The sequence below is a fragment of the Streptomyces lancefieldiae genome, assembly GCF_031845825.1.
Lineage (GTDB): Bacteria > Actinomycetota > Actinomycetes > Streptomycetales > Streptomycetaceae > Streptomyces > Streptomyces lancefieldiae.
Genome location: NZ_JAVRFH010000026.1, coordinates 56784 through 110607, shown reverse-complemented (window position 1 = coordinate 110607; position 53824 = coordinate 56784). Strand labels below are relative to the sequence as shown.

The window sequence follows — 53824 nt, the reverse complement described above, 5'->3', positions numbered from 1 at the left end:
GGCCCCTGTGGGGCGTTCTCGTCGTCGGCGGCTGCGGGGGTGGGGGCCTTCGGCTTCGCCTCGGCCTCGGGTTCCGGTTCGGGCTTGGGTTCCGGTTCCGGCTTGGGCTTGGGTTCCGGTTCTGGCGTGGGCTCGGCCTCGGCCTTGGGTTCGGGCTCTGGTGTGGGCTCGGGCTCCGGTGTGGGCTCGACCTCCGCCTTGGGCTCCGGTGTGGGCTCGGGCTTCGGTTCGGGCTCCGGTTGAGGCTCGGGGGCGGGCTTCAGGTCGGGCTCGGGATCGGGCTCCGGGGTCGGGGTTGTGCTGTCCGGGGCCTCGGTCGGTTTGGGGACCGTGATGTTGGTGAAGGCGGCCTTGACGAGTTCGTGCTCGTCGGGGGAGGTCTCCGTGCGGGGCTCGGGGACCTGGGCCGCCTGGGGGATTTCCTCGGCGGGCTCCGGGGGTGCGGTGGGCTGGGACGGGAGCTGCGGCTCCGGCTCGGCGGCAGCCGGCGGTGCCGTCTCCTGCGTCGCACCCTCCGCCTGGGCGGCCCGTTCTTTGCGTGACCGGCCGAACACGTTCCGCAGAGAGGTGAGAATGCCCATGTGCGCAACCCTTCGCGTGAGTTGATGCCCGTCAATCCCTGGCCAGGACGGACACGTAAGGTTAGCGGCCCCGCCATGTGATCTTGTGCAGGGTCTGCCATGAAAGTGCGGGCGCGTCAAGGCCGGATCGAGCCGCCGCGGTCATTTCCTTTCGGCTGCCACGGGTTCACCCGCAGTTCATCGCCACGCCCGGCTCCCGCACGTATGTGCACCTACGGTCGCGCTGATACCAAGGGCACCCAAGGGCATTTCAGGGAGAACAGAGTGCGCAAGCTGCTGCCGTTGATCGGAACGCCGTCCGGTTCGCATCCCGGCGGCCGGTCCGCCATGACCTGCCGTTTCCGGTGTGGTGACGCCTGCTTCCACGAGGTGCCCAACACCAGTTCCAACGAGTACGTCGGCGATGTCATCGCCGGTGCGCTCAGCCGCCGTTCGATGATGCGTGCCGCGGCCGTCGTCACCGTCGCCGCGGCGGGCGCCGGGGCCGTCGGCGTGGCGGGGGCGCCGTCGGCGCAGGCCGCGCCGGCGGCCGGCAAGGGGCAGGGTACGGGGCACGGGAAGCCGTCGAAGGACAAGGGTGCGCGCGGGCTGCGGTTCACGCCCGTGGCCCCCAACACCAGGGACGCCGTCACCGTGCCCGACGGGTACCGGCAGGACGTCGTGATCCGCTGGGGCGAGCCCATCCTGCGCGGGGCGCCCGCCTTCGACCCGGAGCGGCAGACCGCCCGCGCCCAGGCCGGGCAGTTCGGCTACAACAACGACTTCCTGGCGCTGCTGCCGCTGCACGGTGAGCGCGACCGGCAACTCCTCGTCGCCAACCACGAGTACACCGACGAGGTACTCATGTTCCGCGGCTACGACCCCGAGAACCCGACGCGCGAGCAGGTCGAGATCGCCTGGGCCGCGCACGGGCTGAGCGTCGTCGCCGTGGAGGAGGAGCGGCGGAGCGGGAAGCTCACGCCCGTCTCCCGGCATCACCTCAACCGGCGCGTCACCGCCACCACCGAGTTCCGCCTGACGGGGCCGGCCGCCGGGTCGGACCTGGTGAAGACCTCCGTGGACCGGACCGGCCGTAAGGTGCTCGGCACCCTCAACAACTGCTCCGGCGGCACCACCCCGTGGGGCACGACGCTGCACGGCGAGGAGAACTTCAACCAGTACTTCGCCAACAGCAGCCGGGCGACGGACAAGCGCTACGGCATCGGCACCGGCACCACCGAGCGCAAGTGGGAACGGTTCGACAAGCGCTTCGACGTCGCGCAGGAGCCGAACGAGGTGCACCGCTTCGGCTACGTCGTCGAACTCGACCCGTACGACCCCGACTCCACGCCCCGCAAGCACACCCTGCTCGGCCGCTTCAAGCACGAGGCCGCGACCGTGCGGCTGACCCACGACGGGCGCCCGGTCGTCTACACCGGCGACGACGAGCGGTTCGACTACTTCTACAAGTTCGTCGGCAGCAAGCGGATGCGGCACGGCAACAGCCGCTGGGCGCGCGAGCACAACCTGTCGCTGCTCGACGAGGGCACCCTCTACGTCGCCAGGCTCAGCGGTGACTCCCCGGCGATCGAGATCGACGGCACGGGCACGCTGCCGGGCGACGGCGAGTTCGACGGCAGCGGACGCTGGATCCCGCTGGTCACCGCGACCGAGGACGGCGCCGTCTCGCACGTCGAGGGCATGACCGCCGAGGAAGTGTGCGTGTTCACCCGGCTCGCCGGAGACAAGGTCGGCGCCACCAAGATGGACCGGCCCGAGGACATCGAGCCCTCGCCGAAGACCGGCAAGGTGTACGTCGCCCTCACCAACAACTCCAAGCGCGGTGTCGACTCCAACGCCAAGGCGGACGAGGCCAACCCGCGCCACGCCAACAAGCACGGCCACGTGCTGGAGCTGACCGAGCGCTGGAACCGGGCCGACGCCACCAGCTTCGCCTGGTCGCTGTTCCTCGTCGCCGGTGACCCGGAGGACCCGGCGACCTACTTCGCGGGCTTCCCGAAGGACCGGGTCAGCCCGATCTCCTGCCCCGACAACGTCGCCTTCGACGACCACGGCAACCTGTGGATCTCCACCGACGGCAACGCGCTGGGCAACCACGACGGCCTCTTCGGCGTCGCGACGCAGGGCGACCGGCGCGGTGAGCTGAAGCAGTTCCTGACCGTGCCGACCGGCGCGGAGACCTGCGGCCCGCTCGTCCAGGACCGGCGTGTGCTGGTCGCCGTGCAGCACCCGGGCGAGGTCGACGGCGCCTCCGTGGAGAAGCCGGCCAGCACCTGGCCCGACGGGCCCGGGAAGATCGTGCGCCCGGCGGTCGTGGCCGTGTGGCGCGCGGACGGCCGCGACATCGGCGTCTGAGCCCCGGGCTTCCGGGTCCGGTTCTGACCCCGAGCCGGCTCCGGTCCGGCTCCCGGCCCGGGGTCAGCCGGTCCCGTGCAGGGTGAGGTCGACGACCAGTGCCCGGTGGTCGGTGTCCGCCAGGTCCAGGAAACGGGCCCGGTGTGCGGCGAAGTCCTCCGAGACCAGGACGTGGTCGATCTGCGCCCCGAACGTCGGGGCGGTCCGGGCCGGCCAGGTGGCCGTCCGGTCCGCCCCGACCAGCCGGGCCGCGTCACGCAGCCCGGTGTCGAGGATGCGGCGGAAGGCGGCGTGGTCCTGGGAGGCGTTGAAGTCGCCGGCGAGGACGGTGGGGGTGTCGCCGTCCTCGCCGGCGGCGTCGCGCAGAGCGCCCAGTTCCTCGCGCCACAGGCCCACCTGGTCCGGCAGCGGTGGCATCGGGTGGGCGAGCTGGAGCCGTACGGCGTGGCCGCGTACGTCGGCGACGGCGCCGGGCATGCCCATGGTGCCGGGGACGCCGGGCGTGGGCTGGAGCGGGAAGGCGCTGAGAATGACGGAACCCTTGGATCCGCCGCCCTCGACGGCCTGCCGGTGGGGGTAGCCGGCCGCGAGGTCGCGCCGCAGCGCCGCGTCGCACGTGTACGCGCACTCCTGGACGAAGACGAGGTGCGGCTTCTCGCGGCGTACGGCCGCGATCAGCGAGTCGGTGCCCTTGCCGAACTCGACGTTCGAGGTCAGCACCCGAAGCTCGGCGACGGGTGGCCCGGCGGGTTCGCCGCTCTTGCCGTACGGCTCGATGAACCACGCGAGCAGGCCGAGCAGCGCGACGCCCCACACCGCGCCGGTCCACCACCGGGCGAGCAGCGTCAGCAGCAGCCCGGTCCCGGTCGGCACGAGCAGCCACGGCAGGAAGGCGAGCAGCTGCGGCACCGGCGTGCTGCCGTCGCTGTCGGCGACCCGGCAGCCGACGACCACGCTCACGCCGGCGAACAGCAGTCCCGAGCACCAGGCGCCGAGACGCCGTCCCGTGCGGCGGGGCGTCGGTCGGCCGCGGGAGTCCGTCCACTCACCGGTCGCCGTGTCGCTGTCCAAGTGCCGGCCTTCCGCTCGCGGTGCGCTGCCTGCCTCTGCGATGCCCGGATCCTCCCTCGAGGACGGGATCCGGGGGCGGCGGGTTGCGCGCTCAGGCCGGCGCGTGGAACTCCCGCACGACCTCGATGCGTCCCACGAGGTGCCGGTTGAACTCCTCCAGCCCCTCCGCCGGGACCCACAGCTCCAGGATCGTCTCGCCGCCTGCCCGGCGTACGGGGTAGCGCTCCAGGAACCCGGTGTCGACCTCGAAGCGCGTGACGTAGCCCGAACCGGACGCGGGGACGTTCCAGTCGCGGGCGATGCGGACGGCGTAGTCCTCGTTGAGGACGGGGCGGAAGGTCGGCTGTTCGGGCAGCCGGGGCGGTCAGGCCGTCCAGCCGGAGGCCGCCACCAGGGCCGGCTCCTCGGGGCCCGTCGGGGCGCCACAGGGTCGTCGTCCTGGGCATGGGCGGTGACGTCAGCCGCCCGGGCGGGGGCCGGGCCCGGTGATGAGGGGGGAGTGCGAGGTGTCTCAGAGCCGGGTGCGGGTCGGTCGGGGCGGCGGGGGCGGTGCCGGGTCGACGGCGGCTTGCCCGGGTGCTGCCCGGCGGCGGCGCAGCCGAGGACCGTACCGGCCCGTGAGCCAGGAGGCCAGGGCGACCGTCAGGCCGAGGCCGACCAGCAGCCAGGCGGCGGTGCGCAGGGTCTCGGTCAGGGCGTCGTAGACGGCGCCCGCGGCCGGGTCGTCCACCGCGCGGGGCAGTTCGGCGAGGGTGAGCCGACGGCCGACCACGACGGCGAGGGCGAGCAGCGCGCCGCCGAGGGCCGTGCCGATCCCGGCGGCCGTGACCGCGCGCCGGCGGCACGCGGCGAAGGCGATGCCGGCGACCGCGAAGACGACGGCCGCGAGCGGCAGCCAGAATGCGGCGACGTCGAGCACGTGGTAGCCCTTCCTGAGCCGGTCCACCTCGTGGGCCGGGAGCACGGTGACCGCGGTGTGCCGGACCGGGATGCGCCGGGCGAACGGCACGTTGTCGTCGGTGAGCCGCTGCTTGACCCGGGCGGTGACGGGGGCCAGGTCGACGGTGACCGCGCGGCTGCCGGGCCGTTCGTCCCGCAGGGCGCGCAGTACGGCGGCGTGGACGGTTCGGTTGGCCGCGTCCCAGCCCTCGCGGAAGGCCTCGGTCCGGGTGAACGACCGGGCCGCGTCCCGCACGAAGAGCCGCACGGTGCCGCTCAGGGGTCCGGCCGCGACCTCGCCCATGACGCCGTCGCCCACCGTGGCGGCGACCGCGTCCCGTACGTCCGGATCGTCGGCGAGCGGCGCCATGGTGGCGACGTACCGTCCGCCGTCGGCCACCCCGTACGCCGCCCACGCCGCCAGCGTGCCGCACGGTGCGAGCAGGCAGGCGAGGGCGATCAGGACGGTCGACAGGGCGCTCCGGAGACGTGGGGACACCCTTCCAGGCAAGGCCCCGGGGGCGGCACGGGCGAGCGGCGTGACTGCATTTGGCCCCCACGGCGAGCCGAACGGGCGTCCCGGCGGGCCCGCCCACCGGGACGGAGCCACCGGCCACGGCCCGGCGGTAGGGCGGTAGGGCGATGCGGTGGCCCGGCCGAGGGGGACAGGGGGACCCGCGGCCGGGCGGGTGGTCAGGTCGCGGGGCGGCCCGCCGCGTCCTCGTGTGTGTAGTAGCGGTAGAACAACGCGGCGAACACCGCCGCCGCGAACAGCAGTGACACGACGATGCAGGTGAACATGGCCACGCCGCTCTGCGCGTACAGGAACCCCAGCGCGCTGCCCGCGAACGCGCCCCACAGCACCGCGTGACCTTCGCGCGGCAGCCGCTGGGCCACTGCCCGGACCACGGCGTACAGCACGACGAACGCGAGCACGGTCAGGAAGCCGAACAGCAGGTTCCAGCCGGTGATGGGGCCGCCGTGGCGCCGGATGGACGCGGCCCAGTAGCCGTAGACCAGCCCGAGCACGAGGGGCGCCGCCCACCTCGCCACCTTGTGGGTCCGCTCGTCGAAGACATCGGGGAGTCCCGGCCTCGTACGGCCGGGCGGGCGCGTCGTCCCGGTGGACGCACCGCCTGTCGGTAGCGCCTGAGCCATGAGAGCACTCCTCTCGCCTCGCCCCCGACTACCAGGGCACACCGCCGCGGGCCGCCCGGCAAGTCAGGATGCGGGTGGCGGGGGCGCATGTTTCGCTGGGCCCGTGAGGGGTCACGTCCGCAGGTCGCTCCGCGGCCGGTGGCGGCTGTTCGGCCGGCTCGTCCAGGCCGCCGGCCGGGGCGACGCCGTGGCGCGCCACGAGCTGTTCAGTGTCCGCGGCCACAGCGTCGCGTGGGCGTTCCCGCTGCTGCTGCTCGTCGGTATCACCGTGGCCGACGTGACCACCGGCGCCTTCCAGATCATCTCCTGGACCGTGCTCGTGCCCGGCGTCGCGGCCGCCATGTGCGGGGTGTGGAGCACGGCGGTGCTCGCCGTGCTCGCGCTCGTCGTCTACGTCTTCGCCGACACCGTGTGGCAGCACCGCGAGGAGACCGGTCTGCCCGGCCTGGTCCTCGTCGTCCTCGGCGGTTTCATCGCCGTACTGGCCGCCGCGGTCCGGGTCGGCGGCGAGCAGCGCATGCTGCACATGCGGGACATCGCCGACACCACCCGCCGCACCGTGCTGCGCCAGCACCCGGCCGGCTGGGGCGGCCTCGACCACGCCGCCGCCTACCTCTCCTCGGACACCGAGGCCCGGGTCGGCGGCGACTTCTACGACATCCAGCCCGGCCCGCACGGCACCCGGGTCCTCCTCGGCGACGTCCAGGGCAAGGGGCTGGGCGCGGTGGAGGCGGCGGCCGCGCTGCTCGGCACCTTCCGCGAGGCCGCCTACCACGAGTCCGACCTCGCGACGGTCGCCGAGCGTCTGGAGACCCGCATGCGGCGCCACCGTGAGTTGACCGCGCGCCTCGGCCGGTCCGACGGCGACCGCTTCGCCACGGCCGTGCTCGTCGGTTTCCGTCCGGACCTGCCCGACGCCGTGGACGTCGTCGACTTCGGCCACGAGCCCCCGGTGGCGGCCGGTCCCGGCGGCGTGCGGACCCTGCCGGTCGTCGGCGGGCTGCCCCTGGGCATGAGCGACCTGGTCCCCGGCCAGGCGGTGACGGTGTGCCGGCCGGCCCTGGCCGCCGACGAGACGCTGTTGCTGGTCACCGACGGGGTGACCGAGTGCCGCGACTCCGAAGGATGCTTCTACCGGCACGCCGACGACATCACCCGTGCCATCGCCGCCGACCCCTCGGACACCGCACCGGCGCGGCTGGTGGCGCTCGTACGGGAGGGCACCCTGCGGCACTGCCGGGGGCGGCTGTCCGACGACACCACGGTGTTCGCGGTACGGCGGCGGGGGCGGCCCGGCGGCGGCTGAGTGCCCCGCTTCGCAGCCGCAGCGGTTACGGTGCTGCCGTACGTGATCGCCAGGGGGAGGGGACAGGGGACATGCCCGGAACCGTGCTGCTGCTCGCGGCGTCGCCCGTGGGCAAGGGGTGCCTGGTGGACGCCGCCTCCGTGCTTCCCGTGCTCGCGGCCGTACCGCCGGCCGTGCTCTCCGGCACCGACACGGCGAACGTCGTCGAGCTGGCCGACCCGCTGGAGCCGCAGGCCGTCCTCACCCGGCTGCGCGCCGCCGCGGCGGCCCCCGGCCCGCTGACCGTCTACGTCGCCGGGCAGCTCCACCTGGACCGGCGGCAGCGCCTGCCGCATCTGGCGCTGGCCCGCACGACACCGGCCACGGTCCGTTACACCGCCCTGCCCTGGCACTGGATCCGCGAGGAGCTGCGGCTGCGGCCGAGCGGCGCGACGACGCTGCTGCTCGACCTGCACGCCGACCGGGAGACCTGGCAGTGGTTGCGGACGAACCCGCTGGACTGCGGGCGCAACAACGCCGTTTACGGTCGCGTCGCGCCGCCGCCCGCGTGGCGGACGGTGGCCGTCCCGGCGTACATGCGCGGTGTCGCGACGGTCCTGCGCAGCGGGCACCGGCCGCCGCCGGACCAACTGCACCAGCAGGCGCTGGCCCGCGCCGCGGCCGAGGGCGCGGCGAGCGGTGCGCCGACCGGTACGGACCTGGTGCTGACGGCGCCGGGTCCGGTGGCGGGCGACCCGCACGCCGTCATCGCGGACGCGGTGCGGGCGGGGCGGCACGCGGACGCCGACGCGCTCGCCGCGCGGCACGAGCTGGCCGCCGCCCACGCGCAGGGGCCCGCCTCGGAGGACGCGCTGCACTGGAGGGAGGTCCGGGCCGACCTGGCGATGTTCGCGGGGGATCCGGCGCGCAGCTGCCGTGCCTGGCTGTCGGTGGCCGAGGCCCGGCTGGGCGCCGGCCAGCCGGCGCAGGCGCCCGCCGTGGAGGCGGCCGTCGACCGGGCGCACCACCAGTGGGGGCGGGTGCGCGACGCCGGGCAGGCCCGGGAACTGGGCGTGGCGCTCGCCGCGCTGCGCGGCCGGGTTCCCGGCTCGCGCGAGGGCGCGCTGGACCATGTGCAGCGGGAGCTGAGCCGGTTGCAGACCCAGAGCTGAGACCGCCCTCTGGCGGCGGGAGGGTCTGGCTCGGCGTGGGTGAGCGGCCCGTCCGCCGGTACGAGTGTGCGGTTCGGTGCGGGTGAGCGGCCCGTCTACAGCCCCACGGACGTGCTTCCGGCCCCCGGACCGGAGGGGCCGGAAGGGGCCGTGGGGATCGCCGGGGACGAGGGGACCGACGGGCGACCCGGTCCCCCGTGGCCGCTCACGTCCTCCACCACCCGGCCGTCCCCGCCCGTCGGCTGCTCGTCCGTCGCCTCCGCCGGGCCCGCGTTGGCGGCCAGCACCAGTGCTGCCACCGCGGCGACGGCGGCGGCGAGGGCTCTGGCGTAACGTTCGGCGCTGCGGGTGCGTTCGAGCACGGCGTCCTCTGCTGCGGATCGTGGGGGAGGGTCTCAGGCGCTGGTCTCAAAGCGCTGGTATCAAGCGTCGTTAAGTGCGCTTAATCCGCGGTTTAACCTAGAGCCGTGCGAGCCGAACGGCAAGAGCCACAGGGGGAGTTGGCAATGGGGGACCGTGACGACCGGGAGGCCATCGGGCGCCGGGTGCAGCGACTGAGGGCCGAGCGCGGAATGACCCAGCGCCAGCTCGCGGAACCGGCGTACACACCCGCCTACATCTCCACCCTGGAGGCCGGCCGCGTCCGCCCCTCCGACGAGGCGCTGCGGCATCTCGCCGAACGGCTCGGCGTCGGCTACGAGGAGCTGGCCACCGGGCGCCCGGCACGGCTCGCCACCGATCTGCGGCTCAGGCTCACCGAGGCGCAGCGCACCCTCGCCACCGAGGGCGCCGAACGGGCGGCCGGGCAGTACGCCGCGCTGCTCGCCGAGGCCGAGGAGTACGAGCTGGCCGACGAGCGGGCCGCCGCGCTGCTCGGGCTCGGGGAGTGCGCGGTGGAGACCGGCGAGCTGGTGACCGGCCGGCGCTACTTCGAACGGGCCGAGGAGTGCCTCGCCGAGGCCGGGGCCCCGCTGCCCGCCCGCGTCCCCGCCCTGCGCGGACGCGCCCTCGCCCACTACCTCGCCGGAGAACTCCGGTACGCGGTCTACCTCCTCGAGACCACGCTCGACGAGCTGAACCGCGGCGGCCTGCACGACCCGGACGCGCTGCTGCTGCTCTACGCCAGCGCCATCGGCCCGTACATGGACATGGGCGCCCACGCGCGCGCCGCCCAGGCCGCCGAGCTCGCCCTCTCCCTCGCCCCCAGCGCCGGCGACCCCGCGCTGGTGGCCCGCATGCACCGCTCCGTCGCCCGCACGCTGCTCGCCGAGGGCCGCCTCGCCGAGGCCGACGCCTCGCTGGCCAAGGCGGCCGAGCTGTACCGCACCCTCCAACTCCGCACCGAGCTGGCCAACTGCCACTGGATGCGCGGCTACGTCTACGCCCAGAACGGCGAACTGCCGCGTGCCGAGGCGGAGATGCGGGAGGCGCTCGGCATGCTCTCCGCCACCCGCGCCGCCCTCTACAGCAGTCAGGTCGCCGTCGAGCTGGCCGACGTACTGCACCGGCGCGGCAAGTCGGAGGAGGCCGCGGAACTGCTGCACGGGGTGCTGGACGACCTCTCCTCCGAACGCGGCGCCGTGCACTCCGCGGGCGCCCACCGGCTGCTCGGCATCATCGCCGAGGACGCCCGGGACACCGAGGCCGCCGAGGAGCACTACGTCCGCGCCCTGAGCCTGCTGGAGCGGGCGGGCGCGGCCGGCGACCTGGCCGACCTGTGCCGACTGCTGGGCGACCTGCTGCGCCGCACCGGGCGGGTGGAGGCGGCCCTCGACGCGTACCGGACGGGACTGGGTCACCGCACGGCCCCCGGCACCACCACCCTCGGCCCCGCGCCCGCACAGCCGCCGCTGTAGGGAGTCCCCCGCGTCGCCTGGCTGCTCACCCTCCCGCCCTCGCTCTGCTGCTGTTCCCGCCGCCCGCGCTCGGCTCCTACAGCGCGGAACGCGAGGCGGCGCAGCGTGCGGCCCAGGAGGTCGGCGCCTTCCCCGCGCTGCCGTTCGGGGACCCGGTGGAACTGACCCTCGCCGAGTTCGGCTCCCGCGCGGTCTACGACAGCGGACGGTCGCTGACCGGCCGCACCATCCGCCTGACCGACTTCGTCACCCACGGCGACGACGGCACCTGGTACATCACCCGGCTCCAGGTCCCCTGCTGCGCCGCCGACGCCAGCACCGGCAAGGCCGAGATCCGCAGAGCCGGCGCCCCCGTCCGTCGACACCTGGGTCACGGTCACCGGCACCTGGCACCCGGAGGGCGAACTCGGCTCGGACGCGGCCTGGCCACCTGTCCTCGACGCGCGACGGACGTACGGCGGGGGGAGCAGCCCGCGAACCCGTACGAGAAGCGCTGAGCCCTCGTCCGCGACCGGCGGGCGCCCGGGTTTCCCCGAGTCGGGGACGGGTAGTCGAGCCTCCGCCCGCGTGAGTGAAGGAGGCGGAGCGCGTGCGGCCCAGCGACGAACCCGGATGGTCCTCCGAGGGGGCACGCGCCGCCGAGGTGATCGCCGGGGAAGTGCGGGGCGCCCCTCCGGGCGAGGTGCCGGGACGGCTGTGCGAGACGGCCGTACGGCTGCTGCCGGTGGCCGGCGCGAGCGCGTCGCTGCACGGTGAGGGAGTACCGGTACGGCTGTGTGCCAGCGGTGACCGGGCGTCGTATCTGGCGGAGGTCCAGGCCACTCTGGGTGACGGCCCCTGCGTGAGCGCCGCCAAGTCGGGCGCTCCGGTGCTCGCCTGCGACCTGTCGGCCGGTGCGGACGTCGGCCGGTGGCCCGTCTTCGCCCAGCAGGCGACGGCCGTCGGTGTACGGGCGGTCTACGCGCTGCCGCTGGGCAGCGATGCCGTCTGCCTGGGCACCCTCGACCTCTACCGGGACACCCCTGGCGGGCTGAGCGGCCCGCAGCTGCGCGTGGCGCGGCTCGTGGCCGGTGTCATGACGGTGGCGCTGATGGCGCTGCCGCGCGGGGAGGAGGCCTGGCTGGACGAGCTGGCCGGTGACCATGACGAGGTCTACCAGGCCGTCGGCATGATCATGGCCCAGCTGGGGGTCGGTGCCGAAGAGGCCCTGGCCCGTCTGCGCGCCGACGCGTTCGCCCGCGGCCGCACCGCCCACGACGTGGCCCGCGACGTACTCACCCACCGCCATCGCCTCGACCGCGACCACTAGAGGGCCTGTCTGAGGACGGCACCCTCGGCGCTCACCGTCACCCGCAGGCACCGCCGGGCGCCCCCCGACTCCGGCGGCGTCACGTCGGTCACCCGGACGTCCCGGGTGGCACCGCGCGTGGCCCGGGCCGTGAACCGCTCGCACCTGTCCGGCAGTGTCGTGTGCCAGGCCAGCACCCGGTCGATGTCGGCCGCGCGGTGAGAGGTGATCCGGTGGTGCAACTGAGCTCCGCCCGCCGTGTCGTCCAGGGCGGCGGTGCCGAAGAGCTCCTCGGTGTAGGGACGTCCAGCAGCCGTCGGCGGCCGGGCCGCTCGGCGTCGGCCCTGAGCACCTCGTCCCGCCAGGTCGCGGCACCCCGCGTCGCCTTCCACGCGTCACCCAGGTCGGCCTCCGTGACCAGGGCTGCCCGCGCCTGCCCCGGGTGAGCGCGGGCAGCACGGCGGGCGACGGAAGCGCCGCCGGTGACTGCGAGGTCGCCGACGTGGTGCCGGCCGGCCGGTCCGTCCCCCACCCGCCGGTGGAGCAGGCCGCCACCGTCAGCGCCGCCGAGAGCGCGGCGGCGAGCACGGTGCGGGCGGCGGGGGCGGCGTGCTGCATCCGGAGTGCCTCCTGGAGGCCGGACGACCGGTGCCGTGCAGGAATTGGTACGCGTTGGCCAAGCGCACGGCAGCACCGGCGACCCGTTGTCCTACACGACACTGGTCGGCGACGCGAGGTTGAACACGTCAGCCGAAGAGGCGCCTCGGGCTGTAGGAGCCATCCGTGATGTAGGTGAGGAGACGAGGAAGGTGTGGAAGAACGTGTCGTCTCCCTGACCGCTCCCCCAGAAGTGTTCGACACGACGACTCGTGATCCAACAAAAGGCCGACCCTAGATGTTCTTGCGCGGTCTGCCTCGTCTCGGGGCGGGAGGACGCCAGGAATCCACGTCGTCGGTGGAGAGGCCGAGACGGGCGAGCCAGGCTTCATACGCACGCCGGAGGGCTTCCTGCTCCGCCGATGGACCGGGAGCGGGTTCGTCACAAGGTGTGGAAATCCACGGGAGAACTTCCGCCAGGGCGCTGAGTAGCGGGGGAGCGGACTCCGGACGGAGTACGTGAGCGTGGGACTCGGCCTCCAGGAGGTCGAGGACCGCCACCGCACGTTCACGAGCGTTCCATCCTGCCCAGCCGATCACCGATGTCGGTGACAGGGGAGAGATGGTCGGCCCGAACGAAACGAACCGCTCACTCGGCATGTCGAACTTGCCGCGCAACTTCCAGTACGAGGGCTTGTGGAAATCCGAGGAGGTGAAATGTGGCAGGTCGGGAGAGTGCGCGTGGGGGGCGACATCCCGCCTGGTGTCCTCCTGACGCTGAGCTTCCCACAGGTCTTCCCAGAGGCGTCGCTTGTTCAGCCCCGAAGCCTTGTACCGCAGAGGCGGAGCCTGCGGTACGTGCTCGTCGGCGAGCAGTTGCACAAGAACGTCCGTCACACTGGTACTCGGAGCGTAGAGCTCCACCATTTCGGTGAACTCCTCGTCATGGCGCAGCAGCTGGGCCAGTTCCCGAATCGTCCGAGTGGTGGGGCTCCGTCGCTCCGAGGGGTTCTCGTACCAGAGTCGTGCCGCCTCGCAGTGATCGAGCAGACGTGCGCGAAGGATGCCGCCGACCATGAGGTCCCAGGGCTGAGAGAACCAGCGACGCTTGTACTCGGGCTGTTCCAGCAGCGAAAGCGTGACGCTTTCCCGGATGGTGGCGATACGGCGGTTCACCACACTTCGGTACGCCCACGGCCACTGCTCGGGAACTTCGACCGACGGAATGGTCCTGTGCCGGTCGAACCATGTCGTCTGTACCTCGCCTGCCGCGGCTCGCCTCGCCAGTGCGATTTCAAACGCCCGTTCACCGAGGGCGACGTCGGGCACGTCCTCCGGTGCGGCGTTCAGTTCTTCGTCGGGGCGGATCAACCCGAAGAGGCCATAAACTTTCCAGTCGAGCTCCTCCTGGACCGCGATCATCCGGGCTTTGACGGAGGACCACTGCTGTTGCGCAGTGGCGAGGAGCTGAGCGGTGATCCTGACGTTCGGGTCGGCGATCTTCTGCAGGACACCACTGGACTCCCTTGCCAGGCGGTCCAGCTCTTCCGCCTCAGCGATGGGGAACGCCGGAGGGAGTGGCAGCTCGAGAAGCCGGGTGGAAGTGAACTCGTAGATCTTTTCCCAGGCCTCGCCGCCTCGGAGCTGACCGATGCGTGGTTGCCCCTTGCTCTGGCTCATCTGCTTGAGCCAGAAACACACGGCTGAGCTGTTGAGTACCCCAAGGAGTCCGAGGTGCGACTCCTCCGTTTCGCTTGGTGGCAGTCTAATTGAGGGTGCTGAATTGAGCGGGACGGCGGGATCTCGCAGCAGACTGAAGTGAGGGTGTGTGGCCACCCACGGAAAGACGATGGACCACGGATGCGTGTCCCAGTCGGTCGCGATGTGGTGCCAGTCGTACCACGGTGCCGCCTTCTTCATCCCCGACCGCTTGCGCAGCACCGTGCGGTACGGCCACAGCCGCCGGTGGTGGCCCGGGAACTGTCGCAGATCGATGGTTTCCCGGACGTCCTTCGTACGTGGGAAGAATGCTGTGAGCGCCGGCTGTGCGGACCAGTCCCGCACTTCGGACCCCGTCAATACCGGTACGGTGGCGGACTCTTCGGCTCCTGCACGCTGGAAGACCTGGGCAGAACCGGTGAAGAGGTCGTCGGACCCGGTGTTTGCCGCGTATCCGATGCGAACGACTCGCTCGCCGAGTCGCTCTCCCTCCTCCATGTGGCGCAGCACGGTTCTTACAGCCGACGGTGCCAGACTCCAGGGGAAGGCGTTCAACTCCTCGCGGTCCTGTTGGTACGACTCCGCCCAGTCGCTCGTGCCCCCGGCCTGGAGCGCGTGGTCACGCAGTGCCCGCCACACGAGTCCCTCGCTGGGCACCTGCGGCATCGCGGGTTCACCGCGACGGCTCACGATCACGTGAACGGAATCGTGAGGACCAGGTACGTGGTTGCGGCCCACCAGGAGGACGGTCGGTGTGCCGTGTCCGGGGATGTACGCACCGGAGGTGTCGATGACATGCGAGATCTCCACCTTTGACAGGACGCGCTCGATGAGACCCCGTCCGAACTCCCGCTTCATGAAGGAATTGGACGTCAGCATCCCGACCCGGCCCGCGGTCTCGCCGGGCAGCGCGAGACTGAAGGCGAGCTCAGTGAAGGGTGCAGAGAGCGGGTATGCCCCATTGCAGCTTGCATAACGGACGCGGTAGGCCGCGGACAGCGCCTTGTCCTTGACGGTGATGTACGGGGGATTGGTGATTACCGCGTGGTATGAGGCGGGGCGCAGGAGTCCGTGACGATCGGCGTGCGCGTCGGGACGGCGGTCTGTCGGTGTCGTCCTCGGCCGCGGATCACGGCGGGCGTCCAACAGGGCATCAGTCGTCGCGACCACCAGCGGAAGGTCCGGGACATTGTCCAGTCGACGTTCTCCGGTGCTGTTCATGGCTGCCAGTAGCAGGCGGAAGCGTGTGATGCTCGCGGCGCAGGGGTCGATGTCGGAGCCATGGATGGACTTCAGGGCCCTGGCGGCTCGTTGCCACGGGCTCATGGCCGGTCTGGTCTCGGACCACCTTTGGAAAAGTCGCTCGTAAGCGTCGAGGAGGAAAGCTCCTGTTCCGCACGCCGGGTCGATGATCCGGAAGCCGGAAAGCCCGGCCGGGGCGGCGGCGTGCTCGGTCAGGGCCGGATCGAGCACCAGATCGTTGATCAGCCGGACGACGAAATGCGGTGTGGTGACCTGACCGTGTGTCTTGCGTGCGTCCTCGTCGATCACCGAGTGGAGGCCCGCCAGGAACTCCGTGGAGCGTGTCCCGTCGGTGAGATCGTGCAGGAACGTGCCGTCCGGACTGCGCCGATGCTGCCAGAAGGAGATCAGTTCCTCGCACGCCTCGTCGCCAGGGCGCAGTTGCCAATGGGCGTGCCCGGGTTCGCCGAGCACCATCGCCATCGCGGGGTGGGAGCGGAGCCGGTCGACAGCGTCGATAAGCAGGTGGTTGGCCCGCGTGGGGAACTGAGCGTCGTGGCGAGCCCGGGGAGCGTGGGCCGCGTCGCCCGCGAACGAGGGGTCGAGCAGTCCGTTGTCCTCGCAGAACCGGATCATCACCGTCGCGAGCACCCAGGCCCTCGCGGACTGCGACACCTGTACATCCAGCCACGTATGCCATGTCGCGGACGTTGTCCGCTGGAATCTCGCCCTGTCGTACTCGGCGCGCAGCCGCTCCGCCGTCGGCGTCATGGGGAGGCGGGCGTGCAGGTCGGCCTCGATACGGGCGATGAGCCGCCGAAGGTCTTCGAACAGTCCGTGGTCGGCAGGCATTACGGCCTTCCTGGTGTCGTACGTGAGCCCTGGTGGGCAACTTTATCAGCGGGAGAGTGTCATAAAAGCTGGAGAGTGTTGGACTCTTCCCTCTAGGGTTGGTGGCCTCAGAAGGCGTGTTCTCCAATCGAAGGGGTGGGTGGCTGTGGGTGGTAGTGGCGGGAGCCTCAAAGGGCTGTGGATCGCCTTGTCTCTGATGGGTGCGGTGATCGTCGGAGCTGTGGCGGCCGGGGTGTTCTGGGCGGTCGGTCACAGGCGAGAAATGGAGGACCGTGCCACAGGTGCGCTGGTGGCGGGAGGGGCCACGTTCCTCGGTGTGGCCACGTTGGGAATCGCAGTGGGGAGCTTCTTGAGTGACTGATGTGGCGGGAAGTCCGGATGGCAAGGAGTACACTCCTTAGGGGTGTGGTCCTTAGTCGGAGTCTTTGCGGGAGAGGTCAGTAGTGACACCGATGGAAGCGGGCAAGCCGTCGTACGTCTTCGATCGCGGTGCGGAATGGGAAGCGCTGAGTGCCTTCGCGGGGCGCCCCCTCCCGCACGCCATGCTCGGGGTCGTCAGTGGGAGGCGGCGCATGGGCAAGACGTACCTCTTGCGGGCGCTTGTCGAGCAGTGTGGCGGCTTCTACTTCGGGGCCACAGCCGGGGCGGAGGCGGAGTCCCTCCGTCAGTTCAGTTCCGCCCTGGCCGGCCACGTGGGATCCCCGGTGCCCTTTGCCTTCGCCACATGGCATGACGCCATCACGTATCTGTTCGGCCTCGCCGCTCCCGGGAGTGGAGGCCGCCCCTTCCTCGTGGTCATCGACGAGTTTCCGTACCTGGTGAAGTCCTCCCCGGAGCTGCCCTCGATCATCCAGCGCGAGATCGACCGCTACCAGGCAGAGGAGAGTCGTATGAGGCTGCTCCTGTGTGGGTCGGCCATGTCCGTCATGGGTGGATTGCTGGCCAGTAGCGCGCCCTTGCGTGGCCGGGCTCAGCTGGAGCTCGTCGTTCGGCCCTTCGGGTATCGGGCCGCCGCCGACTTCTGGGGTGTCGCCGACGACCCCGCGCTCGCGGCGAGGCTGCACGCCGTCGTGGGAGGGACGCCCGCCTACCGTCGCCAGTTCCTGGCGGACGACGTCCCGGCATCTCTCGCCGACTTCGACGACTGGATCCGCCGTACCGTCCTCTCGCCGTTCAGTCCGCTCTTCCGGGAAGCGCGCTACCTGCTCGCGGAGGAGACAGACATCCGTGACACCGCGTTGTACCACTCGGTTCTCGCAGCGGTGGCTCAGGGAAACAGGACGCGAGGTGGCATCGCCGGTTACATCGGCCGCAAGTCCGTCGACATCTCCCATCCTCTCAACGTCCTGGAGGACAGCCATCTCCTCATGCGCGATGCGGACGTCTTCCGAGCCGGCAAGTCGCAGTACCGCATCACCGAGCCGCTGATCAACTTCTACGAGGCGGTCATGCGTCCGGCCTGGGCGCAACTGGAGAACGGCCAGGCCGCCGAGGTCTGGGCACAGGCGACGGAGCGGTTCGCCGCCCAAGTGGCAGGACCGCATTTCGAGGGCGTGTGCCGCGAGTATGTGCTGGGGCCAGGCCGGTCCCTGCTGAGCACTTCCCTGGGCCAGATCGGGGGCGGCGTGGTGACGGACCCCAAGGCACGATGTCAGATCGAGATCGACGTGGCGGTGGTCGGTCCGGGATCAGGGGGCGCAAAGCCCTCCGTGTCACTGCTCGGGGAAGCGAAGTGGGGGACCGTCATGGGGGTGAAACACCTGGAACGGCTCGGCCGGGCCCGGGACGTCCTCGCCGGGCGCGGGTACGACACGGCGCGGTGCGCGCTGGGATGCTTCAGCGCTGCCGGCTTCAGCGACGCGCTGCGTACCGAAGCCGAGCGAGGCGGTGTCCTGCTGATCGGCCTGGACGAACTGTACGGCCGCACGATGCCTGATCCGGTCCTGCCCTGACCAGGACCGAAGCCGGTGCCGGTGGGCGGTAGGAGACCAACGATGCGCTGAAGGGGGCTGGAGGGGAGGGGCCGCGGAGGACTTCGGCCACCGGTCCGCGCCTCGCGTCAGCGCAAGGCGCGTAGCCACCGGCGCGTCGTGGGCGTGCGGGTTCACTTTTCGGGTGATGTGGACAGATCTATTCGTGTCGCCCGCACGCACCGCGAAGGAGACCGCGTGACCGTACGCAGCACCACCAGCGCGCCCGACCTGTCGTCCAAGGACCCCCACTGGTGGCGGCAGGCCGTCATCTACCAGGTGTACCCCCGCAGCTTCGCCGACGCCGACGGCGACGGGCTCGGTGACCTGCGCGGCATCACCCAGCGCCTGACCCACCTGGCCGCCCTGGGCGTCGACGCCCTGTGGCTCAGCCCGTTCTACCCGTCCGAGCTCGCCGACGGCGGCTACGACGTCGACGACCACCGCGACGTCGACCCCCGGCTGGGCACCCTGGACGACTTCGACGCCATGGCAGGCGAGGCGCACCGCCTCGGCCTGAAGGTCATCGTCGACGTGGTCCCCAACCACACCTCGCACCGCCACGCCTGGTTCCGGGAGGCCCTGGCCGCCGACCCCGGTTCCACGGCCCGCGACCGCTACGTCTTCCGCGACGGCCGCGGTGAGCACGGGGAGCTCCCGCCCACCGACTGGCAGTCCGTCTTCGGCGGCAGCGCCTGGAAGCGGGTGCCCGACGGCCAGTGGTACCTGCACCTGTTCACCCCCGAGCAACCCGACCTGAACTGGGAGAACGAGCAGGTCCGCGCCGATTTCCGCGCCACGCTGAAGTTCTGGTGCGACCGGGGCGTCGACGGCTTCCGCGTCGACGTGGCGCACGCGCTCGTCAAGGACCTGACCGAGCCCCTGCGCGACCTCGGCGCCCCCGAGCTGAGCCGCGAGGCGGCGCTCTCGGACTTCGCCCCCGGCACCCACCCCTTCTACGACCGGGACGAGGTCCACGAGGTCTACCGCGACTGGCGCAAGATCCTCGACGCCTACAGCCCGCCGAGGACGGCCGTGGCCGAGGCCTGGGTCCCGGGGGCCCGCCGCGCGCTGTACGCCCGCCCGGACGAACTGGGGCAGGCCTTCAACTTCGAGTACCTCCAGGGCGGCTGGGACGCCGCCGAGCTGCGGGAGATCATCACCGGCTCGCTGGCCGACGCCCGCGCCGCCGGCGCCTCGGCGACCTGGGTGCTGTCCAACCACGACGTGATCCGTCACGCCTCCCGCCTGGCCCTGCCGCCGGGCACCGACACCGACGCCTGGCTGCTGTCCGGCGGCCGGGCGCCGGTCGTCGACGAGCGGGCCGGCCTGCGCCGGGCCCGCGCGGCGACGCTGCTGATGCTGGCGCTGCCCGGCTCGGCGTACGTCTACCAGGGCGAGGAACTCGGCCTGCCCGAGGTGGCCGACCTGCCCACCGAGGTCCTCCAGGACCCGATCTGGGAGCAGACCGGGCACGTCCGCAAGGGCCGCGACGGCTGCCGGGTGCCGCTGCCGTGGACGACGGACGGGCCCTCGTACGGCTTCGGGGCGGGCGCGGCCTGGCTGCCGCAGCCGCCGGGCTTCGCCGCGTACTCCGTGCAGGCCCAGGACGGGGTGGCGGGCTCGACCCTGGAGCTGTACCGCACCGCCCTGCGGCTGCGCCGCAAGCTGCTCGACGGGGAGTCGCTGACCTGGGCGGACGACGTGCCGCCGGGGGTGCTCCAGTTCGACCGTTCGCAGGGCTGGCGCTGCGTCACCAACCTGTCCGGTGCGACGGTCGACCGGCCGGCCGGAGAGGTGCTGCTGAGCAGCGCGCCACTGGTCGACGGCCGTCTGGGGCCGGACACGACGGTCTGGCTGGGCCGGTAGGCGGCTCTCACCTCGCCGCCCACCCCTGTCGGCCCGGCGCCCCGGGACGGGCCTGGAAAGTCCGTCCCGGGGCGGGGTCGCGGGGCCTCACCGGGCCCGGGGCACCCGGGTCACACGTGCCCCGGCCCACCGCTGCCGAAGGCGCCGCTCGACCCCGGCAGCCAGCGGTGCCGTTTCTGGTCGTCGCACCGGCGGCTGCCCGAGTGGTGCAGCTGGTACGGCATGAGCCGTGGGCTGCCGTCCTGGCAGAGCGGGATCTCGTCCGGCTCCCGCATCTCCCGTTCCTCATGGACGGCACCGGTGGTGGGTAGGTGGGGTTGTTCGTCGGCATGAGGGCGGTCCGGTTCCCGGTCCATGACGCCCATGCCCATCCGTACGGCCCAGATCAGCGCGCCGGCGATCACCAGCCCGCCGATGAAGGCCACTGTCATGTTGAGCGCGTGCGAGGACGCGGCCAGCTCTACAAGCGTTGCCGTACTCATGTTCTGATTATGTACCCCCAAATGAGATAAAGCGCCTGAAATGTCCCACCGACCTCGCGTCGCCCTCGCGCCGATCTCCCACCGACGTCCCACCGGCCTCGCGCCGGCTCCCGTGGTGATTGAGAGGGGCCGGTGGCTGGTACCCGGTCCGCACAGGGGCGGTGTCGGCACCGGTCGGCCGCCCGAGCGTCACCGGTGGAGGGAGCGCCGCATGACCGCGCTGTTGACGGCCGACGCCCACGCGTACGGCCTGGTCGGGGACGGTGTCGCCGACGACGGGCCGGCGCTGCAGAAGCTGGTCGACGTGCTGGGCGACGCCACCGCGGAGGACGGCCGGCCGCGCACCGTGCGCGTGCCCGCCGGGCGGTACGTGATCCGGGACCGGCCCGTGCTCTGGCGCAGCGGCGTCTCGCTGATCGGCGCCGGGCGCGGTGCCACCTGCTTCGCGCTCGGCAACCCCGGCGCCCCGGCCCGGCCGGTGCCGCTGGCCTGGTTCACGACCGCCCAGCACGGCGCCGGGCGGGACCGCCACATCGCCGACGTCACGTTCGCGCACTTCGAGATCGACGGCTCCCAGGTGGAGACCGAGGAGTACGACGTCCTGGCCAAGGGCCTCGGGCTCCAGTACGTGCTGCGCGGGCGCTTCACCGACCTGTACATCCACGACACGGCCGCCACCGGTTTCGGCTGCGACTTCCTCCAGGACACCGTCGTCGAGGGCGTGCTGGCCGAGCGGTGCGGCCGGCAGGACCCCGGCGAGAAGATGGGCGGCGCGGGCATCGGGATCGGGGTCGGCGGATGGGGACCGGTCGAACGGCTCGCGGTGACCGACTGCACCGCCAACGGCAACGGCACCAACGGCATCTTCCTCGAACTCCAGCAGGACGACTGGGCCCCGCCGCGCGGCATCCGCGTCACGGCCTGCCACACCGAGGACAACCGCTACGGCATCTCCGACTGGGGCGCCGACGGCCTGCTGGTCACCGGCTGCACGATGCTCGGCAACCACGTCGCCGGGTTCGACGTGTCGGCGCAGGGCACGACGAGCGTCGGCGGACGCGGCGGCATCGTCACCGGGTGCGTGATCGACGGCAACGTGGGCGACGGGATCGCGCTCGGCAACACCCCGGGGCCGTACGCCTTCCGCGGCAACCGCGTCAGCGGCAACGGCCGGTACGGCTACTGGCAGCACAACCTGGCCGGCGGCGACCAGGAGCCCGCCACGGACATCGTCCTGGAGTCGAACGACATCAGCGGCAACGCCCTGGACGGGATCCGCGTCGGCGCCCCGCTGCACGAGCCGGCGTTCTTCGGCAACCGCGTCCGCAACAACGGCCGCCGTGCGGCACCGGCGGCGGAAGGGGGCGGTGACGGCGTCCGCTGCGGGCCGCTGTCCCTGACCGACACCACCGCCGACTGGCTCCCGGACGGCCACCGGGGCAAACGGCTGACGGTCGGTGACCGGAACGCCGAGGTCACCGCCGTGGTCACCGGCAACACCGCCACCGAACTCAGCCTCGCCCCCGAACGCCCCGGGGCAAAAACGGCCTGGCCCGACGGCACCCCGGCGCCCGGCGCCGCCTACCGCCTCCCGGACGCCCCGGCCCCGCGCACCGGCCTCACCGCCGCCGCGGCCGTGACCCATCCCTACGTGCACGGCAACCGCGTCCGGGACGACGGCCACCCCCGTACCCAGACCCACGCCCTGTGGATCGCGCCCGAGGCCACCTGGACCGGCGGCCGGGTCTCCGGCAACGACTTCAGCGGCAACGCCTCGGCGGCCACCCGCTTCGACTCGGCCCCGAGCGGCGGGCGCTGGCGGGACAACGACGGCTGACGCGGCCGGGCGGGGCCGCCGGACCCGGTCCCGGTCGCGGCCTCAGCAGAAGGTGCCCCTGATGGAATCCAGGACCTGCGCGGTCTGCTCCCACGTCACGCGGAACCGCTGGGCCGCCGCGTCCCGCACCGTCTCCTCGGGCTGCCCCAGCCGGATGTCCACGCAGATCCAGCGGGCGTCCTCGACGGCCTGGTCCTCGTCCGAGACCAGTGCCGGGTCGACGGCCCGCAGATCGCTCAGGAGCAGCTCCCGCTGACCGGCCTCCGGGGACGGGATCACGTGCGGCTCCGGGGCGCCGATCGTCCGGGACCCGTCGGTGTCCGAGGCCCCGCCGCCCCCGTCGCTCCCGCCGCCGTACGCCGTCGCGGCCACCACGCAGGCCGCGACGACGAGCCCCGACACGGTGATCGCCGCCCGTTTCCGCATGCCGCCCCCCTTGAGATCGGCTGCCGAGACTACGCCGCCCGCCCGCTCACGGCGCCCGCAGGGCGTCCACCGCGATCCGGGCCGCCGTGCCGATCACCGCGTCCGCCGCCGGGAGTACGGCCGCGGTGTGGGCGGTACGGGTGAAGACGGCCACGGCGTAACGGCCGCCGTCGGGGTACTCGACGACGCCGACCTCGTTGCGCAGGGTCGGCAGGCTGCCGGTCTTGCCGGCCACGTGGACGTCGTCGAAGGGGAAGCCCGACGCCAGGCGGTGCGGCCAGACCTGGAGGCCCATGACGCGGCGCATGGCGGCGCCGTACTCGGGCGGGCAGGCCTCGTCGCGCCAGAGGGCGGTGAGCAGGCGGGTCATGTCGCGGGGGGTGCTGCGGTTGGTGCGGGCCGGGTCCAGGGCGCGCAGCCGGGTGATGACGTGCGGGTCGGCCAGGGCCTGGGCACCGGCCGGTCCGGCGTCCTCGCGCATGGTGCCCAGCATCTCACCGAAGCCGTACACCGCCCGCGTACGGGTGAGGCCGAGCCGGGCCGTGGTGCGGTTGACGGCGTCCAGCCCGACCCGGCGCAGCAGCAGGTCGGCGGCGGTGTTGTCGCTGACGGACATCATCAGGAACGCCGCGTCGCGCAGCGACAGCCGCACCGGGTCGAGCAGGGCCGCGAGCCCGGTGGGCCCCGGGGTGCGCCCGGCGGGCGGGCACTCGACCTGCTCGGTGAGATCCAGCGCCCCGGCCGCCGCCAGCTCGTGCAGCGTCACGAGGACGCACAGCTTGTGGACGCTGGCCGTGCACACCGGCTGGTCCGCCCCGGCCTCGACCTGCGCCCCGGAGTCGATGTCGACGGCGTGCAGCCACCCGGTGACCCCGGCGTCGGCGAAGGCCGCGTGGAGACGGCCGGTGGTGACGGTGTCGGTCATAGCCAGTACTCCGATGCCGGGCGAAGGTGCAGTGGCCGGGCGGGTGCCTCGGAGCGGGCGTCGGCCGTGGTGCGCAGGGCGCGCGTGGCCGCGTCCGCGAAGGCGCCGACGGCGGCGTCGCCGCGCCCCTTGGGCCAGGCCACGGAGTGCCGCCAGGCCGGCGCCGCCCCGGCCAGCGGGCGCCAGACCAGGTCACGGTCGCCCGGGGTCACGAGCCGGGTGTCGCGGGGACCGAGGGCTACGGCCCCGGACGACAGCACCAGGCCGCGGACGAAGCTGGCGCCCTGGCCGTGCCGTACGGCGGCGGGCGTCCAGCCGCCCCGGGCGCAGGCGGTGAGCAGGTCGTCGTAGACCGCGGGGGCGTCGGCGCGCGGGAAGAGGACCAGGTCGTAGCCGGTGAGGGAGGCGAGCGGCACCTCGTCGAGTCCGGCCTGCGCGGCGTCGCCCGGCAGCAGTACGCCGAGGTCGCGGCGGAGCACCGGCCCCAGCTCCAGGCCGGTGACGTCGCAGGGGTGGTGGATGAGGCCGACGTCCAGTTCATGGGCGGCGAAGGCGGCGAGCTGCCGGGCGGTGGACAGCTCGTGCAGCTCCAGCTCCAGGCCGGCGTGGTGGCGCCGGAAGTCCGCCAGCAGCGCGGCGACGGTCTCGCCGGAGATGTCGGGGGACAGGGCGGCGCGCAGCAGGCCGGTCTCGCCGTCCCGGATGCGGCGCGCGGCGGCCCGGAGGGACTCGGCGCGGGCCAGCAGCTCGCGGGCCTCGGCGAGCAGCAGCGTGCCCGCCTCGGTGATCGTCACCTGGCGGCTGGTGCGCTCGAAGAGCCGGACGCCCAGCTCCTTCTCCAGCCGTTGGACGCGCTGGGACAGGGGCGGCTGGGCCATGCCGAGACGGGCGGCGGCACGCCCGAAGTGTGACTCTTCTGCAACAGCCACGAAGCACTCCAGGTGCCGCACCAGGTCCACGACCAGTAATCATATCGGGGATTGATCAATCCGACATCCATATGAATCTTGGACAGGGGCCCGGCAGGGTTGCTCTCCTCGGGACATGCGCTCCTTCCGTGACCCCTCGGGCCTCTCGGGCCCTTCGTTCCGCCCCCGCCGGTGGCCCGCCGCGCTCGCCGTCGCCCTCGCGCTCCCCCTGGCCGGCTGCGCCACCGAGTCCGGGCGCCCGGACACGGCGCCACCGGCGAGCAGCCCGTCCCGGGCCGGCGGTACGGCCACCGCGGCGCCGGAGGTCCGGGCACAGCTGCGGGTGGACGGCCACACCCGCGGCTACCTCCTGCACCGGCCCGCCGCCGACGGCCCGAGGCCCCTGGTCATCGCCTTCCACGGCCGTGGCGCCGACGCCGCCGAGATGCGCGAGAAGAGCCGGCTGGAGAAGGCCGCCGGAGCGCGCGGCATGCTGGTCGCCTACCCCGAGGGCCTCGACCACGGCTGGGGCGCCGGCACCCGGGCGACCGACCGGCGCCCGGATCCCGACCTCGACGTGCGCTTCACCGAGGCACTGATCAAGCACCTGGTGCGCACCGAGCGGGCCGACCCCGAGCGGGTCTACGTCGCCGGGTTCTCCAACGGCGGCTCGATGGCGCTGCGCATGGCCGCCCAGCGTCCCGGCCTGCTGGCGGGGGCGGCCTCGGTCTCCGGGCAGCTCCCCACGGGGGACGCGGCGGTGAAGCCCACCGGACCCGTCCCCGTCATGGTCGTCTACGGCGCCGACGACCCCGTACGCCCCCTCGCGGGCTGGCCCTCCCCGCCGCCGGACCCGGAGGAGCCGATCCTCCCGACCCTGTCGGCCCGGGCAAGCGCGGAGGCGTTCGCCACCGCGGGAGGCGCGGGCGAGCCGGTCACGGAGGAGGAGAAGGGCTACGACCGCACCGTCTGGCATGTGAAGGACACCCGGGGCACCCCGGACACCCCGGAGGTCCCGGAAACCTCGCATGCCCCGAAGGCCCCGGACACCTCGCATGCCACGGAGGAGCCGGAGGCTTCGAACGTCCCGCAGGGCCTGGGTGCCTCGGAGGGTCCCGGGGGCGCCCTGAACGCCTCGGACACCCCGGAGGGTTCCGGGGGCGCCCCGAAAGCCTCGAAGGGCCCGAATGCCTCGGTGGACCCGGGCGCCCCGGATGCCTCGGGAGCCCCGGACACCCCGGAGGGTTCCGGGGGCGCCCCGAAAGCCTCGAAGGGCCCGAATGCCTCGGAGGGCCCGGGCGCCCCGGATGCCTCGGGAGCCCCGGACACCCCGGAGGGTTCCGGGCACGCCCCGAAAGCCTCGAAGGGCCCGAATGCCTCGGTGGACCCGGGCGCCCCGGATGCCTCGGGAGCCCCGGACACCCCGGAGGGTTCCGGGCACGCCCCGAAAGCCTCGAAGGGCCCGAATGCCTCGGAGGGCCCGGGCGCCCCGGATGCCTCGGAGGACCCGGGCGCCCCGAAGGGTTCCGGGCACGCCCCGGATGCCTCGCACGCCCCGGAGGGTCCCGGGGGCGGCCCGGTGGCCACCGTCCAGCTGCTCGTCGTCCACGACGCCGGTCACACCTGGCCGGGTTCGAGCGTCACCCCGCCCAAGGGGTTCGGCCCCACCAGCAAGGCCCTGGACGCCACCGACACGATCCTCGACTTCTTCGCCGCCGGCTGACCGGTGACGCGGCCCGCCGCACGACCCGACGCACAGACAGGAACGAACCCCGATGCCGGAAACCGCCCCTCCCAGCCCTCCCAGCCCCCTCACCCCGCGCAGCCGCCGCCGGCCCCGCAACCGCGTGCGGGCCGTCACCGCGGTGGGCGTCGTGCTCGCGATCGCCGCGGGTGGCTCGTACGCCGCCGGGCTCGGGTCCTTCGCGCGCGGTGACGACGGCCCCGACCCCGCCGCGCTGGAACAGGCGCGTGCGTTCCTCGCCGACTGGTCCGCCGGGCGCCTGCCGAGCGCGGCCGGCCGCACCACCAGACCCGACACGGCACAGGAGGTGCTGCAGAGCTTCACCGCGGGCCTCGACATCGCCAAGCCGCAGCTGACGGCGGCGCCGGAGGTGGAGGAGACCGAGGACGGCACCCTCGGCGTCCCCTTCACCGCGAAGATGCCGATCACGGGCCTGGGCACCTGGACGTACCAGTCGCGACTCCCGCTGCGCGAGCAGGACGACGGCAACTGGAAGGTGGACTGGCGGCTGTCCCTGGTCCACCCGAGGCTGAGCGACACGGAGAAGTTCCGGCTGGAGCGCGAGGAGACGACCCCGCCCGAGGTCACCGACCGCGACGGGACCTCCCTGACGGGCGGCGCTTACCCGTCCCTGGCCCCGCTCCTGGGCCGGCTCGCCGGCGGTGCCGACGGCGGACCGCGCGGCGCGGTCGAGCTCGTGGACCGGACCACCGGCGAGACCGTGCGCACCGAGGCGTCCTTCGGCAAGGAGCCCGACCCGGCGACGGCCGGCCGACCCGTCCGCACCACCCTGGACGCCGACTGGCAGTCCGCCGCCGAGAAGGCGCTCGCCGAGGCCGACGGCAAGAACGCCGCGCTCGTCGCCCTGCGCGTCGACAACGGCGAGATCCTGGCCATGGCCAACTCCCCGGCCGGCGGCTTCAACCGCGCCGCCTCCGGCACCTACGCGCCCGGCTCCACGTGGAAGATCGTCACCAGCAGCGCCCTGCTGCTGAAGGGCGCGGTCGAGCCCGACGACGTCGTGGACTGCCCCAAGTACCTGACGGTCGGGAAGGAGTTCCACAACGTGGAGACCTCCGAGTACCCCGGCGCCACCTTCCGCAAGGACTTCACGGAGTCGTGCAACACCGCGTTCATCAGCCTGCGCGGCAAGCTCGACGACGGGGAACTGGGCGAGGTCGCCCGCACCTACTTCGGGGTCGGCCAGGAGTGGCACATCGGCATCCCGACGTACGACGGGTCGGCGCCGGTGCCCAAGGACGAGACGGAGAAGGCCGCCTCGATGATCGGGCAGGGGCGGGTCCAGGCCAACCCCCTGATCATGGCGTCGGTGACGGCCACCGCGGTCTCCGGCCGGTTCCACCAGCCGTCCGTCACCGCCGGGACCGCGGGCAGGACGGACGAGACCCGCACCGAGCCGCTCCCCGGCAAGGTCGTCACGCAGTTGCGCGAGCTGATGCGGGCCACCGTCACCGACGGCACCGCGCACGTCCTGGCCGACCTGCCCGGCGAGATCGGGGCGAAGACCGGCACCGCCGAGGTCTCCGACGACCAGGACAACAACGGCTGGCTCGTCGCGCACCGCGGCAACGTCGCCGTCGCCGTCGTCGTCGAGGAGGGCGTCACCGGCGGCGGCTCGGCGGGCCCCGTCGTGCACAGCCTGCTGTCGGCCGTACCGGAGGACCCGTCCTGATGCCGGCCGTCGCCCGCCGCCCGTCGCCCGCCGGCCGTTTCAGCCGAGCCGCACCGGCACTCCCCGGCCCGTGCGGTGCGCCGTCAGCCCCGGGAAGCGTCCCGGGAGCCGGTGCCCCCGGTGTCCTCCCGCCTGACCGCTTCCCCCTGGATGACGCGCGGGGCCCTGCGCTCGTCCGCCGGCGTCCGCTCCTCGTCCTTCATGGCACGGGCCTCGGCCTTGAGGATGCGGGCCGACTTGCCCGCCGAGCGGGTCAGCTCGGGGAGCTTCTTGGCGGCGAGGACGGCTATGACGACGATGAGAATGATCGCGAGCTCGCTCAGTCCGAACACGGCGCTCCCCTGGTGAACGTACGGTGCGGGCCCGCGGTGGGGGCCCGCACGGAATCTACGGCAAGTCGGCGGGCCCCGGAGGCGCCAGGGGCCTCGGGTCTCAGAGGTCGAACTCGTGCGGCGGCAGGTCCAGGGCGTAGCACGCCTCGCGGACCACGGCCCGCTCGTCCTTGTCGAAGTCCCCGTCGGCGCCGCCGATGACGATGCCGATCTGGATCACGGCCCGCGCCTCCGCGGGCTTCTTCTTCGCCTTGGCGATCTCCTGGAGGATGCCGACCTTGCCGAAGGCGAAGTCGGCGGTCAGCTTGTCCAGGTCGGCCTCGAAGCGGCGGCGCAGATCGTCGGCGGGGAAGTTCTGCAGCACCTCGTTGGTCCCGATGAGCTGGGCCACCCGCTGCCGCTCCGACGGGTCGACGGTGCCGTCGGCGGCGGCGACCAGCGCGCACATCGCCATGCTCGCGTCGCGGAAGGCGCCGCTCTTGAGGTCGTTCTTCTTCGCCACGAGCTGCGTCTGCATCTGCGACGCGGACTCCTTGAAGCGGTCCCACAGGGCCATGAGAACTCCGTACGGGTCGGGAGGGGGGCGACTTCTACACTCATGTAGAAGTTATCAGGCTCCCGCGTCGCCCCCGAAGCCGGTTCGTCCGGGGAACAACCGGGACCGCCCGGCCGTTCTCTACAGGCGAGTAGAAGCGCAGGGGCCGCAGGACTCCCCATGTCTTTGCTCGTCCTTTACCATGAGAGACAGTCCCCGGGCGGCCGGCTGGCACCGGCCCCCACCGACCCCGTTAAGGAGTCCCGTTCCGTAATGGAGCCTCCCAGTACCGGCCGTGCCATGGCCGGCCCGCAGTTCCCCCTGTATGTGCGTGAGGGAAGCGGGGTGGCACGGTGACCGAGGTCCTGCTGCTCCTGCTGGCCCTCCTCCTCACCCTGGCCTGTGCGCTCTTCGTCGCGGCCGAGTTCTCCCTCACCACCGTCGAGCGCGGTGACCTGGAGGATGCCGCCGAGTCCGGCGACCGCCGTGCGGTGGGCGCCCTGAAGGCCGTACGCTCCCTGACCCTCCAGCTCTCCGGCGCCCAGCTCGGCATCACCGTGACCTCGCTGGTCATCGGCATGCTGGCCGAACCGTCGCTCGCCGTGCTGCTGCGCGGCCCGCTGACGGCGATCGGCCTGGGCGGTGCCGCCTCGACGGTGGCGACCGTGCTCGGCGTGGCCGTCTCCACCGTCGTCCTGATGGTCGTCGGCGAGCTGGTCCCCAAGAACTGGGCGATCTCCCGCCCGCTGGCCGTCGCGAAGGTCGTCGCGGGCCCGCAGCGCGGCTTCACCTCCGCGTTCGGCCCGTTCATCCGGCACCTGAACAACACGGCGAACCGCTTCGTGCGCCGCTTCGGCCTGGAACCGGCCGAGGAGCTGGCGTCCGCCCGCAGCCCCGAGGAACTGGTCGCCCTGGCCCAGCACTCGGCCGCCGAGGGCGCCCTGGAGGCGGACTCCGCCGAGCTGTTCGTGCGCACCCTGCACCTGAGCGAGCTGACCGCGGAGAACGTCATGACCCCGCGCGTGGACGTCAAGGCCCTGGAGGCCCACGCCACCGCCGCCGACGCCGCGAACCTCACCCACGCCACCGGCCTGTCCCGCTTCCCGGTCTACCGGGACAGCCTGGACGAGGTCGTCGGCACCGTGCACATCCGCGACGTGCTGGCCCTGGAGCCGGAGCGGCGCGCGGTCACCCCGGTCACCGAGCTGGCCACCGCGCCGCTCCTGGTGCCGGACAGCCTGCCCGCCGACCGGCTCCTGGAGCGCATGCGCCGCAGCCGCACCATGGCCGTCGTCATCGACGAGTACGGCGGCACGGCGGGCGTGGCCACCGTCGAGGACATCGTGGAGGAGGTCGTCGGCGAGGTGCGCGACGAGCACGACCCCGTCGAGGTCCCGGACCTGCTGCCCGCCCCCGCCGGGGAGGACGGCCGCGCGGCCTGGGAGGCCGACGGCTCGCTGCGCCTGGACCACCTGGAGCGCATCGGCCTCACCGCGCCGGACGGGCCGTACGAGACCCTGGCCGGGCTGATCGCCACCCATCTGGCGCGCATCCCCGCCAAGGGCGACGTCATCGACCTGAACGGCTGGCGCCTGGACGTCCTCGACGTCGACCACCACCGCGCCGACCGCCTCCGCGTCACCGCTCCCGCGCCGGTCCCGTCGGCCGCCCGTGAGCCGGAGGTGGCCCGATGACCGTCGTACAGCTCTTCATCGGCGCACTGACGCTGCTGACCAACGCGTTCTTCGTGGGCGGCGAGTTCGCCCTGATCTCCGTGCGCCGCAGCCAGATCGAGCCGCGCGCGAAGGCGGGCGACAAGCGCGCCCGGATGACCCTGTGGGGCCTGGAGCACCTGTCGGCCATGATGGCGACGGCCCAGCTCGGCATCACCGTCTCCTCGCTGGTGCTGGGCGCGGTCGCGGAACCGGCGATCGCGCACCTGATGGAGCCGGTCTTCGAGGCGGTCCACATGCCGCACGCGCTGGTGCACCCCGTCGCCTTCGCGATCGCCCTGGCGCTGGCGACCTATCTGCACATGCTGATCGGCGAGATGATCCCGAAGAACATCGCGCTGGCCGCCCCGGCGACCACCGCGCTGATCCTCGGCCCGCCGCTGGTCGCCCTCACCCGGGCCCTGAAGCCGGTCGTCTTCGGCATCAACGCCTTCGCCAACACCCTGCTCAAGCTGCTGCGGGTGGAGCCGAAGAACGAGGTCGAGGCCGTCTTCACCGACGACCAGCTCGCCCGCATGGTGGTCGACGCCAGCGAGGCCGGCCTGCTCACCCCGGCCGACGGCGAGCGCCTGCGCGACGCGCTGGAACTGGGCACCCGCCCGGTCGGCGAGATCCTGGTCCCGGCCCAGAAGATGCGGACGGTCACCCACACGGTCACCCCGGCGGAACTGGAACGCCTGGCCGCCGACGCGGGCTACTCCCGCTTCCCGGTCACCGGCCCCGGCGGCACCGTCCTCGGCTACCTGCACATCAAGGACACCCTGGGCCTGACCGACCGCGACCGCCCCTTCCCGCGCGCCGCCCTGCACCGGGTCACGCGGGTCCGCATCGACACGCCGCTCGACGACACCCTCACCGCCCTGCGCACCGAGGACAGCCACCTGGCCGCCGTCACCGGCGAGACGGGCGCGGTCCTGGGCTTCGTGACGATGGAGGACGTCCTGACGGAGCTGGTGGGGCCGACGACACCGGTGGCCTGACGCCGGGAACTACCGGGTGACCGTGGCCGTCTCCCACAGCGAGATCGAAAACGAGATCGAAAACGACATCGACCTCGACATCGGGGTCGACATCGCTGCGGGAGGCGTGCATGGCCATGGTCGGCCTGTTCTGGATCACCGAGGACTGCGTGTACGTCGGCGCCGAACCCACGGGTACGGCGCCCGGAGTCCGGCTGACCAAGGACGGGGTGGAGACCCTCGGACTCGGCCAGGGCCGGGTCTGGGACTGGGACGAGGTCCGGGGGATCGACGTGGCGGACGTGGCCGTGCGGTCCGCCGCGCGGCGACTGGCCTCCATGGCGTTCGACTCGGTCTACGCCATGGTGACGGGCGAAGGCGAGCACCCGCCGGCCTTCACCGTGCGGGTGGACACCACGACCGACGGCACGGTCGAGGCGACCGTCCTGGCCGCCGTCCCCGGCGGCATCCACGCCCCGGACGAGTACGACCTCTCCCGCACCCTCCTCACCCGCCTCGCCACGGGCGCCACGCCCGTCGAGGACCTCCTCACCTGGCGCCGCGACCGGGCCGAGAACGCCTCGCAGGCCAGGGACGAGCGCCTGGCCCTGCTCCGCCGGTGGACGACGACCGCCGCCTGACCCACCACGACGTGGACCTGCTCCGCGGGGAGTGACCCGACCGGCCCTCCCGGATGTGCGTTCGCCGCGGCAGGTATCCGGCGGGCGCGACTAGAGTTCAGGTTGCGGGGGAACCGGATTCCCTGCGGCGGGCCGTGTCCCCAGCGGTCCGCAGGAAGGTATGCATGTCCCCGGAGAGCAGGCTGAGCGCCGAAGGTCGGCCGCAGGCCGCCGACCGGCTCGACGACGATCAGTACCCGGCGTACACCATGGGCAGGGCGGCCGAGCTGATCGGTGCCACGCCCGGTTTCCTCCGTGCCCTCGGTGAGGCGGAGCTGATCAGCCCGACGCGTTCGGAAGGCGGCCACCGCCGCTACTCGCGTCAGCAACTGCGCCGCGCCGCCCGCGCCCGCGAGCTGGTCGACCAGGGAACGCCCATCGAGGCCGCCTGCCGCATCGTCCGTCTCGAGGACGACCTGGAGGCGGCGCTGCGCATGAACGAGGAACTCCGCCGCGGGGCCGAGGAGCCCGGCGGCGGGGGAGAACGGCACGGGGAGTGAAAATCTGACGCAGGCGAAACAGATATTCGCCGAACGCCGTAAAAGCTAACCTGCGGGAAATCGGTGCGGTTTCCCGCACGCATTTTTCCGGGTGCTGCATTCTGTGTCACATTCCGTGCCCCGGACGTATTCCGTGCTAGTCTGGACGTAGTTGCAGTTGTGGTTGCCGTATGCGTTACCGGGTTTCCGGGCAGGTGATCATCGCAGCGAGATGAGAAGGCCCGCGCAGTGCGGGCCTCCAACACTGCTCAGGAGAAAAGACATGGCTTCCGGTACCGTCAAGTGGTTCAACTCGGAAAAGGGCTTCGGCTTCATCGCGCAGGACGGCGGCGGCGCCGACGTCTTCGCCCACTACTCCAACATCGCGACCCAGGGCTTCCGTGAGCTCCAGGAGGGTCAGCGCGTGAACTTCGACGTCACGCAGGGCCAGAAGGGCCCGCAGGCGGAGAACATCGTTCCCGCGTAACGCGCGCACGAACACAGCAGAGGGCCCGCACCGCACGGTGCGGGCCCTCTCGCGTGTGCCGCAGGACCGGTACGCGCGTGCCGTGCCCCGCCGGGCGCGGCACGGCCGATCGGCGACTTTGCCATCTCTTTACAACCCGCCCGGCCGACGCCTCGTCTCTTCGCTCGATCCACCCCTCGCACGCGACACACAGCCCGTGCGACACGTGACACGACGAAAGAGAGCGACCCGATGCGCCGTACCCTTCTCAGCGCCGTGGCCCTGGCGTGCACCGCCGTATTCATGGGCACCGCTCCCGCGTTCGCCGACGACCCGGCCCCCGCCCCGTCCGTCGCCGCCCCGGCCGAGAGCGCCCCGAGCCCCGGCGCCGAACCGAGCGAGGCACCGTCGCCGGTGCCGACCGTCAGCTCCCCGGCTCCGGCGGCCGAGCCGACCCGGGCACCGGCCGAGGGCCAGGTCTCCGTCGTACCCGAGGGCGCGCCCGACACCGGCGTGGCGGCGTCCGAGTCCACCGGCGGCGACGCAGGGCTCGTCGGGGCGGGCGCCGGTGCCGTGCTCGTCGCGGGTGGCGCGGCGCTCTTCGTCGTACGGCGCCGACGGGCGGCGACCGGGGCATGAGCCCGCTCTCCAGGCGCGCCCTCGCCACCGCCGCGCTGGCCGCGCTCCTCGTGGGCTGCAACGGCGGCCCCGGGGAGGACGGGGCCGCGCCCGCCCGGCCCGCGACCACGGCACCACCGTCGGCGCACGCCTCTGCGAAGCCGGTGCCGCCCGTGGGGCGTTCGGTCCCCGTCGGCCTCGGTATCCCGGCCATCGGGGTCGACACCCCGGTGATGCGGCTGGGACTGGCCGCGGACGGCACGGTGGAGGTACCGCCCGTCACGGACGACGACCGCGCGGGCTGGTACCGGCACTCGCCGACACCGGGTCAGCTCGGACCGTCGGTGATCCTCGGTCATGTCACCGTCGGCACCCACGGCGACGGCGTCTTCCGCCGGCTCGGGGAGCTGCACCGGGGCGACCGGATCGAGGCGCGCCTGGAGAACGGCACCGTGGCCACGTTCGCCGTCACCTCCGTACGGACCGTCGCGAAGGCGGAGTTCCCGACGGACGACGTCTACGGGGACGTGGACCGCCCGGAGTTGCGGCTCATCACCTGCGGCGGCCCGCGGACCGGCGAGGAGTACCGGGACAACGTGATCGTCTTCGCCGAGCTGAGCGCGACGAGCCCCGCGACCTCCTGACCGAGCGTGCGCACCGCATACCCTCACGACCATGGAGAGCGTTGAAACGGTCCCGTGACAGGGCGGCGTCCGACCTGTTCGCCGCCCTGTACCCGCGCCTGGCCGGCTGGTGCCGCCGGCTCGTCGACGACGACGAGACGGCCCACGAGATCGCCTCGGAGGCGTTCACCCGGCTCTGGGCCCGCTGGACGAACGTGGAGGAACCGCGTGGCTTCCTCTACGTCACCGCCGCCAACCTCGTCCGCGATCACTGGCGGAAACTGGAGCGCGAGCGCCGGGCGGTACGCCGGGTCACCGCGGAGGTCGCCGTGCGTCCGCACCCCGAGCAGGCCGACCCCTCGGTCCGCCTGCTCGTACAGTCCCTGCCGGAGCGACTGCGGGTACCGATCCTCCTCCACTACTACGCCGACATGCCGATCCGGGAGGTGTCCGTGCTGACCGGGCGCAAGGAAGGAACCGTCAAGGCCGACCTCCACGCGGCCCGCGAACTGCTCCGCGTCCACCTGAGGAGAAGTCTTGACCACACGCCTTGAGGACGAGCCGGGGTTCGAGCGGGACGACGACGATCCGCTGCTGGTCGTGCTGCGTCCGGGCGCCGACCGGCTGGGCCCGCCACCGGGCCGCTACGAGGCGATCCGCCGGGCGGCGGCCCGCCGGCGCCTGGTCCGGGCCGCGGCCGGCGCCGCCGCGACCGCTGCCGCCGCCGCCCTGATCGTGCTGCCGCTCCAGTGGGCGGCCCCCGCGTCACCCCCGCGGCCGACGGGTCCGCTGGCCCCGGCTCCCGCCGAATCCCGGGCGACGACCTCACCGCGTCCCGCCCCGTCCCGCGACCCCTCGCCGGGGCCCACGCCCGAGGAGTCCGTGTCCGTCGCGCCGGACTCGGTGCCGTCGGCATCACCGAGCCCCCCGCCGGCAGCCGGCCGGGAGCCGGCGAGCACACCCGGAGGCGGGCCGTCCGCCAGTCCGACCACGGTCCCCACGCCCTCGGAGCACGGCGGCGCGGCCGACGCGGCGCGGCGGTGAACGCAGGAGAGGGCGGGACGGAGGCCTGCGCCTCCGTCCCGCCCTCTCCTCACACGTCCAGGGGTGCGGTGCCGCCCTACACGTCCAGCGGCGTGGTGCCGCCGAGCAGCGCCGACGCGGTCTGGACCGGCGTGGCGGCGGGAGCCGCGGGGACGGCCTCCGGGTCGGGGTGGCAGGTGAAGCCGAGGCGGGTCATGGCCCGGACGACCTCGCCGCTGGAGAAGTCGCGGCGGTCCTGCCGGGTGACGACCTCGCCGACCTGCTTGACGGGGTAGCGGCGGCGGCCGATGGTCACGGACTCACCCGTGACCGGTTCGGGCGTGACGCCCTTCATCGAGTCCAGCACCCCGCCCTTGGTGAGGTCGAACGGGTACCGGGCGATGACACAGCGCATGATGCCTCCACAAGGGGGAGTTGGGGCGGGTGGATGTGGCCGTTCGTCAGGGTCGGTACGGCTAGGCCGCCGAGCCACCGGTGGACTGGCGCCGCGGCCTGCGGCGCGGGGCCTCACCGGCGGGCCGGCCCTGGGCGCCGCGGCCCTGGCCGGTGCGGCTCTGCGGGGTCGCCCCCTGGCCGGTGCGGCCCTGCGCGGCTCGGCCGCGGCGGCCGCGGGACGAGGAGCCCCCGCCGGACGCGGCGCGACGGGGACGCTCCACGACCGGCACGGTGATGACGACCGGGACACCGGACGGGGCCTGCGCGCCGGTGATGCGGGACAGCTCCGCCTCGCCCGAACGGACCGGGGTGACCTGAGGCGTGATGCCGGCCGAGGCCATCAGCCGGGTCATGTCGCGTCGCTGGCCCGGCGTCACCAGGGTGACGACGCTGCCGGACTCGCCGGCGCGGGCCGTACGGCCGCCCCGGTGCAGGTAGTCCTTGTGGTCGCTGGGCGGGTCCACGTTGACGACCAGGTCGAGGTTGTCGACGTGGATGCCGCGGGCCGCGACGTTGGTCGCCACCAGCGCCGTCACGTGTCCGTCCTTGAACTGGGCGAGGGTGCGCGTGCGCTGCGGCTGGGACTTGCCGCCGTGCAGGCCCGCCGCGCGAACGCCGCTGCTCAGCAGGTGCTTGACCAGCCGGTCCACGGCGTGCTTGGTGTCCAGGAACATGATGACCCGGCCGTCCCGCGCCGCGATCTCGGTGGTCGTGCGGTGCTTGTCCGTCTCGTGCACGTGCAGCACGTGGTGCTCCATCGTGGTGACGGCACCGGCCGACGGGTCGACGGAGTGCACCACCGGGTCCGTCAGGTAGCGGCGGACCAGCCGGTCGACGTTGCGGTCGAGGGTGGCCGAGAACAGCATCCGCTGCCCGTCCGCACGCACCTGGTCGAGCAGTGCGGTGACCTGGGGCATGAAGCCCATGTCGGTCATCTGGTCGGCCTCGTCCAGGACGGTGATCGCGACGTCGTCCAGTCGGCAGTCGCCCCGGTCGATGAGGTCCTTGAGGCGCCCGGGCGTCGCGACGACGACCTCCGCGCCGGCCCGCAGCGCACCGGCCTGCCGGCCGATGGACATGCCGCCGACCACGGTGGCCGACCGCAGGCCCACGGCACGGGCGTAGGGGGTGAGCGCGTCGGTGACCTGCTGGGCGAGCTCCCGGGTGGGGACCAGGACGAGCGCGAGCGGCTGCCTGGGCTCGGCGCGCCGGCCCGCCGTACGGGCCAGCAGGGCGAGTCCGAAGGCGAGCGTCTTGCCCGAGCCCGTGCGGCCGCGGCCCAGGACGTCACGGCCGGCCAGGGAGTTCGGCAGGGTCGCCGCCTGGATCGGGAACGGCACGGTCACGCCCTCGGTGCCGAGCGCGGCCAGCAGGCGCGGCGGCATGTCGAGCTCGGCGAACGACTCGACGGCGGGCAGTGCCGGGGTGACCGTCTTCGGCAGCGCGAACTCGCCCTGCGGGGCGGACGGCCGGCGCCCGGAGCTCTGGGAGCGCCCGGAACCCTGGGAACGGCCGGAGGCCTGGGAGCGGCGGGGGGCGCCACCCGAACGTCGTCGGTCATTGGTGCGTACGCGGTTCATGGGGAACCTTCCTTGATATGGCACGTATCAAGGGAGACCCGCAGCGGAAGAGCGGCGCAGGGAATCGCAAGAACGAGCCGGACCCGGCCGATTTCGGCGTCTGGAGCCGAGGAGACCGAGAGAATTGATGGAACCGGGGAAACTGAATGCGCGGGGAGGGAGTCAGGACCCCGCAGGGCGCGCTGCGCCCGGAAACGCGGCGAGCTGGGGCCCGCACCCCAAGGTGCGGGCCCCAGCTGCGAAGTACGCGTGAGCGTCAGGCGGGAACGATGTTCTCGGCCGTCGGGCCCTTCTGGCCCTGGGCGATGTCGAACGTCACCTTCTGGCCTTCGAGCAGCTCACGGAAGCCCTGGGCGGCGATGTTCGAGTAGTGGGCGAAGACGTCGGGGCCGCCGCCGTCCTGCTCGATGAAGCCGAAGCCCTTTTCCGAGTTGAACCACTTCACGGTGCCGGAAGCCATAATTTTCTCCTTCGGTACGGTGCTCGGAGTTCACCCTGTGTGAACTCCGGTCGCCGCGATGATCACCCCGTCGGAAAAACCTTCAGGCAACCACAACTGCAACTTCCTACGACAGTAGCACGCCGTGATCGCCCGAGCGCGTGGAATAATCTTGCCCGGGCGGCCGAGTGAGGAATATTCCCGGGGCGTCCAGTCGATTTCTCCCCCCATGGCGGCAGATATTGCCCCACCCGGACCACAGCCTTGCGCACGGCTTGTCCACCCGCACTGTCGTGACCTCCCGCTTCGGGGCGTCACACCGCCGCCGGGACCGCGGGCTCGGGAAATGCGGCGAAACAGGTGAGAACCGGGTGCGGAGACAAAGGACACGTCGGCACTTCCCCTGGGACACGCGCGGGCCAGGGCCGTGTCGGCAGGGCTAGGGCTAGGATCCGGAGCCATGGCCCTGACCATGGACGACGTGGACCGGTTCGAGGCCGCCAGGCCTCGCCTGGCGGCGATCGCCTACCGCCTCCTCGGCTCCGCGAGCGAGGCCGAGGACGCCGTGCAGGAGACGTTCCTGCGCTGGCAGGCCGCCGACGTCGAACACGTCGGGGTCCCCGAGGCATGGCTGACGACGGTTCTCACCCGGCTGTGCCTCAACCAGCTCACCTCGGCCCGCGCGCGGCGCGAGACCTATGTGGGCCAGTGGCTCCCCGAGCCGCTGCTCGCCGGAGACCCGATGCTCGGCCCCGCCGACACCGCCGAGCAGCGCGAATCGGTCTCGTACGCGGTCCTCGCCCTGCTGGAACGCCTGGCCCCGGCCGAGCGGGCGGTGTACGTGCTGCGGGAGGCCTTCGCGTACCCGCACCGGGAGATCGCCGGGATCCTCGGCATCAGCGAGGCGGCCAGCCAGCAGATCTTCCACCGCGCCAAGAAGCACGTCGCGCAGGGCAGGGCCCGCACCGAGATCGACCAGGCCGCCGCCCGGCGGGTCGTCGACGAGTTCCTCGCGGCCGCCACCAGCGGCCGGACCGAGCCGCTCGTGCGGCTGCTCACCGAGGACGCCGTCTCGATCGGCGACGGCGGCGGAAAGGTCCCGGCCCGCGCCAAGGCGTTCGAGGGCGCCCTCGCGGTGGCGACGTTCATGCGGGGCCTGTTCAAACCGAGCAAGGCCAAGCGTGCCCTGGTCGGCGGCTCACCCGAGGTCTACGCCACGACCGCCAACGGCGACCCCGCCGTCGTGGCGGTCCTCGACGGCCGGGTCATCGGCGTCCTGTGCCTGGAGGTCGGCCCCCAGGGCATCGCAGCGTTCCGCAACCAGGTCAACCCCGACAAGCTCGAACGCGCGACCCGGCGGTGGGCGGCCACCGACCACGGCGCACCCCTGCTCAACGCCTTCTGAACCCTCCTGCCCTCGTGTGACGTGCTTCACGTCCTGCTCCTGTCAGGAATCGGGGGGCTGCCCGGTTCAAGGGGCGAACCCGCCGAAGAGCCGGAGACAGGAGCCAGCAATGCAGCACCGCATCGTCGTCCTCGGAGCCGGATACACCGGAGCGATCGCCGCCGGGCGCCTGGCCAGGCGTCTGCGCCGCGAGGACGTCACCCTCGCCCTCGTCAACGCCGAGCCCGACTTCGTCGAGCGCGTCCGGATGCACCAGCTCGCGGTCGGCCAGGACCTCAGGCCCCGGCCCTTCAGCGAGATGTTCGCGGGCACCGGCGTCGAACTCAGGCTCGCGAAGGTCACCGGCGTGGACGTCGACCGCCGGGCCGTCGCCGTCGTCGACGCGAACGGTGCCGGGGAACTGACCTACGACACCCTCGTGTACGCCCTCGGCAGCGGCTGGAACCCCCAGGGCGTCCCCGGCGTCGACGAGCACGCCCACGAGATCGCCTCTCGCCCCGGGGCGCTCCGGCTGCGCGAGCGCCTCGCCCGCCTCGACGCCGGACAGCCCGTGGTCGTGGTCGGCGGCGGCCTCACCGGCCTGGAGGCCGCGACCGAGATCGCCGAGGCCCGACCGGACCTCGACGTCGCCCTCGCCGCCCGCGGCGGTCTCGGCGACCGGCTCTCGCCCAAGGGCCGCCGGCACCTGCAGAGGGTCTTCGGCGGGCTCGGCATCACCGTGCACGAGCACGCCGCCGTCACCGCCGTCGAGGCCGGCCGCGTCACCACCGCCGACGGCAGGTCCCTCCCGGCCGCGGTCACCGTGTGGACCGCGGGCTTCGCCGTCCACCCCATCGCGAGGGCCACCACCCTCCAGACCGACGACACGGGCCGGATCGTGGTCGACGGGACCATGCGCTCGGTCTCGCACCCGGACGTGTACGCCGTCGGCGACGCGGCCCTGGCGATGGGCCCCGGTGACAAGCCGCTGCGCATGTCGTGCGCCTCCGGCACCCCCAGCGCGTGGCAGGCCGCGGACGCCATCGCGGCACGCCTGACCGGCGGAAGGCTTCCGCACGCACCGCTGCGCTACTTCAACCAGTGCATCTCGCTGGGCCGCCGGGAAGGCCTGATCCAGTACGTCACCGCCGACGACCGCGCCGTCCAGGCGGCCCTGACCGGACGGCTCGCCGCCGTCTACAAGGAACTGGTCTGCAAGGGCGCGGCCTGGGGCGTCGCCAACCCGACGTTCGGGGTACCGACCCGGCGCCGCCGCGTCGTACGCGAGCCGGCGACCGTCGGCTGACCTTCTCGTCGCCGTGGCCGGTCGGCCGCGCCGGCAGGACGGTCAGTTTTCGAGAAGCGCCGCCGACCGGGCCGCCCGTACCGTCGAGGACATGAACTCCATCGACTCCGTCACCCTCGAGGTGGCCGACCCGACGGCCGCCGCACGCTTCTACTCCGGCGCCTTCGGGCTGGACCCGTCGCGGGTACGCGTACGTTCCTGCGAGGCCCCGACGACCGGCTTCCGCGGCTTCACCCTGTCGCTCGTGGTGTCCCAGCCGGGCAACGTCGACGCGCTCTTCGCCGCCGCCCTCGACGCCGGCGCCACCGTCCTCAAGCCCGCCTCGAAGTCGCTGTGGGGCTACGGCGGCGTCGTCCGGGCCCCGGACGGCACGATCTGGCAGATCGCGACGTCGGCGAGGAAGGACACCGGCCCGGTCACCCGGGACGTCGACGAGCTCGTGCTTCTCCTCGGCGTCGAGGACGTCAGGGCGAGCAAGCAGTTCTACGTCGAGCAGGGGCTCACCGTGGGCAAGAGCTTCGGCGGCAAGTACGTCGAGTTCGCGACCGCCCCGGGCACCGTCAGGCTCTCCCTCTACAAGCGCCGCGCCCTCGCCAAGGTCGCGGGCGTCCCCGCCGACGGCACCGGCTCCCACCGCCTCGTACTCTCCGGCGCCACCGACCCGTTCAGCGACCCGGACGGCTTCGCCTGGGAGCCCACCGCCCCGCTGACGGTCGCCAACTGACCCGGCCGCCCTCCCTCTCCAGATCGTTCGCCTTGCCCAGGCCCTGCGAAGTGCGCCACGGTCAGCGCACCGGGAAGCCGAAGGAGTAGCCCTTCTCCTTGAGCCAGGGGAGGACGCGGCGCAGGGCTTTGACGGTCTGGGAACGCTCGCCCCCCGCATCGTGGAAGAGGAGCGTCGGCCCGTTGGAGAGCTCCCGCTCGACGGTGGCGACGATGGCGTCCGCGCCCGGCCGCTCGAAGTCCTTGGTGTCCACGTTCCAGCCGAGCGGGCGCATCCCGTGGGAGGCGGCCAGCTTCCGGCTGTAGGGGGTGAAGGCCCCACCGGGTGCCCGGTAGTACATCGGCCGTACGCCCCCGGACGCCTTGATGATCATGCGCTCGGCGTCGAGGATCTCCTTCGACTGGTAGGCCTCGGACTTCTTGTCCATGGCGGTGTCGTGCGACACCGTGTGGTCGCACAGCCGGTGCCCGGCCGCGACCACTTCCTTCACGAGGTCGGGGTAGGCCTGCGCCTGCGCCCCCGTCACGCAGAACGTGGCCTTCACGTCGTACTCGCGGAGCAGGTCCAGCACTTGAGGGGTCCACACGGGGTCTGGGCCGTCGTCGATGGTGATGTTCACGCCGCGCGCCCCCGCGTCCGAGGCGTGCGCGATGGTCACGTCGACCGGCTTGACGGCGGCACTGCTCGGCGGGGCCGACGCGGTCGCCCCCGGTGACGAGCCGCCCACGCCGTCGGCCTGCGCGGTCCACACCGAGGCACCGACGGCGAGCATCGTCACCCCGAGTGCCGCCCCGACCACCTTGCCGTACCAACCCCGCCCGCCGCTGTGCCGCGCCATGTCCGCCCCGCTCTCCCGCAGTTGCCCCGTCGATCCCCGGCCGCATCGCGGCCACTTGTCAGGACGGGGAATGGTGGCCCCGGGATGCGTCCGTTACCGATCACGGACATTCCCGGGGAAGTTCGCGGACAACTCGACCGATCGGGTCGGCACAGCGGTCCGCAGCCGTCGGCCCGTGGCCGTCGGCGCGCCGCCGGCCACACCACGCCCCCGGTGAAGGCGGGGCGCCCGTGCGGCCGGACGGCGGCTGTCTCGTGGAACGCCGGGACGGCTACCAGGAAAGGGCGTCCGCGGCGTTGTCCTGCCAGTAGGTGACGGAGGCGGCGCTGTTGAAGAAGACACCGCCGTTCGGCAGCTTCAGGGTCTGCTCCTTGCCGGCCGCGTTGCCCTTGCGGTTGGTGAGGGTGACGCCCAGGGTCTTCTCGTTGGCGCCGCCTTCACCGTCGGGGGAGTACGTCAGGATGCCCGCGTAGGCGGACTGACCGGGCTCGAGCGTCACCACGGACTGCGGCGTGGTCTCCGGGGCCCACGGCAGCGGGGCCTGGGCGTCGGCGCCGGCCCTCAGGTAGGGGGCGCTGTAGGCGTAGCAGGGCTTGGTGCCGGTGTTGGTGGCCTTGAGCAGCAGGTGGTTGACCGGACGGGACACCTCGGTCACGGTCAGCTCGGTGTTCGCAGCGGTGCAGGTGGTGACCGAGGCGACCGAGGTGGCCTTCTTCGTGGCGGCGGAGGCGGTCTGCCCGGCGGCCTGGATGCCGACGAGCGCGAGGGCGGCGACGACCAGGGAGGAGGCGGCCGAGCGGGAGACGGAACGAGTGGTGACACGCATGAGGGGACTGCTTTCTCTGAGCACCGGGAAGGTGGTCTTCCGGTGGTGGACTGTGCCGGGCGGCCTTGTCCTGCCCGTGCCGCCCGGGGTGAGGGTGGGCGCTCCTGAAGCGCGCACCCTGACAACGGAGTTGAGCGGCGCCGGTCACCGTGTCCGGCGCGGCGCCCCGCTTGGATGACCCAAGCCTGTGCCATCTGGCGTCCCATCGGCCATTCCATCGGCAATTCTGGAACGCTGGGATGCATGAACCGGCTCTGACCTGGGCGAACGCGCCCGTCCTGGGAAGCCGAACGGAATGGAGGGCCGGTGGACGACCACGGCCCGGCCCGGGGCACGGTTCGGTGTGCGGCCCGGTCCGGCTATGGCACGGTCCGGTGTGCGGCCCGGTCCGCTTACGGCCTGTCCGGCTTACGGCCCGGTCCGGTCTGTGACCACGGACCGGTCTGTGACCACGGACCGGTCTGCGGCCCGGTCGGGCCTGCGGCTGCCCGGTCGGAGACCCGCACCACCTCGCCGCCTTGGCGCCGCTCCGGTTCCGAGGCGGCAGGACCGACGACGTGCCGCAACCGGATGGCGTCCGTACCGGCTATGGACTGGGCCGGCGTCCCCCGCGGCGGCCCGGTCCCTGCCGTCCGCTGGTCGGGGGCGTCGCGTGAAGGCCCGATCACGGGGTACTCCGCATGCGTCCGGACCAGTCGGACCGCACGTCCCCCAGCCGTGGACGGTGCTGTCCCCGTCGGGTGAGGACCATCATGGCCGCCTTCGCTGACGACGCTCTCGACGTTCACTTCATCGGCACCGCGACGGTCCTGTTGCGGTACGGCGATCTCACGCTGCTCACCGATCCCAACTTCCTGCACCGGGGCGAGCGCGCGCACCTGGGATACGGGCTCGTGAGCCGTCGGCTGACCGAGCCGGCCCTGGACGTGGCCGGGCTGCCGCCGCTGGACGCCGTGGTCCTCTCCCATCTGCACGGCGACCACTGGGACCGCCGGGCCCGGCGGCTGCTGGACCGGTCGGTGCCCGTCGTCACCACCCCGCACGCCGCCCGGCACCTGCGCACCTGGCAGGGCTTCGACCGGGCGGGCGGACTGCGTACCTGGGAGAGCTGCACCGTCGCGCGCGGCGGCTCCCAGGTCCGCATCACGTCACTGCCGGGCCGGCACTCCCTTCAGCCGGTGCTGAGCCGGCTGCTGCCGCCGGTGATGGGCAGCATGCTGGAGTTGGGCCCGCGCGACGGTGCGGTGCACCTCCGGGTCTACCTCTCCGGCGACACACTCCTGTACGACGGGCTGGACGACATCGTCCGCCGCTTCCCGGACGCCGAGCTGGCCGTGCTCCACCTCGGCGGCACCCGGCTGCCCGGTGGCTTCGTCGTGACGATGGACGGCGCGCAGGGCGCGGAACTCGCCCGTCGGCTCGGACACCGCAGGGTCCTGCCCGTCCACTACGACGACTACTCCGTCTTCCGCTCGCCCCTGGAGGACTTCCTCGCCGAAGCCGGCCGGCAGGGGCTGCGAGAGCGGATCGTGCACTGCGCACGCGGGCAGCACGCGCGCGTGGAGCCCGGGAGCCGCCCGGTGTGAACCGCCGCTCACTGGAGGCGGCTTCGACGGCCCCGCAGGCGCAAGGCGCCGGGCTCCCCCTGACCCGACGGCGTGTCAGCCCGCCCAGACCTCGGCCTCATCGGCCGGAACGGTGGTGGCCAGGCCCAGTTCCTTGCGGGCGGCGACCGACTTGTTCGGGTCGATGTCGGTGAACGCCGGGTCGTAGGCGACGTAGAACGCGTCGGCGTCGGCGGCGTCCGCGGCCTTCTTCCAGTTGCCGGCCGCCTTCGTCAGCGTCGAACGGAGCTTGCCGACCTCGGTGCCCTGGATGCCGCCCAGGCCCTTGACGTGTGCGTCGAGGGCGGCCGCGACGGCCTTGGCCTGCGCCTTGTAACCGGCCAGGTCTTCCTCGACGGCGTCCTTCTCGGACTGGTTCGCCCACAGGGCTTCGTAGACCGCGTTCGAACCGTTGAGGTACGTGAGCTGCTCGGGCTTGAGGGACTTCCCGGCGGCCAGCGAGCCGCTGAACGTGCCCTTCTCCGCGGTGTAGGTGCAGCTCACCGCGCGGTCACCCGTCGCCCAGCTCTCCTTGGTCGGGGTGTAGTAGAAGAGGGCGGCGCCCTTGGGGAGCGCCCAGGTGTCCGGGGCGTACTTCTGCGCCTCGACCGGGCAGCGGGTGTCCGCGACCGCCGAGACCCCGGCGTCACCGGGGTACTCCTTGCCCTTGTCCATCGCGAACTCGCCGACGACCTGCCCCGCGTGCGCCTCGTCGCAGGGCACGATCTCGACGGTGTACGCCGTCCCCTCGGCCTTGCCGGTCGGGTTGTAGCAGTCACCGATGTCCAGCGAGAACACCGAGCGCTGGCGCGCCACCTTCTTCGCGCCGTCCTTGGCGCTGTCGACGGCGTCGGAGACGTCCGAGCATCCCACCGCGCCGATCGCGAGCAGGGCGGCAACGGCGGATATGCCGCGAAGGGAGCGATACGGGGTACGGACGGCCATGACGTGTACATCCTCTTACTGGATCTTTATGGGCGTGCGGATCGTATGCCATCTCTGTGGCCGGGTCGTCCGAGGGCAGGCCCTCACCGCATCGCGATGTCTTTGACGTGCGACGGGCCGTCAGGGTTGTATCCGCGCCGCTCACAGCAGCCCGGGCCGAGGTGAACTCCGGGACGGGCACAGGCCCGGTTCGAGTGGTTTAGGTGGCTCGTCCGTGGGAACGCGCTGCCTCCGTGTCGCTCGCGCACCAAGAGTGATGCGCGATGAACACTCAGAATACGAACACCTCAGGCGTGAGCACGCCGTCCGGGAAGATCCCCCGTCCCGTGGACGAGGGACAGCAGCCCGCTTCCGGCACTCCCGGGGCCCCCGGCACATCGCCTCGGCCAGCGACACCGCGTGTCACCACGCCTTCGCGGCGCTCCGTGGTCACGGCGACCGGCGCCTCGGCGCTCGCCGTCGGACTCACCGCCGCCTCCGCCACCTCCGCGACCGCGCTCAGCCCTGCCACCGCGCCCGCGATCACGCCGACCGCGGCGCCGCCCGGCACCGACCCCGGGGCGTACCGGACGGTCGCCCGCGCCGTCGTCGTCCACGACGAGCAGGACAAGCCCCTGGTCCCGGGCTATGTGAAGGCCGTCAACGACGGCCTGCCGGCCAGCCGGGCGAAGGCCACGAAGAGGGTCCTGATCGTCGGGGCCGGACCGGCCGGCCTGCTCGCCGCCGACCTGCTCAACCGGGCGGGCCACGACGTCGTCGTGATCGAGGCCAACGGCAACCGGGTCGGCGGCCGTATCAAGACCTTCCGCAAGGGCGGTCATGAGAAGGGCGGGCAGCCGTTCGCCGACCCCCGGCAGTACGCCGAGGGCGGAGCCATGCGGCTGCCCGAGAGTCACCCGCTCCTCATGGCCCTGCTCGAGAAGTTCGACCTTCCCCGCCAGGAGTTCTACCTGGTGGACGTCGACCCCGACGACCCGGCGAAGAAGACCAACCGCGCCTGGATCCACGTCAACGGCGTCCGTGAGCGCCGGGCCGACTACGAGAAGAACCCGGAAAGGGTCAACGACACCTTCGGAATCACCGGCGACAACCGGAAGAGGACCGCCGCCGCCATCCTCGCCGACGCCCTCGAACCCGCACACCGGCTCGTGCGGGGCAAAGAGGGAGCAGCTCTCGTCGACGGGTGGACCGAGGTCCTCAAGAAGTACGGACACTGGTCCATGTACCGGTACCTCACCGAAGCGGCGAGGCTCGACACCAGGACCATCGACCTGGTCGGAACCATCCAGAACCTGACCTCGCGGCTGCACCTCTCCTTCCTGCACAGCTTCCTGTCCGCCGCGCTGATCGACCCCAAAACCAAGTTCTGGGAGATCAAGGGCGGTACCGCGCTGCTCGCCGACGCGCTGTACGCGCCGGTGAAGGGGAAGGTGCGGCTCGACCGGCGTGCCGTGCGCATCGAACGCGCCGGTGGCAAAGTGCGGGTGCACGCCATCTCCGAGGACTGCCAGACGGGCAAGGGGGGCACCACGGAGGTCTTCGAGGGCGACGAGGCGATCGTCACCGTGCCCTTCTCCGGACTGCGGCACGTCGCCTTCGACCCTCCGCTGTCGTACGGCAAGCGCCGGGCCATCACGGAGCTGCACTACGACGCCGCGACCAAGGTGCTGCTGGAATTCTCCCGGCGCTGGTGGGAGTGGACCGAGGAGCAGTGGAAGCGGGCCCTCGACACCATCGAGGACGGCCTCTACGACAAGTACCGGGCGGGCAAGGTCACGGACGCCAGGTACCTCGGCGCGCACAAGTCCGTGAAGGACCTGGGCGTGACGGTCCCCGACGCGTACAAGCACTGCTTCGCCGCCTTCCGGCCTGCCATGGAAGGTGAGGTCGAGGCCGCTCACATCCGCGGTGGCGGTTCCGTCAGCGACAACGCCAACCGCTTCATGTACTTCGAGCACGCCCACCCCATGGAAGGCAGCGACGGCGGCATCATGCTCGCCTCCTACAGCTGGTCCGACGACGCCCTCAAGTGGGACGCCTACGCCGACGAGGAGCGCTACCTGCGCGCCCTCGCCGGGGTGCAGGCGGTCTTCGGCCGCCGGTGCGAGGTCTTCTTCACCACCAAGTGCCGGACCCAGTCGTGGACGCGCGACCACTACGCCTACGGCGAGGCCTCCGTGCTCTTCCCCGGACAGCACACGGAGCTGTTCCCCGACATCCCCACCTCCGAAGGACCACTGCACTTCGCGGGGGACCACACCTCGATCAAACCCGCCTGGATCGAAGGCGCCCTCGAATCAGCCGTCAGGTCCGCCCTGAAGGTCCACACGGGCTGACCGGCCGCGTCGACCGCGCGGAAGGTGCGGGGGAGACGGTCGTCCAGGACCGCGGTGGCGGATTCGGGACTGCGCCGACCGCCGGCCCGTCCCCCCGAGGGAGGCGGGCCGGCCCTCCCGGCCCCAGTGCCGGTGCTCCGGCCGGCTGTGCACGGTCGGCGGCGGGGCGCGCGCGTCGAGGCCCGGCTTCCCGCGGGGCACGGCTACGAGCGCAGGGCGTCGACCGGTTCCATGCGGGAGGCCCGTAGTGACGGGTAGAGGCCGGCCAGGAGCCCCACCAGGGCGCCGGCGACCGGGGCTCCGAGGGCGAGTCGGACGTCCAGGACCGGGGTCCACTCCCGGACGGCGGAGACGATCACCACGACGACCATGCCCAGGGCGGCACCCACGACACCGCCGAGGAGCCCGATCGTCGTCGACTCCACCAGGAACTGGCCGGCGACCTGACGCCGCGAGGCCCCGAGGGCGCGGCGCAGCCCGATCTCGCCGATCCGCTCGATGACCGTCACCAGCGTCACATTGGCGATGCCGATGGCGCCGACGACCAGCGAGACCAGGCCGAGGACCAGGAACAGGCCGTTGACGTCGCCCTGCACCCCCTTGCGGGCCTTGGCCGGGTCGGCCGGCGCCCGCACGGTCAGGGAAGCCTCGGCTCCGGGGGCCAGCGCGATCGGTGCCTGGCGGGCGACCTGGTTCGCCGCGCCGAGCGAGGTGTTGATCAGTACCCGGGTCACGGTCCCCAGGCCCATCCGGTCCGCGGCCGTCGTGGGCGGCAGGATCATCGCGGTGGCGAGCTGCTGTTCCCGCTCCACCGAGCCGAGGATCCCGATCACCGTGTACGCCTGGCCCTTCAGGAAGACCGCGGGAGCGGTCTCCACCGAGCCGATGCCGAGGAGCCGTGCCGCCTGGTCGCCGAGGACGGCCACCCGGTCGCGTCGGGCGATGTCCCCGTCGTCGAAGAAGCGCCCGGCGGTCATCCCGCCCCGTACCGCGGCCGGCAGCGTGGGGGACGCGGCGACGACCGCCATGGTCTGACCGCTGACCTCACCGGGAGCGACCACGTCGTTGGCACGCACCTCGACGCTCGCGGTCTCCTGGGAGTCGGCGATCGCCGCCGCCGACTCGACCCCGGCCAGCCGGCGCACCGCGTCGACACCCGACCAGTCCACCAGCGGACCGGAGCCGGCCGCCGCCACGGAGGGCACCCCCACCGTGACCGAGGTGGCGGTCAGGGCGTCGAACCGGCCCACGATCTGGTTGCCCGCCGTGGACGAGATGCCGATGGTGATGACCAGGGTGGCGATGCCGAGAACGGTGCCCAGCGTGGTCAGGGCGGAGCGCATCGGGCGGGCCAGCACCCCCGCCAGCGCCTCGGACCACAGGTCCCTGAAGTCCATCCAGGGGCGCTCGACGGATCCTCCGGCCGGTGCGGTGCCCACGGACGCCGCGGCGTGCGGGACGCGTGTCCGGGACCTCATGGGTGCTCCTCGGCGAGTCGTCCGTCGCTGATCCTGACCCGCCGGTGGGCCCGCCCGCTGACCGCCTCCTCGTGAGTGATCACCACCAGGGTCATGCCCTGCTCGCCGAGTCGGCCGAAGAGATCCAGCACCGACTCGGTGTTCTCGCTGTCGAGGTTGCCGGTGGGCTCGTCGCAGAGCAGCAGGGCGGGTTCGCTCATCAGCGCCCGGGCGATCGCCACCCGCTGCCTCTCACCGCCGGAGAGCCGGTCCGGCCGGAAGCCGGCCCGGTGCGCCAGGCCCACCCGCTCCAGTGCCTGCCGGGCCCTGGCCGCGCGGCCGGCCCGGCCGCGCCCGGGGCGCGGCCGGCGGTAGGCCTCGGCCAGCATGACGTTCTCCTCCACGGTCCGGTACGGCAGCAGGTGGAAGGACTGGAAGACGAACCCGATCCGGCTGCCGCGCAACGAGGTGCGCTCCAGGTCGCCGAGCCCGTTGGTCTCCACTCCGTCGAGCCAGTAGGCGCCCGTGGTGGGGCGGTCCAGCAGCCCCAGGGTGTTGAGCAGCGTCGACTTGCCGGAACCGGACGGGCCGACGATCGACAGGTGCTCACCGCGCCGGACGGTCAGGTTCACGTCGCGCAGGGCGTGCACCGGCGGTTCGGAGTCGAAGGTCCGGCCCACGGCGACCAGCTGGATGACCGTGTCCGCGTCGGGCGTGACGGAGACCGGCGGACCGGTCACCGGAGGACCGGTCACCGGCGGACCGGTCACCGGCGGACCGGTCACCGGCGGACCGCTCATCGCCCGACCACCACATGGTCGCCGGGGGCCAGGGCGGCACCGGACGACGGGGTGACCTCCACCTGACCGTCCGCGGAGAGGCCGGCCTCGACGGGCACGTCCACCACCTTGCCGCCGCGCACGACCTGTACCCGGGCCGTCTTGTCGGCGGAGGTGTGCAGCGCGGCGACGGGCACCGTCAGCACCCTGCCGTCCGACGAGCCCACCTCGATGGTGATCTTCGCGGATTCGGCGGCGTTCTTGGTCAGTTCCCCCGCCGGTACCGAGATCTGCACCGGTACGGGAGCCGAGGTGTCGTCGCTCCCGCCGTCCGAGGCCCCCTGCTGCTTGTCGGCGTCGGTCGCATCGTCCTTCGGCACGTCGTCGCCGAGCGCCACCACTTCGCCGTCCGCCTTCGTGCCGTCGGTGGTCTCCACCCGGGCCCGCATGCCCTTGTGGAGCAACGTGGCGTCGTCGGCCGGGACCACGGCCTGCACCACGACCTTGGAGCTGGTCACCGTGGCGACCGGTCCGGAGGGGGTGTCCCCCGTCTTCACGGACACCTTGTCCAGCCGGGCCGGCAGTTCCGGCAGGAAGACCACCTCACCGGCGGGGACCTTGGTCCCGTAACCGGCCTGGAACGCGGAGAGCGCGGCGTTGGCCGCGTCCAACTGCTGCTGTGCCGACTTGAGCTGCAGCTTCGCGGCGTCCCCGCCGGTGCCCGGGCCGCCTTGGGAGCTGCCTCCAAAGGCGCTGCCGGATCCCCCGGAGCCACCGCCGGGCTCCTCCAAGCCGCCGGTTCCCCCGGATCCGCCGCCCGGGTCCCGGGCCGCGAGGAGGGACTGCTGCGCGGTGGTCACCGCCGCTTCGAGCGTCCCCAGCTGCTGCTTGTCGGCGACGGTGGGCTCCATGGCGCGGTAGCCCTTGCTCTTGTACCAGCGGTTCACCGCCGCGGCGTCCGACTGCCCGTACGTCCCGTTCGCCGAACCGGGGTTGAAGCCCAGCCGGGTCAGCGCCCGCTGGAGCTGCTCGACGTCGTCCCCGGAGGCGCCGGGCCCCAGCGTCCGGTACATCGGCACGGTGCCCCGCAGCACCAGGACCGGCCGCCCGCTCACCTGCATCAGCACATCGCCCTCCTTCACCTCCGCCCCGGCTGCCGGTGTCTTGGTGACGCGCTGGGCGACGCCGTCGCCGGCCCCCGCGTCGCCCGCCCCGGCGTCCGGAGAGCCGACGGGCCCGGCCAGGGTCACGCTCTGCGGCGAGGCGAACTCCACCGAGCCCTGGGCCACCACACTCGCGGTGAGCGAGCGCCGCTCGACCGTGACGGTGACGGGACCGGCTTCCGGCGGCCGGTGCGCGGCGGCGGCGTCCGCGGGCGACTGCATCCGCGATCCGGCGAACCAGCCGCCCGCTCCGACCAGTCCCACCGCGACGACGACGACCGCCAGCTGTCCGGACCGGGTGCCGATCAGCCTGCGGAACTGCCCGGGACGGGTGCCGGCCGGCTTGGGGCGCCGCCTCACCCGGCACCGCCACCGCTGGTCGGGGCCTTCAGGAACTTCGGGAAGTAGGCGGCCCGGAACTCCTTGCCGCACTCCAGATCCCGCATCGCCAACTCGATGTCCTTGGTGAGCAGGGGGAGGGCCTCCTCCTTGCTCAGCGACTCCCGGGTCTTCCCGTCCTCGTCGACGGCGGGGACGGCACCGGCGCCGGCCGGCGCGGACCCGAGCGCCTGGAGCTTGACCATCTCCCCGACGCCGGTCGGCTGCGTGGTCGTGACGGGGATGCCTTCCTTCCTCAGGCACGAGGTGTACGACTGCGCCAGCGCGACCAGCTTCGGATCACCGTTGAGCGCCTGCGCGTTGGCCTGGTTCCGGTTCGCGGTCTCGGTGCCCCGTTCCTGGGCCGACGCGGAGCCGTAGACCTTCTTGTCGGCCTCACCCAGACAGCCGGTCCAGTTCTTCTCACCGGCCTTCGGGTCGGGGAAAGCGCCCAACGCCTCGTTGTACGCGGTCTTCTGCGCGGGAGTGAGCGTGTCCACGTAGTCCGCGTTGGGCGTCCGGTCCGAGTCCTGCCGGGCGGCCGCACTGCCCGACGCGCCGGCGTCACCGGGGTAGACGATGCCCGCGTAGATGCCGAAGCCGTACTTCTGCCGGTACTTCTTCGTCAGCTCGTAGTCCGCCCCGTCAGTGGTCCAGGAGGCGGCGGGGTCTTCGGGGGCCACGGGGGTGTAGGGGAATCCCTGCTTCTTCATGCAGGCCGCGATCGCGTTCTCCAAGAGGTACTGCTTCTTGAGATCGGCGTTCGCGTCGGCGGGAACGTCGAGCTGTCCCGACGAGCCGGCCGTGGTCTTCTCACCGTCCGACGCGTGGGACTCCGAGCCGGTGTCGGTGTCGGCACCGGTGCCACAGGCCGCCAGCAGCGGCAGCAGGCTCACGGCCGCCGCCGCGGCCAGTCTCCGGACAGTGCGGGATCGAGTCATGTGCTTCCATTCCGATCGGGAGGGAGTGAGGGGGAGGGAGTGAGGGAGGGTTCTGCCTGCGGGCGCGGGAGACCGCGGGGTTCACAGTGGTGCCGGCAGTTCATGGCCCCGGGTTCGGTACATGACCGAGCCGTAACGGCCGTCCGCCGTGACGACCGGCCTCGGGGGCCGGCCCCGGTCATACGGACGGCCCGGTGACGAAGTCACCGTTCTCGTCGTAGGGCCAGGCGTTGGCGACACATCCGTGCAGGCCCTTGATCTGCTGCATCATCACGGGGGCCAGTCGCCCGGCGCCCCCGCAGGTCACGTGCTGGTGACCGAGGAAGTGCCCCATCTCGTGGTTGATGATCAGCGCTCGGTAGTCGTGGATCGGCCCGTCGAAGTTGGGTGATCCCTTGACCCAGCGCTTGAGGTTCACCACCACCCCTCCGGGGACCTCGCAGTTGTATTCGCCCCCGGTGTCCTGCTGGATGCCCGCCCAGCACAGGGCGTCCGCCGTCGCCGGGGTCGCGATCCTCACCGTGAGGTCGTGCGGCGATCCCGCGCTCACCAGCTGGAACGCGTTGTCCGGGTCGCGGGTCCAGCCGCGCGGGGCGGCGAGTATCTCGGCGATCTCGTTCGCCGCCTGGGACGGCGAGATGTCGAGGCCGGACTCGACCTCCACGACGTAGCGCAGCGGGCGGGAACCGCGGCCCACCGTCTCCCCACTGGCCTTCGCGGTGACGAACGTCCCGCTGCCCGACGCGGGGACGTCGATCTCGGTCCGGCTCGCGGACGGGGACGGGGAGGGGGAGGGGCCGGCGGGCGGCGAGGCCGAGGGCGTGGGAGTGGTGGGGGGAACGTGCGTGCTCCGCGGGTGCGGCGCACCGCTCGACGCGTCGCTCCGCCCGCCTGTCAGGAAATACGCCGCCGGGCCCAGCAGGCCGACGGCCACCAGCAGGCCGAGCAGCAGGCCCCGGCCCCGGCGGCGCGGCCGTCCCCGGCGATGGGAGGTCCGGCGCCGGCGGCCGGCGCGGTGAACGGCCGGGGTGCTGCCGGTGCGGGGTGCGGATCGCCGCTGTCGTGCCGAGTGCATGGCAGCTCAATCTGGTGATTCCAGATGATCGCCATGAGCCGGTGCCGTCACGGAAGGATAACGGCGCCGCGCGCTCCTCGACCCGTGTGATCGTTGTGTAACGGCGGTCGGAGAGGGACCTTCCCCAGGACGGTCACGTCACCCGGTCTGCTTACACTGCCGCAATGCCACGGGTC

At 72.7% G+C, this 53824-nt stretch carries 49 protein-coding genes and 2 pseudogenes (1 of these 51 running past the window's edge); 26 read left to right on the top strand and 25 right to left on the bottom strand.

Features of this window, described 5'->3' with window-relative positions; all coding sequences use genetic code 11:
- Positions 1–581 (bottom strand): annotated as a pseudogene (locus RM812_RS24185) (VWA domain-containing protein); the annotation flags it as partial.
- Positions 582–845: 264 nt separating this feature from the next.
- On the opposite strand from RM812_RS24185, the gene RM812_RS24180 reads away from it, so the two are divergent.
- Positions 846–2936, top strand: a complete 2091-nt coding sequence (locus RM812_RS24180) for a PhoX family protein (protein WP_311575401.1) — start codon at positions 846–848, stop codon at positions 2934–2936.
- 63 nt (positions 2937–2999) lie between these two features.
- Here the strand turns inward: RM812_RS24180 and RM812_RS24175 are convergent, their stop codons facing one another.
- The 4 genes and pseudogenes from RM812_RS24175 to RM812_RS24160 form a co-directional block, all read right to left on the bottom strand.
- The gene (locus RM812_RS24175) at positions 3000–4007 is read right to left on the bottom strand and encodes an endonuclease/exonuclease/phosphatase family protein (RefSeq protein ID WP_311575398.1); all 1008 of its coding nucleotides are present in this window, start codon (positions 4005–4007) and stop codon (positions 3000–3002) included.
- Between the two features lie 91 nt (positions 4008–4098).
- Positions 4099–4453: pseudogene (locus RM812_RS24170) on the bottom strand (ADP-ribosylation/crystallin J1).
- 65 nt (positions 4454–4518) lie between these two features.
- Positions 4519–5445: a hypothetical protein gene (locus RM812_RS24165; RefSeq protein WP_311575396.1), complete on the bottom strand. Its 927-nt coding sequence runs from the start codon at positions 5443–5445 to the stop codon at positions 4519–4521.
- Between the two features lie 194 nt (positions 5446–5639).
- Positions 5640–6104 (bottom strand): hypothetical protein, encoded by a 465-nt coding sequence (locus tag RM812_RS24160; protein ID WP_311575393.1) that lies wholly within the window; start codon positions 6102–6104, stop codon positions 5640–5642.
- Between the two features lie 145 nt (positions 6105–6249).
- Here RM812_RS24160 and RM812_RS24155 point away from each other — a divergent pair, with 145 nt between their 5' ends.
- Together RM812_RS24155 and RM812_RS24150 are read left to right on the top strand one after the other, a co-directional pair.
- Positions 6250–7410 carry a PP2C family protein-serine/threonine phosphatase gene (locus RM812_RS24155; RefSeq protein WP_311575411.1) on the top strand — a complete coding sequence of 387 codons (1161 nt, stop codon included), beginning with the start codon at positions 6250–6252 and terminating at the stop codon, positions 7408–7410.
- A 71-nt stretch (positions 7411–7481) separates the two neighbouring features.
- Positions 7482–8561, top strand: a complete 1080-nt coding sequence (locus tag RM812_RS24150) for a hypothetical protein (RefSeq protein WP_311575390.1) — start codon at positions 7482–7484, stop codon at positions 8559–8561.
- Between the two features lie 95 nt (positions 8562–8656).
- Here the strand turns inward: RM812_RS24150 and RM812_RS24145 are convergent, their stop codons facing one another.
- Positions 8657–8923 (bottom strand): hypothetical protein, encoded by a 267-nt coding sequence (locus RM812_RS24145; RefSeq protein ID WP_311575413.1) that lies wholly within the window; start codon positions 8921–8923, stop codon positions 8657–8659.
- 144 nt (positions 8924–9067) lie between these two features.
- Here RM812_RS24145 and RM812_RS24140 point away from each other — a divergent pair, with 144 nt between their 5' ends.
- The 3 genes from RM812_RS24140 to RM812_RS24130 all read left to right on the top strand — a co-directional run bounded on the left by RM812_RS24140 (position 9068) and on the right by RM812_RS24130 (position 11726).
- On the top strand, positions 9068–10417 hold the full coding sequence (locus RM812_RS24140) for a helix-turn-helix domain-containing protein (protein ID WP_311575388.1): 1350 nt from the start codon (positions 9068–9070) through the stop codon (positions 10415–10417).
- A gap of 155 nt (positions 10418–10572) precedes the next feature.
- Entirely contained in the window at positions 10573–10914 is a 342-nt protein-coding gene (locus RM812_RS24135; protein WP_394816507.1) for a hypothetical protein, read from the top strand.
- 92 nt (positions 10915–11006) lie between these two features.
- On the top strand, positions 11007–11726 hold the full coding sequence (locus RM812_RS24130) for a GAF and ANTAR domain-containing protein (protein ID WP_311575385.1): 720 nt from the start codon (positions 11007–11009) through the stop codon (positions 11724–11726).
- On the opposite strand, the gene RM812_RS24125 is transcribed toward RM812_RS24130, so the two are convergent.
- Both RM812_RS24125 and pglX read right to left on the bottom strand, forming a co-directional pair.
- A complete protein-coding gene (locus RM812_RS24125) occupies positions 11723–12097 on the bottom strand; it encodes a hypothetical protein (protein ID WP_311575383.1) in 375 nt (124 codons plus the stop codon). The two genes, RM812_RS24130 and RM812_RS24125, sit on opposite strands and share 4 nt — an antisense overlap.
- Before the next feature lie 499 nt (positions 12098–12596).
- Positions 12597–16115 carry a BREX-2 system adenine-specific DNA-methyltransferase PglX gene (gene pglX / locus RM812_RS24120; protein ID WP_311575381.1) on the bottom strand — a complete coding sequence of 1173 codons (3519 nt, stop codon included), beginning with the start codon at positions 16113–16115 and terminating at the stop codon, positions 12597–12599.
- 452 nt (positions 16116–16567) lie between these two features.
- On the opposite strand from pglX, the gene RM812_RS24115 reads away from it, so the two are divergent.
- Positions 16568–18067 carry an AAA family ATPase gene (locus RM812_RS24115; RefSeq protein WP_311575408.1) on the top strand — a complete coding sequence of 500 codons (1500 nt, stop codon included), beginning with the start codon at positions 16568–16570 and terminating at the stop codon, positions 18065–18067.
- A gap of 216 nt (positions 18068–18283) precedes the next feature.
- Positions 18284–19954, top strand: a complete 1671-nt coding sequence (locus RM812_RS24110; RefSeq protein ID WP_311575377.1) for a glycoside hydrolase family 13 protein — start codon at positions 18284–18286, stop codon at positions 19952–19954.
- Between the two features lie 110 nt (positions 19955–20064).
- Here RM812_RS24110 and RM812_RS24105 read toward each other — a convergent pair whose 3' ends face one another.
- Positions 20065–20436 (bottom strand): DUF6479 family protein, encoded by a 372-nt coding sequence (locus RM812_RS24105; RefSeq protein WP_311575374.1) that lies wholly within the window; start codon positions 20434–20436, stop codon positions 20065–20067.
- Between the two features lie 211 nt (positions 20437–20647).
- Here RM812_RS24105 and RM812_RS24100 point away from each other — a divergent pair, with 211 nt between their 5' ends.
- Positions 20648–22273 (top strand): right-handed parallel beta-helix repeat-containing protein, encoded by a 1626-nt coding sequence (locus RM812_RS24100; protein WP_311575371.1) that lies wholly within the window; start codon positions 20648–20650, stop codon positions 22271–22273.
- Between the two features lie 42 nt (positions 22274–22315).
- Here the strand turns inward: RM812_RS24100 and RM812_RS24095 are convergent, their stop codons facing one another.
- Genes RM812_RS24095 through RM812_RS24085 form a run of 3 tightly spaced genes read right to left on the bottom strand, consistent with a single transcriptional unit; the run spans position 22316 to position 24553 of the window.
- On the bottom strand, positions 22316–22699 hold the full coding sequence (locus tag RM812_RS24095) for a hypothetical protein (RefSeq protein WP_311575368.1): 384 nt from the start codon (positions 22697–22699) through the stop codon (positions 22316–22318).
- A gap of 46 nt (positions 22700–22745) precedes the next feature.
- On the bottom strand, positions 22746–23624 hold the full coding sequence (locus RM812_RS24090) for a serine hydrolase (protein ID WP_311575366.1): 879 nt from the start codon (positions 23622–23624) through the stop codon (positions 22746–22748).
- On the bottom strand, positions 23621–24553 hold the full coding sequence (locus RM812_RS24085) for a LysR family transcriptional regulator (protein WP_311575364.1): 933 nt from the start codon (positions 24551–24553) through the stop codon (positions 23621–23623). The genes RM812_RS24090 and RM812_RS24085 overlap by 4 nt, the downstream gene beginning before the upstream one ends.
- 115 nt (positions 24554–24668) lie before the next feature.
- On the opposite strand from RM812_RS24085, the gene RM812_RS24080 reads away from it, so the two are divergent.
- Positions 24669–26255 carry an alpha/beta hydrolase family esterase gene (locus tag RM812_RS24080; protein WP_311575362.1) on the top strand — a complete coding sequence of 529 codons (1587 nt, stop codon included), beginning with the start codon at positions 24669–24671 and terminating at the stop codon, positions 26253–26255.
- A 52-nt stretch (positions 26256–26307) separates the two neighbouring features.
- On the top strand, positions 26308–27969 hold the full coding sequence (locus RM812_RS24075) for a penicillin-binding transpeptidase domain-containing protein (RefSeq protein ID WP_311575360.1): 1662 nt from the start codon (positions 26308–26310) through the stop codon (positions 27967–27969).
- Between the two features lie 83 nt (positions 27970–28052).
- On the opposite strand, the gene RM812_RS24070 is transcribed toward RM812_RS24075, so the two are convergent.
- Positions 28053–28301: a twin-arginine translocase TatA/TatE family subunit gene (locus tag RM812_RS24070; protein ID WP_311575358.1), complete on the bottom strand. Its 249-nt coding sequence runs from the start codon at positions 28299–28301 to the stop codon at positions 28053–28055.
- A 100-nt stretch (positions 28302–28401) separates the two neighbouring features.
- The gene (locus RM812_RS24065) at positions 28402–28857 is read right to left on the bottom strand and encodes a tellurite resistance TerB family protein (RefSeq protein ID WP_311575356.1); all 456 of its coding nucleotides are present in this window, start codon (positions 28855–28857) and stop codon (positions 28402–28404) included.
- Between the two features lie 332 nt (positions 28858–29189).
- On the opposite strand from RM812_RS24065, the gene RM812_RS24060 reads away from it, so the two are divergent.
- From RM812_RS24060 to RM812_RS24020, 9 genes are all read left to right on the top strand, one after another.
- Positions 29190–30530 (top strand): hemolysin family protein, encoded by a 1341-nt coding sequence (locus tag RM812_RS24060; RefSeq protein WP_311575354.1) that lies wholly within the window; start codon positions 29190–29192, stop codon positions 30528–30530.
- On the top strand, positions 30527–31549 hold the full coding sequence (locus tag RM812_RS24055) for a hemolysin family protein (RefSeq protein WP_311575353.1): 1023 nt from the start codon (positions 30527–30529) through the stop codon (positions 31547–31549). The genes RM812_RS24060 and RM812_RS24055 overlap by 4 nt, the downstream gene beginning before the upstream one ends.
- 110 nt (positions 31550–31659) lie before the next feature.
- Positions 31660–32169 (top strand): hypothetical protein, encoded by a 510-nt coding sequence (locus RM812_RS24050; RefSeq protein ID WP_311575351.1) that lies wholly within the window; start codon positions 31660–31662, stop codon positions 32167–32169.
- 164 nt (positions 32170–32333) lie between these two features.
- Complete coding sequence (locus tag RM812_RS24045; RefSeq protein ID WP_311575349.1) at positions 32334–32708, top strand: MerR family transcriptional regulator; 375 nt, start codon at positions 32334–32336, stop codon at positions 32706–32708.
- Between the two features lie 262 nt (positions 32709–32970).
- A complete protein-coding gene (locus tag RM812_RS24040) occupies positions 32971–33174 on the top strand; it encodes a cold-shock protein (RefSeq protein ID WP_311575348.1) in 204 nt (67 codons plus the stop codon).
- Positions 33175–33405: 231 nt separating this feature from the next.
- Positions 33406–33792 (top strand): LPXTG cell wall anchor domain-containing protein, encoded by a 387-nt coding sequence (locus RM812_RS24035; RefSeq protein WP_311575346.1) that lies wholly within the window; start codon positions 33406–33408, stop codon positions 33790–33792.
- The gene (locus RM812_RS24030; RefSeq protein WP_311575345.1) at positions 33789–34415 is read left to right on the top strand and encodes a class F sortase; all 627 of its coding nucleotides are present in this window, start codon (positions 33789–33791) and stop codon (positions 34413–34415) included. The genes RM812_RS24035 and RM812_RS24030 overlap by 4 nt, the downstream gene beginning before the upstream one ends.
- Before the next feature lie 41 nt (positions 34416–34456).
- Positions 34457–34948, top strand: a complete 492-nt coding sequence (locus tag RM812_RS24025) for an RNA polymerase sigma factor (protein ID WP_311575343.1) — start codon at positions 34457–34459, stop codon at positions 34946–34948.
- A complete protein-coding gene (locus tag RM812_RS24020; protein WP_311575341.1) occupies positions 34932–35438 on the top strand; it encodes a hypothetical protein in 507 nt (168 codons plus the stop codon). The genes RM812_RS24025 and RM812_RS24020 overlap by 17 nt, the downstream gene beginning before the upstream one ends.
- A gap of 76 nt (positions 35439–35514) precedes the next feature.
- Here the strand turns inward: RM812_RS24020 and RM812_RS24015 are convergent, their stop codons facing one another.
- From RM812_RS24015 to RM812_RS24005, 3 genes are all read right to left on the bottom strand, one after another.
- Positions 35515–35832: an SCO5918 family protein gene (locus tag RM812_RS24015; RefSeq protein WP_311575339.1), complete on the bottom strand. Its 318-nt coding sequence runs from the start codon at positions 35830–35832 to the stop codon at positions 35515–35517.
- 61 nt (positions 35833–35893) lie between these two features.
- A complete protein-coding gene (locus tag RM812_RS24010; RefSeq protein WP_311575338.1) occupies positions 35894–37453 on the bottom strand; it encodes a DEAD/DEAH box helicase in 1560 nt (519 codons plus the stop codon).
- Positions 37454–37709: 256 nt separating this feature from the next.
- A complete protein-coding gene (locus RM812_RS24005; RefSeq protein WP_217143812.1) occupies positions 37710–37913 on the bottom strand; it encodes a cold-shock protein in 204 nt (67 codons plus the stop codon).
- A 439-nt stretch (positions 37914–38352) separates the two neighbouring features.
- Here RM812_RS24005 and sigJ point away from each other — a divergent pair, with 439 nt between their 5' ends.
- From sigJ to RM812_RS23990, 3 genes are all read left to right on the top strand, one after another.
- Positions 38353–39297 carry an RNA polymerase sigma factor SigJ gene (gene sigJ / locus RM812_RS24000; RefSeq protein WP_311575335.1) on the top strand — a complete coding sequence of 315 codons (945 nt, stop codon included), beginning with the start codon at positions 38353–38355 and terminating at the stop codon, positions 39295–39297.
- Between the two features lie 109 nt (positions 39298–39406).
- Positions 39407–40582, top strand: coding sequence for an NAD(P)/FAD-dependent oxidoreductase (locus RM812_RS23995; RefSeq protein ID WP_311575333.1), 1176 nt, complete (start codon positions 39407–39409; stop codon positions 40580–40582).
- A gap of 91 nt (positions 40583–40673) precedes the next feature.
- Entirely contained in the window at positions 40674–41306 is a 633-nt protein-coding gene (locus RM812_RS23990) for a VOC family protein (protein WP_311575331.1), read from the top strand.
- Positions 41307–41367: 61 nt separating this feature from the next.
- Here RM812_RS23990 and RM812_RS23985 read toward each other — a convergent pair whose 3' ends face one another.
- Both RM812_RS23985 and RM812_RS23980 read right to left on the bottom strand, forming a co-directional pair.
- On the bottom strand, positions 41368–42144 hold the full coding sequence (locus tag RM812_RS23985; protein WP_311575329.1) for a polysaccharide deacetylase family protein: 777 nt from the start codon (positions 42142–42144) through the stop codon (positions 41368–41370).
- Positions 42145–42415: 271 nt separating this feature from the next.
- On the bottom strand, positions 42416–42970 hold the full coding sequence (locus RM812_RS23980; RefSeq protein ID WP_311575328.1) for a DUF4232 domain-containing protein: 555 nt from the start codon (positions 42968–42970) through the stop codon (positions 42416–42418).
- Positions 42971–43722: 752 nt separating this feature from the next.
- On the opposite strand from RM812_RS23980, the gene RM812_RS23975 reads away from it, so the two are divergent.
- Entirely contained in the window at positions 43723–44556 is an 834-nt protein-coding gene (locus RM812_RS23975; protein WP_311575326.1) for an MBL fold metallo-hydrolase, read from the top strand.
- A 75-nt stretch (positions 44557–44631) separates the two neighbouring features.
- Here RM812_RS23975 and RM812_RS23970 read toward each other — a convergent pair whose 3' ends face one another.
- Positions 44632–45519: a septum formation family protein gene (locus RM812_RS23970; protein WP_311575325.1), complete on the bottom strand. Its 888-nt coding sequence runs from the start codon at positions 45517–45519 to the stop codon at positions 44632–44634.
- A 263-nt stretch (positions 45520–45782) separates the two neighbouring features.
- Here RM812_RS23970 and RM812_RS23965 point away from each other — a divergent pair, with 263 nt between their 5' ends.
- Complete coding sequence (locus tag RM812_RS23965) at positions 45783–47855, top strand: FAD-dependent oxidoreductase (protein WP_311575323.1); 2073 nt, start codon at positions 45783–45785, stop codon at positions 47853–47855.
- 203 nt (positions 47856–48058) lie between these two features.
- On the opposite strand, the gene RM812_RS23960 is transcribed toward RM812_RS23965, so the two are convergent.
- The 5 genes from RM812_RS23960 to RM812_RS23940 all read right to left on the bottom strand — a co-directional run bounded on the left by RM812_RS23960 (position 48059) and on the right by RM812_RS23940 (position 53648).
- Positions 48059–49333 (bottom strand): ABC transporter permease, encoded by a 1275-nt coding sequence (locus tag RM812_RS23960; RefSeq protein ID WP_311575321.1) that lies wholly within the window; start codon positions 49331–49333, stop codon positions 48059–48061.
- Positions 49330–50112 (bottom strand): ABC transporter ATP-binding protein, encoded by a 783-nt coding sequence (locus RM812_RS23955; protein WP_311575319.1) that lies wholly within the window; start codon positions 50110–50112, stop codon positions 49330–49332. Before RM812_RS23955 ends, RM812_RS23960 begins: the two co-directional genes overlap by 4 nt.
- A complete protein-coding gene (locus tag RM812_RS23950; RefSeq protein ID WP_311575317.1) occupies positions 50109–51614 on the bottom strand; it encodes a peptidoglycan-binding protein in 1506 nt (501 codons plus the stop codon). The genes RM812_RS23955 and RM812_RS23950 overlap by 4 nt, the downstream gene beginning before the upstream one ends.
- Entirely contained in the window at positions 51611–52573 is a 963-nt protein-coding gene (locus RM812_RS23945) for a hypothetical protein (RefSeq protein ID WP_311575315.1), read from the bottom strand. The genes RM812_RS23950 and RM812_RS23945 overlap by 4 nt, the downstream gene beginning before the upstream one ends.
- 178 nt (positions 52574–52751) lie before the next feature.
- Positions 52752–53648: a DUF3152 domain-containing protein gene (locus RM812_RS23940; protein WP_311575314.1), complete on the bottom strand. Its 897-nt coding sequence runs from the start codon at positions 53646–53648 to the stop codon at positions 52752–52754.
- 164 nt (positions 53649–53812) lie between these two features.
- Here RM812_RS23940 and RM812_RS23935 point away from each other — a divergent pair, with 164 nt between their 5' ends.
- Positions 53813–53824 carry the 5' portion of a response regulator transcription factor gene (locus tag RM812_RS23935; RefSeq protein WP_311575312.1) on the top strand. The gene runs 675 nt beyond the window's last position, so only the first 12 of its 687 coding nucleotides appear in the window; it begins with the start codon at positions 53813–53815; the stop codon falls past the right edge of the window.

What these genes read in the sequence shown, in the direction of transcription:
- RM812_RS24160 (WP_311575393.1), bottom strand. Translation starts at nt 6,104, where the DNA reads ATGGCTCAGGCGCTACCGACAGGCGGTGCGTCCACCGGGACGACGCGC.
- RM812_RS24150 (WP_311575390.1), top strand. Translation starts at nt 7,482, where the DNA reads ATGCCCGGAACCGTGCTGCTGCTCGCGGCGTCGCCCGTGGGCAAGGGG.
- RM812_RS24140 (WP_311575388.1), top strand. Translation starts at nt 9,068, where the DNA reads ATGGGGGACCGTGACGACCGGGAGGCCATCGGGCGCCGGGTGCAGCGA.
- pglX (WP_311575381.1), bottom strand. Translation starts at nt 16,115, where the DNA reads ATGCCTGCCGACCACGGACTGTTCGAAGACCTTCGGCGGCTCATCGCC.
- RM812_RS24115 (WP_311575408.1), top strand. Translation starts at nt 16,568, where the DNA reads ATGGAAGCGGGCAAGCCGTCGTACGTCTTCGATCGCGGTGCGGAATGG.
- RM812_RS24105 (WP_311575374.1), bottom strand. Translation starts at nt 20,436, where the DNA reads ATGAGTACGGCAACGCTTGTAGAGCTGGCCGCGTCCTCGCACGCGCTC.
- RM812_RS24100 (WP_311575371.1), top strand. Translation starts at nt 20,648, where the DNA reads ATGACCGCGCTGTTGACGGCCGACGCCCACGCGTACGGCCTGGTCGGG.
- RM812_RS24095 (WP_311575368.1), bottom strand. Translation starts at nt 22,699, where the DNA reads ATGCGGAAACGGGCGGCGATCACCGTGTCGGGGCTCGTCGTCGCGGCC.
- RM812_RS24090 (WP_311575366.1), bottom strand. Translation starts at nt 23,624, where the DNA reads ATGACCGACACCGTCACCACCGGCCGTCTCCACGCGGCCTTCGCCGAC.
- RM812_RS24080 (WP_311575362.1), top strand. Translation starts at nt 24,669, where the DNA reads ATGCGCTCCTTCCGTGACCCCTCGGGCCTCTCGGGCCCTTCGTTCCGC.
- RM812_RS24075 (WP_311575360.1), top strand. Translation starts at nt 26,308, where the DNA reads ATGCCGGAAACCGCCCCTCCCAGCCCTCCCAGCCCCCTCACCCCGCGC.
- RM812_RS24065 (WP_311575356.1), bottom strand. Translation starts at nt 28,857, where the DNA reads ATGGCCCTGTGGGACCGCTTCAAGGAGTCCGCGTCGCAGATGCAGACG.
- RM812_RS24055 (WP_311575353.1), top strand. Translation starts at nt 30,527, where the DNA reads ATGACCGTCGTACAGCTCTTCATCGGCGCACTGACGCTGCTGACCAAC.
- RM812_RS24050 (WP_311575351.1), top strand. Translation starts at nt 31,660, where the DNA reads ATGGCCATGGTCGGCCTGTTCTGGATCACCGAGGACTGCGTGTACGTC.
- RM812_RS24045 (WP_311575349.1), top strand. Translation starts at nt 32,334, where the DNA reads ATGTCCCCGGAGAGCAGGCTGAGCGCCGAAGGTCGGCCGCAGGCCGCC.
- RM812_RS24040 (WP_311575348.1), top strand. Translation starts at nt 32,971, where the DNA reads ATGGCTTCCGGTACCGTCAAGTGGTTCAACTCGGAAAAGGGCTTCGGC.
- RM812_RS24035 (WP_311575346.1), top strand. Translation starts at nt 33,406, where the DNA reads ATGCGCCGTACCCTTCTCAGCGCCGTGGCCCTGGCGTGCACCGCCGTA.
- RM812_RS24030 (WP_311575345.1), top strand. Translation starts at nt 33,789, where the DNA reads ATGAGCCCGCTCTCCAGGCGCGCCCTCGCCACCGCCGCGCTGGCCGCG.
- RM812_RS24015 (WP_311575339.1), bottom strand. Translation starts at nt 35,832, where the DNA reads ATGCGCTGTGTCATCGCCCGGTACCCGTTCGACCTCACCAAGGGCGGG.
- RM812_RS24010 (WP_311575338.1), bottom strand. Translation starts at nt 37,453, where the DNA reads ATGAACCGCGTACGCACCAATGACCGACGACGTTCGGGTGGCGCCCCC.
- RM812_RS24005 (WP_217143812.1), bottom strand. Translation starts at nt 37,913, where the DNA reads ATGGCTTCCGGCACCGTGAAGTGGTTCAACTCGGAAAAGGGCTTCGGC.
- sigJ (WP_311575335.1), top strand. Translation starts at nt 38,353, where the DNA reads ATGGCCCTGACCATGGACGACGTGGACCGGTTCGAGGCCGCCAGGCCT.
- RM812_RS23995 (WP_311575333.1), top strand. Translation starts at nt 39,407, where the DNA reads ATGCAGCACCGCATCGTCGTCCTCGGAGCCGGATACACCGGAGCGATC.
- RM812_RS23990 (WP_311575331.1), top strand. Translation starts at nt 40,674, where the DNA reads ATGAACTCCATCGACTCCGTCACCCTCGAGGTGGCCGACCCGACGGCC.
- RM812_RS23985 (WP_311575329.1), bottom strand. Translation starts at nt 42,144, where the DNA reads ATGGCGCGGCACAGCGGCGGGCGGGGTTGGTACGGCAAGGTGGTCGGG.
- RM812_RS23980 (WP_311575328.1), bottom strand. Translation starts at nt 42,970, where the DNA reads ATGCGTGTCACCACTCGTTCCGTCTCCCGCTCGGCCGCCTCCTCCCTG.
- RM812_RS23975 (WP_311575326.1), top strand. Translation starts at nt 43,723, where the DNA reads ATGGCCGCCTTCGCTGACGACGCTCTCGACGTTCACTTCATCGGCACC.
- RM812_RS23970 (WP_311575325.1), bottom strand. Translation starts at nt 45,519, where the DNA reads ATGGCCGTCCGTACCCCGTATCGCTCCCTTCGCGGCATATCCGCCGTT.
- RM812_RS23965 (WP_311575323.1), top strand. Translation starts at nt 45,783, where the DNA reads ATGAACACTCAGAATACGAACACCTCAGGCGTGAGCACGCCGTCCGGG.
- RM812_RS23960 (WP_311575321.1), bottom strand. Translation starts at nt 49,333, where the DNA reads ATGAGGTCCCGGACACGCGTCCCGCACGCCGCGGCGTCCGTGGGCACC.
- RM812_RS23955 (WP_311575319.1), bottom strand. Translation starts at nt 50,112, where the DNA reads ATGAGCGGTCCGCCGGTGACCGGTCCGCCGGTGACCGGTCCGCCGGTG.
- RM812_RS23945 (WP_311575315.1), bottom strand. Translation starts at nt 52,573, where the DNA reads ATGACTCGATCCCGCACTGTCCGGAGACTGGCCGCGGCGGCGGCCGTG.
- RM812_RS23940 (WP_311575314.1), bottom strand. Translation starts at nt 53,648, where the DNA reads ATGCACTCGGCACGACAGCGGCGATCCGCACCCCGCACCGGCAGCACC.